This is a genomic window from Streptomyces sp. NPDC044719, assembly GCF_056433405.1.
The window spans coordinates 112,998-170,668 of sequence record NZ_JBWKHE010000013.1 but is presented as its reverse complement, the minus strand read 5'-3'; the positions used below and the strand labels follow the sequence as shown (position 1 = coordinate 170,668).

Sequence of the window (57,671 nt, the reverse complement as noted above, 5' to 3'; positions counted from 1 at the left end):
CCCGGGTGGGCACCGCCGAGGTGTCCTGCGAAGGACTCGGCGAGGAATCGGCCGCGGCGGGAGCGGCCGCCAGACCCAGCGTCAGCAACGCGGCGCTCAACGCACGTATCACTCGCATCAGTTGGTCCTCCAGACCGCGACCCGCCAGCGCGACAGCCAGCCCCAGAGGAGACCGGCGAGGAAGCCGGTGAGGATCAGCGCGCCGAGCAGCCACCAGCCGCGGCCGAGCCCGAAGGAGGCCACGTCGCCCGCCCGGCTCGGCCCGTCCACGACGTCGACGGTCAGCTCCAGCGGCAGCCCGGGCGTGGTCTGCACGCCGGAGGCCGCCGAGAAGGAGTGGGTGACCGCCAGGCACACGGTCTCCGCGACCGGCTTGTCGCCGTCGGCGTCGTCGCGCTCGGGCTCGGGGTACCTGAGCCCCGTCGAGATCACGTCCGTACGGCCGTTGCCCGCCGCCTCACCGCGTACGATCTCCCGGCCCTTGACCGTCACGGCCCGCAGCAGCACCCCGTAGCCGGGGTTCACGGCCCGGTCCGCCGCCACGCTCACCGAGGCGCGCAGCTCCTGACCCGGCAGGACGTCCACCCGGTACCAGCGCTGCTGCCCGAACTCCTGCCGGTCGCTGTACAGGCCCGACTTCAGCGTCGGCGCCTGCGAGCACCGGGACGCGCCCTCGGCCGCCACCGGCGTCACCACCGGATCGGCCGCCCGGTCCACCAACTGGTTCACCTTGTCGGTGAGTTCGTCCTGGTGCTCCACCGAGGTGTAGGTGCCGCCGGTGGCCTCGGCGATGCAGCTCAGCTGCCTGCTCAGCCTGGCGGTCGGCACCAGGCCCAGCGTGTCGATGGTCAGGCCGATGCCCTTCGCCGCGATCTCGCGAGCCACCTCGCACGGGTCGAGCGGGGCACAGGTGTCCTCGCCGTCGCTGATCAGCACGATGCGCTTGGGGCCGTCGCCGCCGTCGAGGTCGCCGGCCGCCTTCAGCAGGGCCGGGCCGATCGGCGTCCAGCCCGTCGGGGTGAGCGTGGCGACGGCCGTCTTGGCCTCGGTGCGGTCCAGCGGGCCGACCGGATAGAGCTGCGCGGTGTCCTTGCAGCCCGTTTTCCGGTCGTCCCCCGGGTAGTCGGCGCCGAGGGTGCGGATGCCGAGTTCGACCTCCTCGGGCGTCGCGTCGAGCACCTCGTTGAACGCCTGCTTCGCGGCGGCCATCCGCGACTGTCCGTCGATGTCCCGCGCCCGCATCGAGCCGCTCACATCGAGGACGAGGTCGACCTTGGGGGCGGCCCGGCCCGTGGGTTCGCCGGCGGCCGCTCCGGCCGGGAAGGCGATCCCGGCCGTCAGCGCGGCGAGCAGAGCGCAGACGCCCGCCGCCAGCCGTTTTCTTGTGATCATCGACGGATCTTATGGAGCGCCGGGGCCGTGCTCCAAAACGGGGCTCACGCAAGGGGATTGGGCAGCTCCGCCCACTGGTCCCCGGGCGTCTGCGGCGAGAGCCGCATCAGCGTCAGCGCCTTGGTGGGCAGGGGCTCCGCACGCAGTGCCGTGAGGTCCGGGGTGCGCGGGAGGTCGTCCACGGCCGTCTCCAGCGCCGCCGTCAGCGCCGCCCCCGACCCCGCCGCCCCGGCCAGCGCGCCCGCCACCAGCGAGCCGAACAGCTTGCGGCGCAGCGTGCGTTCGTCGTCCGTGACCATCCGGGCGGGCAGGTCGGGCACCGCGATGCCGTGCCGGGCCAGCCGGGCCGGGCTGACGCGGATGTCGGCCAGATCGCGGTAGACGAACCGCAGCGGGTCGCCCTCCGGCGAGAGGACCACCAGAAGGTTCTGGCCGTGTGCCTCAAGGGCCACGCCCAGCTCCAGCAGCCGCAGCCCGACGGTGAGGGCGAGGCGCGTGAAGCCGGCCAGCCAGGCGGGGGAGCGGGGGAGCGCGCTGGTCGCGAGCGCCGCCACCGGCAGGACCCGTTCACCGACCCCCGCGTACGTCTGCGGCGACTCCCGCAGCACGGCCGCGAAGTCGGGGGAACCGGCCGCCGCGGCGCCCAGGGTTCGGGTCATGTGCAGCAGGCCGTCCGTGCGGGCGGCGGGCGTCTCGGCGAAGTCCGACAGCATCGCGGACGCGGCGACCGAGGGCAGCGAGATGTCCCGCACCGAGGACGTCAGCCGGGCGCTGAGCGAGGTCTTGACATGCGGCCCGCCGGGCAGCGCGAGCGTCCGCAGGGACATCAGCGGATGCCCGGCGCGCCGCTCCTCGCACGCCCGCTTCAGCACGTGCGCCGCCTGCCAGGGGTGCACCGGCAGCACCACCCGCGGCCCGTCCCGCAGATCCCGCGGCCAGGCCCCCGTCACCAGGCACTCCTCCGCCCGCACCGGCACAAGTCCCAGCTCCACGACCGGCCGGTGCTCGGGCCCGTAGGCGAGTTGCTCGGCCACCGAGAAACCAGGCCGGGACCGGCAGGTGGGGTGGAACGGATGCCCGTCGACGATCCGCTGCTCCCACTCCCAGTCGTTCCCCGGCCACTCGTCCGCCGAGCGCCCCTCCTGCCCCGCTCGCGACAGCGCCAACGAGGCGACGCTGTGCCCGAGTTCGGCGGCGAAGGAAGCGGAGTGCGGGACGGCGAGGTCCGTCATCAGCCGCGCCGGATCGTCGTACTCCGCCCCGTCGAGCCCGACGACGGTGACGTGGTCCCCGGTGGCGTACGGATCCGGCGGCGGGCCGTGCAGCCGCCGGCCGTCGGCCAGGAACAAGGTCAGCCCGTCCCGGCCCGGCTCCCTGCGGGCCACCCAGGGCAGCGGATCGTGGGCGAGACCGCGCCACAGACGGGACAGCACGGCCGCCCGCGCACCGGGGAGTTCGGCCTCGTACCGCGGCAGCAGTCCGGGCCGTACGCCGGCCAGTTCGTCGGCGACCTCGGCCTCGGCGGTGGGGGAACGGTGCACGGGCGGGCTCCTCGGGTACGAATAGGGCGTCACGGCGCGATGACGGCGACCGGCATACTGATCATCTCCGCCAGGAAGTCCGGAAGTCCGGAAGGGCCGCAGGAACGTAGAGAACACAGAGAACACAAGGAACGCAGGGAAACGAGTGGATCGCGTGGACCTCATGCCCCCGCCCGCCGACGCGTACGCCGCCGTGCCGCTGCTGAACTGCCTGCTGCGGGAAGTGGCCCGGCCGGTGCGCCGGACCGGCGGGCACCGGATCTACCGCCTGCCCGGCGGAGACCGGCTGCTGCGGGTGCGCGGGACGCGGCGGCCCGCCGAGCCCGAGGTCGAGGGGCCGGACGGCTGGCAGCGCGTCGGCCACACCGAGCTGGTCAAGCTCGTCGCCGAGGAACTGCGTCGGCACACCGGGCTGTCCAACCACGAACTGCCCGCCGAGATGATCGACAGCAGGGACGCCGTGGCCGCCCTGCTGGAGGCCCGCGACCGCGCGAACCCGCCCGACGACCCCTACCTGCGCTCCGAGCAGTGCCTTCTCACCGGCCACACGCACCACCCCGCCCCCAAGGCGCGCGGTGGCGGCCCGGCCGCGGGCTGGCTGCCGTACGCGCCCGAGGCGTACGCCCGTTTCCCGCTGACCCTGCTCGGGCTGCGCGAGGACACCGTCGTCGAGGAGGGCGACACCTCGGCCCTCGACGCCCTCGGCACCGCCCCGCCCGGCTACCGGCTGCTCCCGGCCCACCCCTGGCAGCTCGACCTGGCGAGCGCGGAGCTCGCCGCCGCCTTCGCGGACGGCAGACTGGTCCGGCTCGGCACGACCGCCTTCGACACCTGGCCCACGGCCGCTGTCCGCACGCTCTACGCACCCGGGCACGACCTGTTCCTCAAGTTCAGCCTCGACGTGCGCATCACCAACGACATCCGCCGGCTGTGGCGCCACGACCTGCTCGCCCTGCGCCGCACCGACTCGGCCGTGTGCGCCGCCTTCGACGACTTCGGCACGCTCGACGGTCCCCCGGCCTGGCTCGGCGACCGGGGATACCGCACCGCCGGATTCGCCTTCGAGGCCCTGGCCGTCCTCGTCCGCGACGGCTTCGCCGGCCGGCTCCTGCCCGGCGCGACCCCGCTGCTCGCCGCCGGACTCGTCGAGGGCTTCGACGGCAGCCCGCTCGACCGCGCCGCCGACCCCGGGGCGTGGTGGGCGGCGTACCTGGCGCAGGTGGTGCCCCCGGCCCTGGAGGCCTTCGCCCGGCACGGCGTCGTCATCGAGGCCCATTTGCAGAACACGCTGGTCGCCGTGGACGCCGACGGCATGCCCGTGCAGGCGCTGTACCGGGACGCCGAGGGCGTGAAGCTGCTCCCGGACGTCTCCCGGGAAGCCGGCTGGGAGCGGCTCGTGTACTGCCTGGTCGTCAACCACCTCACCGAGATCGCCGGCGCCCTCGCCGAACGCCACCCCGGCTTCGACCCCTGGCCCGCCGCCCGCCGCGAACTCGCCCGCCACGACCTGCCCGAGATCTCCGGCCTGCTCACCTCGCCCACCCTCCCCGCCAAGACGAACCTCCTGCTGCGCTGGACGGGCGCCGACGGCGCGGACGCCCGCTATCTGCCGCTGCCCAACCCGCTCGTTCCTCCCCGGTGACGCGCCTTCCCCTCGGCGAGACCGCCGTGGACCGCGTGGAATGATGACCGGCGGACAAGGCGACGGCGGAACGAGGAAGCCGGTGTGAATCCGGCGCGGTCCCGCCACTGTGACCGGCCCAGGCCGGGAGCCAGGAGACTCACGCGGTCGCCTCCTCGACGAACCACCGGGGCGGATCTCCCCGGAGAGAGGAAGGGTGCGGCATGTCCGCGAGCCCGGCCGGAGGGGTTCCGTGCCGCGTCGTCGTGTGCCGGGACTGCTGCTGCGGCAGCCGCAAGGTGACCGGCGTCGACCACGCGGCCCAGACCGAGCGGCTGCGTGAGGCGGCGCCCGTGCGGGTCTCCGAGTGCCTCGACGTCTGCGACCAGGCCAACGTCATCGTCGTACAGCCGTCGGCGGCGGGCCGGGCCGCCGGGGCCCGGCCGGTGTGGTTGGGTCTGGTCAACGACCCGGCCGCGACCGAGGACGTCGTCACCTGGGTCCGCGAGGGCGGTCCCGGCGTCGCGCCGCTGCCCGACATCCTCGACCTGTACGTCTTCAGCCCGCTGAAGCGGACGCGCCCGGGCGGCTCATGACTCGGAGGTGGCCGGCACGCACAGGACGGGGACGCTCGAGAGGTGCAGCAGCTTGTGGGGGGTCGAGCCCAGCAGGGCGCCGCGGACCGGGCTCTCGCCCCAGGTACCGACCACGATCACCCTGCCGTCGTGGCGGGCCGCGGCGTCGATGAGTGCCTGCGCGGGCCGCTGGTCGATGAGTTCGACCGTGCTGGGCACGCCGGCCTCGTCGGCGACCCGGACCGCGTGACCGAGCACGGTGTTCCCGGCCTCACGGACGGCATCGTGGTGAGCGCCGTACTCCTCGCCCGTGACGCCCGGGGCCGCGGCCCCGTAGACGATCACCAGCGGTTCGCCGTACGCGGCCGCCACCTCGATCGCGACCCGCAGCGCGCTCAGGGCGCCCGGGGATTCGTCGTAGCCGAGGACCACCGACATCTCAGGACTCCTTGCCGTGCTCGCCGGGGGCGAGGGCGGGGTCGACCACGCTGGGGTGTTCGGACCAGAACACGGGGGCCATCAGCCGCCACACGACCATGAGGACCACGCCGGTGACGATGATGCCGATACCGATGACCAGCGGGGGGCCGAGCCCGAGCCACGAGACGCCGCTGTAGGAGTTGGCGGGGTCGGACATGTCCGCCACGGACTCCACCAGCAGCCAGGCCAGCAGCCCGGCACCGACCAGGGGGCCGAGCCCGATCAGGAGGAAGTGGCGGGCACTGCGGGTCAGTTGGCGGCGGTAGTACACCGCGCAGGCGACACCCGTGAGCGCGTAGTAGAACGCGATCAGCAGGGACAGTGCGGTCAGCGAGTCGAAGAGGGCGTTCTCGCTGATGTGGTAGAGGACGAGGTACCAGACGATGGCGATGCCGGCGACCCACCAGGTGCTCACGTCGGGAGTGCGGAACCGGGGATTGATACGGCCGAAGTACGCGGGCAGCGCGTGCCGGCGGGCCATCGACAGGCCGGTGCGCGACGCCGGGATGATCGTCGTCTGCGTCGACGCGAGCGCGGACGTCGAGACCGCCAGCAGCACGACCCAGTCCCAGCCGCCCATCGCCTCTTCGGCGAGCAGCGCGAAGACGAACTCCTCCTCCGCCGCGTTCTCGGCCAGATAGGCCGTCCCGGCGTACCCCACGACCGCGAACGCGACCGCGAGGTAGGTCACCAGGAGCAGCACCGTCGACCACACCGCCGCCTTACCGGGGGCGGTGGCGGAGTCCTCGGTCTCCTCGGTGAGGTTGACCGCCGACTCCCACCCCCAGTAGATGAACACGCCCAGCAGCAGGGCGGCGGTCAGGGACGCCCCGCCCGCACCGAAGGGATCGAGCCAGCTGAACTCCGGTTCGACGGAGTCGAGGGTGCCGGTGCCGGCGTAGACGCGGTAGAGCGCCACCACGGCGAAGGCCAGCAGACAGGCGACCTGCGCCAGGATGAGGACGTTCTGCACCTTGGCCGACACGTCGATGCCGATCACACAGACGGCCGTCATCACCAGCACGAGCAGCACGGTCAGCACCTGGCGGACGACGTCGTTGTCCGCCCAGCTGTCCAGACCGACCGCGAGCAGGAAGAAGGTCACGGCGACGTCCGCCAGCGACCCGACGACCAGGACACCTGTCATGGCGATGGCCCAGCCGCCGAGCCAGCCCGCCCACGGCCCCATGGCCCGGGTGACCCACGAGAAGGTCGTGCCGCAGTCCTGGTCGACCTTGTTGAGGTAGTAGAACGCCGAGGCGATCAGCAGCATGGGCACGAACGACGCGATCATCACGCCGGGGGCGTAGATGCCCACCAGCGCCACGACCGGGCCGATGACCGCCGCCACGGAGTACGCCGGTGAGGTCGCGTTGAGCCCGATGACCAGAGCGTCGAGGAACCCGATCGCATTGGGCTTCAGGCTCGCGGACGGTGGCGGCCCCGCGTCCGTGATGTCCTTGGCCATGCTCCCTCACTCCCGTTGTGCGTGGATCCATACAACAGGCAGGTGTGAGGCAATTGGGCCATTGATGACCTTTTGGGTGTCTTATGTCGCCTTCCGGCTCCGTACCAGCAGACGCAGGAAGTACGGCGTGCCGATCACCGCCGTCATCAGTCCCGCGCCCAGCTGGGCGGGGGCGATGACGGTCCGGCCGAGCAGATCGGCCGTGCAGACGAGCGCGGCGCCGAGCAGGACGGCGACCGGGACCACCCGCACATGCCGCCTGCCCACGAGAGCACGTGCCGCGTGCGGCGCCACCAGACCCACGAAGCCGATGGTGCCGGCCGAGGCGACCGCGGTCGCGGCGAGCAGGACACCCACCACCAGGAAGCCGAGCCTGGCCCGGGGCAGTCCGAGGCCGAGCAGCCGCGGGGTGTCCTCGTCGAGGGAGACGAGATCCAGCTCGGTGCGCCGCGCGACCGCGACGGCAACGCCCAGCACCAGCACGACCGCGACGGGCACGACGTCCGGCAGGGTCCGCCCGTACGTCGAACCGGACAGCCAGGTCAGCGCCTTCGTGGCGTTGAACGGGTCGGTGAGCACGATGAGCAGACTGATCAGGGCCGTGGAGCCGGCGGCCATGCCGATCCCGACGAGGACCAGCCGGTTCTGCCGGTAGCCGCCCCGGGCCGCGAGCCCGAAGACGATGGCGGAGGCCAGCGCGGCGCCCCCGAACGCGGCGCCCGCGATCCCCCAGGAGCCGGCGGCGGGCACGGTCGTCACCAGCAGCACGGCGCCCAGCGCGGCGCCGCCGGAGACGCCCAGAACGCCCGGCTCGGCGAGCGGGTTGCGGGTCACGGCCTGTACGAGCGTGCCGGCCAGGGCGAGTGAGGCGCCCGCGCACAGGGCGGCGAGCACCCGCGGCACCCGGGTGTCCAGCACGAAGGAGACGGCCTGACCGGCCCGTCCCTGCGCCCAGTTCGCGACATCGCCGAGCAGGAGTTTGCTGTCGCCGAGCAGGACGCCGGCCAGCGTGACGCCCACGACCACGGCGGCCAGGACGCCCACCGTGACGAGGAACGCCGTCCGGCTCGGGATGCGCAGGCGGTCCGGCGCGTCGGCGCCCGCCGTGTCCCGCAGCCGCAGGGCCGTCACCACCAGGAACACGGCACCGACCAGGCTGGTGACGATGCCGGTGGGCACGGCGACCGCCGTGTCCGCGGGGATGAGGGCCCGCAGCAGCACGTCCGATCCGAGCACCAGCGCGGCACCGGTGAGCCCGGCCACGGGCAGGGCCGCGCGGGCGCGGACGAAGCCCCGGAACCGGCGGGCGAGCGGCCGCACCAGGGCGGGGGCGCAGAGCCCGACGTAGCCGATGGGCCCGGCGAGCGTGACGGCCGCCGCCGACAGCAGCGCCGCCAGCACGACCACCGTGACGCGGGTGGCGTGGACCGGGACGCCCAGCCCGCGTGCCGCGTCGTCCCCGAGGGCGAGCGCGTCGACCCGCCGGGCTACCAGCAGCAGCCCGGCGAGTCCCACCAGGGCGACGGGCAGCATCTGCAGGACGCCGTCGAAGCCGTTCTGGCCGATGCTGCCCTGGTTCCACTGGTAGAGGCCCTCCGTCTGCTGCGGGAACAGCAGGAGCAGCCCCTCCGTCACGGAGTTCAGGCCGAGCGCGAGCGCCGTGCCGGCGAGGACCAGCCGTACGGTGCCCGTGCCGAGCCCGGACAGGGCGAGCACGACGGCCGCCGCCACCAGCCCGCCCGCGAAGGCGACTCCCGAGGAGGCCAGCAGCGGCAGCGAGAGGCCGGTCGCGCCGGCCAGCCCGAGCGCCAGGTACGAACCGGCGTTCACCGCGAGGGTGTCGGGCGAGGCGAGCACATTGCGGCTGACGGCCTGGAGGACGGCCCCCGCGATGCCGAGGACCACGCCGACCAGGAGGCCGGCGGCCATCCGCGGCAGCCGGGAGGCGATGACCACGGACGCGTCGCCCGGATCGGCCTGCCCGGTCAGGGCCTTGAACACCTGCGCCGGTCCGACGGCGGCGGTGCCCTGGGTGATGTCGACGACCGCGAGAACGGCGACCAGGAGGACGAGCCCGGCCGTCACCGCTGCCGCGCCCGTACGGGACGCGGCCGCCGGCGGGCGGGTGGTGCTGGGGGGTGCTTCGGTGACGGCCATGGCTCCGGTGCTTCTGCTTCTTCCGCTGCGTCCGCGCGACTGCTTCGTCGGCTCGTCTACTTCGTCAGTGCGTCGACGAGGGCGTCGATGTACGCCTCCATCGACTGGGGGCCGCCGAACATCCAGATGCCGTCGGGCAGCCGGTGCACCTTGTCCGCCTTGACGAACGGCAGGGACGTCCACACGGCGTTCTTCTTCAGCTGGCCGGAGAACGGGTTGCTGGACTTGTCGTCGTCGTTGCCTATGTAGGCGAACTGGACGTCCTTCGGCAGGCTGGTGAGGCCCTCGACGTCGGTGGTGCCGAGGCCGTAGGCCGGGTCGCCCTTGACCTTCCAGGCGTTCTTCAGGCCGAGCTGCTTGTTGACCGACCCGATGAGGGAGCCGTCGGTGTACGGGCGCAGGGAGACCTGGTTGGAGGTGACGTAGCCGTCGGCGAAGGCGATGCCGGAGCCGTCGAGCTTGGCGTCGGCGAGGGCCTTCTTGCCCTCGGCGACCTTGGCCTCGAAGTCCGTCCGGGCGGTCTTCGCCTTGTCGGTGGTGCCGGTGGCCTTGGCGATGAGGTCGAGGTTGGTGAACATCTGCCCGATCTGGTCGGACGCGTCGGCGGACTTGATCTCCAGTACCGGGGCGATCTTCTTCAGCTGCTTCACGGCCGCGTCGGGCAGGTCGGAGCTGGCCACGATGAGGTCGGGGGAGAGCGAGGCGATGGTGTCCATGCTGGGCTCGCCGCGGGTGCCGATGTCCTTCGGCTCGTTCTTCAGCGGGACGGCGGTGTCCCAGGTCTTGTAGCCCTTGACGTCGGCGACGCCGACGGGGTCGACACCGAGGGTGATGAGACTCTCGACCTCGTTCCACTCGGTGGCCACGACCTTCTCGGCCGGGCCGTCGAGCTCGACCTTCGCGCCGGTGGAGTCGGTGAGCGTGATGGCCTCGGAGGTCTTCTTCGAGCTGTCAGCGGCGGGCTCGGTGGTGCCGCAGGCGGCGAGGGTGAGCGCCGCGGCCGTGGTGGTGGCGGTGAGCAGGAGACGTCTCATGAGGTGGTGCCGAGCCTTTCGCTTCGGGTGGTACGGGTGTGGTGCCGGCCGATCGGACGGGTCCGCGGTCGGCCGGTGTGGGGGTCTGTGTCGACGTCGATCCGGATGCCGTAGACGGCGGTCAGCCGCTGCGGGGTCAGGACCTCCTCGGGCCGGCCCTCGGCGACGATCCGGCCCGCTTCGAGCAGCGTGATCCGGTCGGCGATGGCCGCCGCCTGGTCGAGGTCGTGCAGCACGACCCCGACGGCGATCCCGTGGTCGTCCGCCAGATCGCGGACGAGGTCGAGGAGTTCGATCTGGTAGCGCAGGTCGAGATAGGTCGTCGGCTCGTCCAGCAGCAGCACACCGGTCTCCTGGGCGAGGCAGCTCGCGAGCCAGACCCGCTGCAACTGCCCGCCGGAGAGGTGGTCGGCGCCGCGCTCGGCGAGGTCGGTGACCCCGGTCAGCGCGAGCGCCCGCTCGACCGCGGCCGACGCGTCCGGGTCCGGGCGGCCGAAGCGGCCACGGTAGGGGTAGCGGCCGAACTCGACGAGGTCCCGCACGGTCAGTCCGCTGGGCGTGGGCCGGCCCTGGGTCAGCAGGGCCACGTACCGCGCGAACTCCCGGGCGGTCAGGGCGAGGCCGTCGGTGCCGGCGTCGATCCTGAGCGCGGCCTCGCGGGCCCGCTGCAGCCGGGCGATCGTCCGCAGCAGCGTCGACTTCCCGCTGCCGTTGGGGCCGACCAGGACGGTCACCTCACCGGGCCGGAGCGCGATCGCCGCGTCGTGCACGACGTCCACGCCGTCGTACGAGACGGTCACACCCGTGGCCGAAAGTTGATGCCCGCGCAGACGTCGTCCGCCGGCCGTTTCTTCACCAGATCTCACGCGGCGAAGGTTAGCCTAACCTTACTGAATGCCGGGAGGGGCGTGCCTGAACCGTGATCTCAGCCCGTCTGCCACGTGGCCGGATTCCATACCCCCGAGCGGCGCAGCGACTGTGGGCAGTGCAGATAGATCTCGTCGATCTCGAGCACGAGGGCGAGGGCGGGGCGCTCGCCGTCCTGCGCCATGGCGTCGAAGAACGGGGCGTCGGTGAGGATCCGCGCCCTGCCGTTGACCCGCAGGACCTCCTTGCCGCCGGGTATCAGATACAGCAGCCCCGCGTGCGGGTTGTCGAGGATGTTGTGGAAGCTGTCGCCGCGCCGGTTCCCCGGCCGGTCGGGCAGGGCGAGCGTGCCCGGGTCCACGACGTGGGTGAACCCCGCGGCGTCCCCGCGCGGGGAGACGTCGCAGTTGCCCCGTGCGTCGGAGGTGGCCAGCAGGCAGAAGGGGGAGCGGGTGAGGATGTCCCGGTCCTGCTCGGTGAGCCGGTCGTGGACCTTCTCGATCACCACGGGCCAGGGATCGCCCAGCAGTTGGCGCAACTCGGCGCCCGATCCCAGCTGGACCCAGCCCTCCTCGCGCGCGGCGACGGTGTCGGTCGTGTGCGGCAAGGCGGGCTCCCGGGGTGTGCGTGTCGGTTGATCTGTCCGCACACCCTAGCGAAAGTGAGGCAAGCCTATCCTTACTGATGGTTCCGGGGTGGGCAGAACTCGGCCGAGACGACGTTCTTGCCGCCGCCGACCCAGTCCCCGTTGAAGTTCAGGGTGATCATGTGGCGGCCGTCCCTGGAGCCGAAGGACTGGGTCGAGGAGCCGTGGATCCCGCCCGAGTGGCCCCAGACCGGGACCCCGCAGCTCGTCTCGTACTCGATGAGGCCCAGGCCGTAGCGCTGGCCCGGCAGATTGCCCTCCGTCGAGACCGTCCTCGTCATCTGCCGGAGCTGGGCCGGACGCAGCAGCCTGCCGCCGAACAGCGCGCTGAAGAAGCGGTTGAGGTCGGCGGAGTTGCTGATCATCTCGCCCGCCGCCCACGCCCAGGACGGGTTGAGCTCGGTCACGTCGTAGGTCTCGCCCGGGTCCTCGGTGAAGGTGCTGTAGTGCCGGGTCGGCGCGGGCACGTGTGGGTCGGTTCCGGGGAAGCGCGTGGCCCGCATCCCCAGCGGCCCGGTGACGCGCCGTTCGATCTCCTCGGCGTAGGGGCGGCCGGTCAGCTTCTCGACGATCAGCCCGAGCAGCAGGTAGTTGGTGTTGGAGTACTTCCAGGAGGTGCCGGGCTCGAACTGGGGAGGGTTCTCCAGGGCGAGGGCGATGACCTGCTGCGGCGTCCAGTCGTCGTAGCGGGACTCCAGGAAGTCGATGCCGAGCACCTTCTTCGCGAACGTGGCGTCGTCGGTGAAGTTGAAGATGCCGCTGGTGTGGTTCATCAGCTGACGCACCGTGATCTTCGTTCCGTCGTGGCCGTTGCCGCGCACCAGCCCGGGCAGGTAGTGGTCGACCGTGGCATCGAGGTCGACTCTGCCCTCGGCCTGGAGCTGGAGCATGACGGTGGCCACCAGGGTCTTGGTGACACTTCCCGCGCGGAACCGGTCGCCGTGGCCGCGCGGCTGCTTCGTGGTGAGGTCGGCGACGCCCGAGGTGCCCTTCCACACCCCACGGGTGTCACGCACCTCCGCGACGACTCCCGGCACACCCGCGGCGACGGCGGCGTCCATGGCGGCCTGGGTGGCGCCGTGCCCGGACCCTCGGGCCTGCGTCGCGGCAGCGGGCGTGGACAGCAGGGCCGCACTCGTGGCCGCGATCGCCGTCATGCAGACCAGCGTCGTCCGTAGCGGGCGTGTCGACATGTGCACCGACCTCTCCGGGCTCGTGGGAAGGGCATCGTTCCGACCGGCCCTAACAGGCCCCCCACGCGCCGCTAACAGCGATGTGTGACGCTCTTCGGGCAGGGGCCGATGCCGAACACGGGGGAGTGCTGGTGAAGTTCGCGGTACTGGGAGCACTGACGACGGCCGACGACGACGGCGTGGCGTTGGTCGTCCGGGGAGCGAAGCCCCGTGCGCTGCTCGCCGTCCTGCTGCTGGAACCGAACCGCACCGTGCCGCCGGACACGGTGACGGCGGCGCTGTGGGGCGAGGACCCGCCGCCGACCGCCACCGCCTCGCTGCACAACCACGTCGCCCGGCTGCGCCGCGACCTCCGCGATGCCGACGGCACCCGGCTGCGCACCATGCCCCACGGGCTCGAACTGCGTGTCGAGGCCGACGAGTTGGACCGCGACGCCTTCGAGGGGCGGGTGCGCCGGGCGATGGCGGCCCGCAACCTGGAGGACTGGGAGACGGCGGAGCGCGCGGCGTGCGACGCGCTCGCCCTGTGGCGCGGCACCCCCTTCGCGGACGTGCCCGCTCTCGCCGGGCATCCCGTCGTCACGTTTCTTCAGGAACAGCGGCTCCAGGTGCTCGAATGCCGCTTCGAGGCCCTGCTGCGCCTCGGCCGTCCGGAAGGGCTCGCAGCCGAGCTGGGCCTCCTCGTCGAGGAGCATCCGTTCCGGGAGGCGCTGCACCGCCAGCTGATCCTCGCCCTCGGCCGCACCGGCCGCCGAGCCGAGGCGCTGGCCCGCTTCCGGTCCGTGCGCCGGACCCTGGTCGAGGAACTCGGGGTCGAGCCGGGCCCGGCCCTCCAGGACGCCCACCAGGAGGTGCTCCGCAGCGCCACCCACTGGCAACACCGTGACCCGCCCCCTCCTGGCCCGTTAGCCGCCCCCGAGTCCGAACCCCACGCCGTGCCCGGGCGGACGCCCCCGCGGCCGGAGCAACTCCCCGCTCCGCCCGCCGGGTTCGTCGGCCGCGCCGAGCACATCGCCGAGATCCGTGCCGCGCTGGAGTCGGACCGCGCCGGCACCGCATGCGCGGTGATCAGTGGCATGCCGGGCGTCGGCAAGACAGGCCTCGCCCTGCACATCGCGGAACAGCTCAGGCCCGCGTACCCGGACGGCCGCCTCTACCTCAACCTGCACGGCGCCACACCCGGCATCGCCCCCCTCACACCCGCCGACGCCCTCGCCGCCCTCCTGCACGGCCTGGGGGTGGACACCCGGCGTATCCCCGGCGACGAAGCGGCCGGCTCCGCCCTGCTGCGCTCCGCGCTGGCCGCCACCCGCACCCTCCTCGTCCTCGACGACGCGGCATCGGTGAGCCAGGTGCGTCCCCTGCTCCCGGCAGGCGCCGGCTGCGCCGTACTGCTGACCAGCAGACTGCCGCTGGCCACCCTCGGAGCCGCCACACACGTCCGGCTCGAACCGCTCCCGCCGCGGGACGGCGCCCTCCTGCTGGAGCGGGCCGCGGGCCGCACCTGGGCCGCGGCCGACGCCCGGCCGGTCGCCCGGCTCGCTGACCTGTGCGGCCACCTGCCCCTGGCGCTGCGCATCTGCGCGGCCCGCCTCAGGAGCCGGACCGCGCTGTCCGTGGAGAAACTGGTGGAACGCCTCGACCGGGTCGAGGACCGCCTGGACCACCTCGAACTGGAGGACCTCAGCGTCCGCCGCTCCCTGACGGCGGCCCACGAGGCACTCACCGGCTCGGGCGACCCCCGCGACCGCGACGCCGCCACGGCCCTCGCCCTCGTCGGCGCACTGGACCTGCCCGAGTACGGCGCACCGCTGATGGCCGTCGCGACGGGCTCCTCAGAACGCCGCGCCGAACAGGCCCTGGACCGGCTGGCGGAGGTGGCGCTGCTCCAGGAGACGCACTGGGGCCGCTACGTCCCGCACGACCTGGTCCGCGACTTCGCCCGGGAACTCGCCGGCCGGCCGGACGGCCGGGCCGGGAACACCGACGCCGTCGAACGGGCCCTGCGCTGGTACCGGCAGCGGCTCGCCCGATGCGCCGAGGCTCTCCGGCCGGGGCCCGGCCGAGCGCCCGAACAGCCCGGGGACGCACCCGCCTTCGCCGACCCGGCCGCGGCACTCGCCTGGGGCGACACGGAAGCGGCGAACCTGCTCTTCCTGGCCGACTCCGGCGGCCACGGACGTCTGGGACCCGGCCGCACCCTGGAACTGATCAACTCCCTGTTCCCCTATCTGCACGACCGCGGCCGGGCGCGCGACCTCGAACGCCTGACGCGGCACGCCATCACCCTCGCCCGATCGGGCGGCGACGCCGCGGCCGAGGCACGGGCCCTCGGCCAGCTCGCCACCGCGCACTACTCGGCCGGACGGGTCCGCCAGGCACTCCTCCTGCTGGACGAAGCCGTGGAGCTCAGCGGGCACCTCGCCGACGACGCCGCCCGGATGCGGCACCTCGGCAACCGGGCCGCGCTGCTGCGGGAACTCGGCCGCGGCGCCGAGGCCCGGGCGACGCTGGCCCGATGTCTCGCACTGCGTCCCGACACCCTCGCGCCGGCCGAGGAGGCGACGCTCGTCGGCCACCAGGGGAACGTCGCCGAACTCGGCGACCCGCGCTCCGCCCTCTCGCTCCACCTGCGCAGCCGGGACCTCGCCCGGCAGGGCGGCAGTGCCGTGCTCGAACAGGTCGCCCTGTGCAACGCGGGCCGCGCCCACCTGGCGCTCGGCGAGCCCGCCCAGGCCCTGCGGAGCTTCGACGAGGCGCTGAGCGCCACGGCCTGCGGAGCCGGCCACTGGAACGCCGAGCGGGAGACCCGCCTGGGCCGCTCACAGGCCCTGCGGGCGCTCGGCCGCCCCGGACCCGCCCGGGAGGAGTGCGAGGCACTGATCCGCGAAGCCGCCGCACGCGGCGACTCCTACGGGCGGGGCCTCGCCGAGTACGAGCTGGGCCACCTCCTGAGGGAGCTGGGGGACGAGCGGGCTGCCCTGACCCGGTGGCGCGGCGCGCTGACCGCCCTGGACGGCACGGACGCCCCGATGCTCGCCGACCTGCGCACCCGCGCGGGAGCGATCACTTCTTACAATGCTCAAGTCATCCAGAAGGCCGGAAGTGAGGGGCGCACATGCTGAGAGAGGTCACCGCCACCCGCTACGTCGCACCCCTGCACTCCGGCGGCTCCGTCCCCGGCGTCGTCGAGGCGGACGACCTGGGCACCTACGTCGTCAAATTCACCGGCTCCGCGCAGGGCCGCAAGGCGCTCGTCGCCGAGGTGATCGTGGGCGAACTGGCCCGCGCCCTCGGGCTGCGGTTCCCCGAGCTGGTGCTGGTGCACTTCGACCCGGCGGTAGCGGACGCCGAGCCCCACCAGGAGGTGCGGGAGCTGCACGCGGGCAGCGCGGGGGTGAACCTCGGCATGGACTATCTGCCGGGTGCCCGGGACTTCACCCCGGAGATCGCCCGGGTCTTCCCCGTGGACCCGCTGGAGGCGGGCAGGATCGTCTGGCTCGACGCCCTGACCGTGAACGTCGACCGCACGGTCCACAGCTCCAACCTGATGGTCTGGCCCACCCTGGGCGTCGCACCCCCGCGCCTGTGGCTGATCGACCACGGCGCCGCCCTGGTCTTCCACCACCGCTGGGACGGTGCCGACCCTGCCAAGGCCTACGACTTCCGGCATCACGCCCTCGGCCACTACGGGCCCGATGTGCGGGCCGCCGACGCCGAGTTGGCCCCCCGGGTGACCGAGGAGTCGCTGCGCCGCATCCTCGCGGAGGTCCCCGACGCCTGGCTCGCGGACGAGCCCGGCTTCGCCACCCCGGACGAGGCACGCGAGGCGTATGTGACGTACCTCCACGCGCGCGTGCGGTCCTCCGAGGCCTGGCTGCCCACCGGCTTCCCCACCCGGGAGGAACTCGCCGCCGAGGAGGCCGTCCGGGCGGCCAGAACCCAGCAAGGACGCCCCGCGTGGCTCAAGCAGGTCCCCGACCTGCACGGCAAACCCGCGGCCCAACAGGATTGGTCGGTGCACCTCGGATGAGTGGCCGTGTGGAGATCGAGTACTGCACCCAGTGCCGCTGGCTGCCCCGGGCGGCATGGCTGGCGCAGGAACTGCTCACGACCTTCGAGGCGGAGCTGACGGAACTGGCGCTGAAGCCGGGCAAGGGCGGCGTGTTCGTCGTCCGCGTCGGCGACGAGGTCGTCTGGGACCGGCGTGAGCAGGGCTTCCCCGAACCGACGGCCGTGAAGAAGGCCGTACGCGACCGAGTGGCCCCGGGGAAGACCCCGGGGCCACTCGGAGCGCTAGCGGTTCGGTTGCCCGCGCGTCAGCCCTTGAGCTGCTCGTACGCCGGCAGCGTGAGGAAGTCGGCGTAGTCCTCGTCGAGGGAGACCGTCAGCAGCAGGTCGTGCGCCTGCTGCCAGTTGCCGGCCGCGAAGGCCTCGTCGCCGATCTCGGCGCGGATGTTCGCGAGTTCCTCGGCGGCGACCTTGCGGGCCAGCTCGGCGGTGACCTGCTCGCCGTTGTCGAGGACGACCTCCGCGTTGATCCACTGCCAGATCTGCGAGCGGGAGATCTCGGCGGTGGCCGCGTCCTCCATCAGGTTGAAGATCGCGACCGCGCCGAGCCCGCGCAGCCACGCCTCGATGTAGCGGATGCCGACCTGCACGGCGTTCACCAGGCCCGCGTACGAGGGCTTGGCGTCGAGGGAGTCGACGGCGATCAAGTCGGCGGCCTTGACGTCGACGTCCTCGCGCAGCCGGTCCTTCTGGTGGGGCTTGTCGCCGAGGACCTTGTCGAAGGACTCCATGGCGATCGGCACCAGGTCGGGGTGGGCGACCCAGGAGCCGTCGAAACCGTCGTTCGCCTCGCGGTCCTTGTCGGCGCGGACCTTCTCGAAGGCGACCTTGTTGACCTCCGCGTCCCGGCGGGACGGGATGAAGGCCGCCATGCCGCCGATCGCGTGCGCGCCGCGCTTGTGGCAGGTGCGGACGAGGAGTTCGGTGTAGGCGCGCATGAACGGGGCCGTCATCGTGACCGCGTTGCGGTCCGGCAGGACGAACTTGGCGCCGCCGTCACGGAAGTTCTTGACGATGGAGAAGAGGTAGTCCCAGCGGCCCGCGTTCAGCCCGGAGGCGTGGTCGCGAAGCTCGTAGAGGATCTCCTCCATCTCGTACGCCGCCGTGATCGTCTCGATCAGGACGGTCGCGCGAACGGTGCCCTGCGGGATGCCGACGTACTCCTGCGCGAAGACGAAGACCTCGTTCCAGAGGCGGGCCTCCAGGTGCGACTCCGTCTTGGGGAGGTAGAAGTACGGGCCCTTGCCGAGGCCCAGCAGGCGCCCCGCGTTGTGGAAGAAGTACAGGCCGAAGTCGACCAGCGCGCCGGGCACCGGGGTGCCGTTCGCGTCGACGAGGTGACGCTCGTTCAGGTGCCAGCCGCGCGGGCGCATGACGACCGTGGCGAGTTCCTCGTTCGCCTTCAGGGCGTACGACTTGCCGGACCTCTCGTCCGTGAAGTCGATGTTCCGGGTGTAGGCGTCGCTCAGGTTGAGCTGGCCGAGGACCACGTTCTCCCAGGTGGGCGCGGAGGCGTCCTCGAAGTCCGCGAGCCACACCCTGGCGCCCGAGTTGAGGGCGTTGATGGTCATCTTGCGGTCGGTGGGGCCGGTGATCTCGACCCGGCGGTCGTTCAGCGCGTCCGGGGCCGGGGCGACCTTCCAGGAGTCGTCGGCGCGGATCGCGGCGGTCTCCGGGAGGAAGTCGAGGGTGGAGGTGCGGGCGATCTCGGCGCGGCGCTCGGCGCGGCGGGCGAGGAGTTCGTCACGCCGGGGCGTGAACCGCCGGTGCAGCTCGGCCACGAAGGCCAGTGCCGCTTCGGTGAGGACCTCCTCCTGCCGGGGCAGGGGCTCGGCGTCGACGATGGCCAGCGGTGACGGCGCTGGTGCGGACATGAACGGTCACTTCCTTCAGCGAGCTGTGAAGACGAGGCGGCGGTTCGGCACCGGGTGCCAGTCTTCCCGGATACGGCGTTCGGCACCCGCGGAGCCCTCGGGCGCTTCTGAAGTGTGGATACTAGTTTCCTCATAGTGGAAGTTCAATCGTGTGTTGATGTCGAGACTCTTTGGATCGAGGAAAGGTGGCGCTCCGTGCCACCCCGCTCACTCAAGGTGGGCCAGATCGGCCTCGGTGTCGATGTCGAAGGGCCGGGCCACGTCCCCGCACTCGACGAGCGCGATCGCCGGCTCGTGTTCCTTCAGATAGGCGCGTGCCCCCCGGTCCCCGGTGGCAGTCGCGGCGATGCCCGCCCAGTGGGCGGCACCGAACAGGACGGGATGACCCCGCACCCCGGCGTACGCGGCCGACACCAATGACTCCTCGCCCTCGTACGCCCCGAGGACCCGGGCCACCGCCTGCGCGCCGATGCCGGGCTGGTCGACGAGCGAGACCAGGGCGGCCCGGGCGCCCGTACCGGCGAGCGAGTCGAGCCCGGCCCGCAGGGACGTGCCCATGCCCCGCTCCCAGCCGGGGTTGTCGACGAGGACGCAGTCCGGCAGGACGGCCCGATCACGCACCTCTTCGGACCGGGCGCCCAGTACTACATGGACCCGTGCGCAACCGCCCTCCCGCAGCACCCGCACCGCGTGCTCCACGAGCGGCCGCCCCCGGTGGAGGAGCAGTGCCTTGGGCCGCCCTCCGAGTCGTCGCCCGCCCCCGGCGGCGAGCAGGAGCCCGGCAACCTCCTGGGCCTCTTCCCGCGTCTTCCGTGTCGTCATGGATCCTGCATACCGCACGATCCGGGCCGAGAAGTCACGCAGCGGAGCAAGTCGATGACGCAATGGACTGGCGCCTGGTGGGCCCTGTCGTTTACTGTCGCCCGCACCGACCGTCCGGGCGTCCGAGTGCTGCCCGGTGTGGGGGACTTCGCGTCGGAATGGCACGCGCACGACGAGGTGCGAGGGGGAGGACTGTGTTGCGGAGCGTGGAGCAGAAGCGGCAGGGGCCTGTGACCAGCGGCGACACGGACCCGCGCGTGACGGAGCTGCGCTCCGCCGTGTCCGGGCTGCGCCGCCGGCTCGCCGCCCACCCAGGCGATTTCGCCGATCGGACCATCGCCGAGGAGGAACTGGCCGCGCTGGACGCGATGGCCGTCGCCGGCATCCCCGAGATCCCGCGCATGCGCCGCTCCCTGCTGCTGATCGCCGGCGCGATCGGCTCGGTGAGTGCGCTGTCCCCCGGGCTGTCGGAGGTCCGCCGGGCCGTGGACCTCTTCGGAGGGCCGGTGCGCGGGGAGGGCTAGAGCGCCGCGCTCGTGCCGAACGTCAGGCGGGGCTCTGGTTGGCCAGGGCCTCCGACAGTTGCGCGGCCACCTGCTGGAGCACCGGCACGATCTTGTCCGTCGCCGTCTCCGTGACCCGGCCCGCCGGGCCGGAGATGGAGATCGCCGCGGCGGTGGGGGAGTCGGGCACCGGGACGGCCAGGCAGCGGACCCCGATCTCCTGCTCGTTGTCGTCGATCGCGTAGCCCTGCCGGCGTACGTCCTCCAGCGCGGCGATGAACCCGTCCGGCGTCGTGATCGTCTTCTCCGTCGCGGCGGGCATGCCCGTGCGGTGGAGCAGGGCGCGCACCTCCTCCGCCGGGAAGCTCGCGAGCAGGGCCTTGCCCACGCCCGTGGAGTGCGGCAGGACGCGCCGGCCGACCTCCGTGAACATGCGCATCGAGTGCTTCGACGGCACCTGCGCCACGTACACGATCTCGTCCCCGTCCAGCAGGGCCATGTTCGCCGTCTCGCCGGTCTCCTCGACCAGCCGGGCGAGGTAGGGCCGAGCCCAGGTGCCCAGCAGCCGGGAGGCCGACTCGCCGAGACGGATCAGGCGCGGGCCGAGCGCGTACCGCCGGTTCGGCTGCTGACGGACGTACCCGCAGGCCACCAGCGTGCGCATCAGACGGTGGATCGTCGGCAGGGGCAGCCCGCTGCTCGCGGACAGCTCGCTCAGGCCGACCTCGCCGCCCGCGTCCGCCATCCGTTCGAGCAGGTCGAAGGCGCGCTCCAGGGACTGTACGCCGCCGTTGGCGGAGGACCGGGCGGAGTCGGTGGTGCTGGCGCTGGACGTCGGCACGGCGCGTTCCTTTCGGGACTGGCGGCGGAAGAGCAGAAGCCTACCCGGCAGTCGGTTGACTCCCCGCTCGTACGTAGCTACGTTCTGCGTACTGGAAGTTTAATTCCGCTTTGTGGAAACGTCCAGGAGTGGCCATGAAAAGGCGCCGAGGTTCAGTGTGCCCTTGACTGGCGCAGGAGAGGGGGTGAGACTCCTTCAACAGAAAGTTGAATTCCGGTAGGTGGAAGTAAGGGGTTCGGGTGTCCGACGCTGAACTGGTGCTTCGCTCGACGCGTGTCATCACTCCCGAGGGGACGCGCGCCGCCTCGGTCGCCGTCGCGGACGGCACGATCACGGCCGTCCTCCCGTACGACGCGCCCGTACCGGAGGGCGCCCGCCTGGAGGACCTGGGCGACCACGTCCTGCTGCCCGGCCTGGTCGACACCCATGTGCACGTGAACGACCCCGGCCGCACCGAGTGGGAGGGCTTCTGGACCGCCACCCGCGCCGCGGCGGCCGGCGGCATCACGACCCTCGTCGACATGCCCCTCAACTCCCTCCCGCCGACCACGACCGTCGCGCACCTCCGTACGAAGCAGCGGGTCGCCGCCGACAAGGCGCACATCGACGTCGGCTTCTGGGGCGGCGCCCTGCCCGACAACATCAAGGACCTGCGCCCGCTGCACGAGGCCGGAGTCTTCGGCTTCAAGGCGTTCCTGTCGCCGTCCGGCGTGGACGAGTTCCCGCACCTCGACCGCGACCCGCTCGCCCGCTCCATGGCCGAGATCGCCGCCCTCGACGGACTGCTCATCGTGCACGCCGAGGACCCCCACCTCCTCGCCTCCGCCCCGCAGCGGCCCGGCCCCCGCTACGCCGACTTCCTCGCCTCCCGCCCCCGGGAAGCCGAGGACACCGCCATCGCCCAGCTCATCCGCGAGGCGAAGGCCCTCCACGCGCGCGTGCACATCCTGCACCTGTCCTCCAGCGACGCCCTGCCCATGATCGCCGAGGCGAAGGCCGACGGCGTCCGCATCACCGTGGAGACCTGCCCCCACTACCTGACCCTCACCGCCGAGGAAGTCCCCGACGGCGCCAGCGAGTTCAAGTGCTGCCCGCCCATCCGCGAGTCCGCCAACCAGGACCTGCTCTGGCAGGCGCTGACCGACGGCACCGTCGACTGCGTCGTCACCGACCACTCCCCGTCCACCGCCGACCTGAAGACGGACGACTTCGCGACGGCGTGGGGCGGCATCTCCGGACTCCAGCTGAGCCTGGCGGCGGTGTGGACGGCGGCCCGCGAGCGCGGTCACGGCCTGGAGGACGTGGTCCGCTGGATGTCCACCCGGACCTCCGAACTCGTCGGACTCGACACCCGCAAGGGCGCCATCGCGGCGGGCCGCGACGCCGACTTCGCCGTCCTCGCACCCGACGAGACCTTCACCGTCGACCCGGTCGCCCTCCAGCACCGCAACCGCGTCACGGCCTACGCCGGCAAGACCCTGTACGGCGTCGTGAAGTCCACCTGGCTGCGCGGGCAGCGCATCGTCGCGGACGGCGAGTTCACCGAACCGAAGGGGCGGCTCCTCACCCGGACCCACTGAATCCCATCCCGGACACCCGAAAGGCAGACCTGATCATCGTGACGGCGATCCCCAGCTTCACCGGCGACGCGAACCCCTACGGAGGCGGCGACCCGTACGCGGACTACCGCACCGCCGACTTCCCCTTCACCCAGTACACCGACCTCGCCGACCGGCGCCTCGGTGCCGGTGTCATCGCCGCCAACGACGAGTTCTTCGCCCAGCGCGAGAACCTGCTGGTGCCCGGGCCCGCCGAGTTCGACCCCGAGCACTTCGGCCACAAGGGCAAGATCATGGACGGCTGGGAGACCCGCCGCCGCCGGGGTGCCTCCGCCGGCCACCCCTGGCCGACCGAGGAGGACCACGACTGGGCGCTGGTCCGCCTCGGCGCCCCGGGCGTGATCCGCGGGATCGTCGTCGACACCGCCCACTTCCGCGGCAACTACCCGCAGGCCGTGTCCGTCGAGGGCACCCGCGTCATCGGCTCCCCGTCGCCGGAGGAACTCCTCGGGGACGACGTGAAGTGGACGACCCTCGTCCCGCGCACCCCCGTCGGCGGCCACGCGGCGAACGGGTTCGCCGTCGACGTCGAGCAGTGCTTCACGCACCTGCGGGTCAACCAGCACCCCGACGGCGGCATCGCGCGCCTGCGCGTCCACGGCGAGGTCGTCCCCGACCCGGCCTGGCTGGAGGCGCTCGGCACCTTCGACGTCGTCGCCCTGGAGAACGGCGGCCGGGCCGAGGACGCCTCCAACCGCTTCTACTCGCCCGCCTCCAACACCATCCAGCCGGGCCGCTCCCTCAAGATGGACGACGGCTGGGAGACCCGCCGCCGCCGCGACCAGGGCCACGACTGGATCCGCTACCGGCTGGCCGCCCAGGCGCAGATCCGCGCCCTGGAGATCGACACCGCCTACCTCAAGGGCAACAGCGCCGGCTGGGCGTCGGTGTCGGTGCGGGACGGCGAGGACGGCGACTGGCAGGAGATCCTGCCCCGCACCCGCCTTCAGCCCGACACCAACCACCGCTTCGTCCTGCCCGCCCCGGCCGTGGGCACGCACGCGCGCGTGGACATCTTCCCCGACGGGGGCATCTCCCGGCTCCGCCTGTTCGGCTCCCTGACCCAGGAGGGCACGGGCCGGCTGGCGGCACGCCACCAGGAGCTGGGCGGCTGAACCACCCCGTGACTGTGGGGCGCACCCGCCGGACGGCATCGGTGCGCCCCCGTGCCTCACGCCGCGTGCCCGCCGTCCACCGAGAACTCCGCACCGGTCACATACGTCGCCCCCGCGAGGTAGGCGACCATCGACGCCACCTCGTCCGCCGTCCCGTACCGCCCCAGCGCGGTCATCGCCGCCTCGCCTTCCGCGTGCGGACCGTCCGCCGGATTCATGTCCGTGTCGATCGGGCCGGGGAGGACCAGGTTCGCCGTGATCCCGCGCCCGCCCAGCTCCCTGGCGAGGGCCTTCGTCAGACCGGCCAGAGCGGCCTTGCTCATCGCGTAGAGCGTCCCGCCGGGCCCCGGCACGCGTTGTGACATGCAACTGCCGATCGTGATGATCCGCCCGCCCTCGGGCAGCCACGCGGCGGCCGCCCGGGACGTCAGGAAGACACCTCGTACGTTGACGTCGAGAACCCGGTCGACATCCTCGAGGGACAGCGTCTCCAGCGGCCCGAGAACCCCCACGCCCGCGTTGTTCACCAGGACGTCGAGCCTGCCCAGCGCCTCGGCCGCCGCGTCCACCACTTCGGCCGCGTCGACGGCGTCCCCGGCGTCCGCGCGCAGCGCCACCGACCGGCGCCCCAGCGCCTCGACGGCCCGTACGACCTCCTCGGCCGCCTCCTTGCCGTTCACATAGCCGACGGCCACGTCCGCGCCCTCCCGGGCCAGCCGCAGGGCGGTCGCCGCGCCGATGCCCCGGCTCCCGCCGGTCACGAGAGCCACCTTGCCGTGCAGGGTCTCCTGAGAAGTCGTCTGAGAAGTCGTTCGAGAAGTTCCTTGTGAAGTCATGTCTCCATCCCACCGGCCGCCCGAGGGCGACGCTGGCGGCGAACGGACATCGAGGTCCCGGCGAGACGCGCGCGTGGCGTACGGCCCAGCGATGAGTTGCGGGTGCCGGAGGGGTCTGAACCCATGACAACGGACCCTCTTCGTTCCGGAAAGGCAGGCACACGTCATGGGCAAGCTCGTCTCCACCCTCTTCGTCACCCTCGACGGCGTCTACCAGGCCCCCGGCGGGCCCAAGGAGGACACCCGCGGGGGCTTCACCCACGGCGGCTGGAGCTTCTGGTACGCCGACGAGGACTTCGGCCGGTTCGTCAACGACGTCTTCGCGCGTCCGGCCGCCTTCCTGCTCGGGCGCCGTACGTACGACATCTTCTCCGCGTACTGGCCGAAGGTGACCGACCCGGCCGATCCGGTCGCCTCGAAGCTCAACTCACTGCCGAAGTACGTCCCTTCCTCGACCCTGAAGGACCCCGGCTGGGCGGGCACCACCGTGCTCTCCGGTGACCTCGGCAAGGAGGTCACCGCACTGAAGGAGCGCACCGACGGCGAGCTCCAGGTGCACGGCAGCGGCGCCCTCGTCCGCTCCCTGCTGTCGCTCGACCTCGTCGACACCCTCCACCTGCTGACGTTCCCGGTCGTGCTCGGCACCGGGTTCCGGCTGTTCCCGGAGGGCGCCGTACCGACCGCGTTCCGGCACACGGGAGGGAGCGTCACCGGCGCGGGCGTCTCCATGCAGACGTACGACCTGGCGGGCCGCCCGGAGTACGGCGAGTACAAACTGCCGGAGGACGCGTAGCCGCCCCGGTTAACTTCCCGCGAACTCATCGGACTTGACGGGAAAATCTCTGCGCTTGACATTGACATGCCACTGTCTACGCGCGTCATCATGAGCGCATGAATTTCCCCCCACGCGCCTCGCGGCTCGGCGCAGCAGCCGCCCTTGTGTCCGCTCTCCTCATCGGCGGGACCGTCTCCGCCACCACGGCCGACGCGGCCCCCACCGCCGTCGGTGACATCTGCTACAGCAAACTGCCGTCCCAAGCCCACGACACCCTCGACCTGATCGAGCAGGGCGGCCCCTACCCGTTCGAGCAGGACGGCACCGTCTTCCAGAACCGGGAAGGCATCCTGCCCCAGCAGTCGACCGGGTACTACCACGAGTACACGGTCATCACCCCGGGCTCCTCCAACCGCGGTGCGCGGCGCATCGTCACCGGTGAGGAGAACCAGGAGGACTACTACACGGCCGACCACTACGAGTCGTTCGACCTGGTCGACTACGGCTGCTGAGCCGGGCCCGCAAGGGTGGTGCCGGAGGTCCGTCCGCTGCTCAGACGGACCTCCGGCTCCCGGCCGCCGCGAACAGGGCGACGCCCAGCACGAGCAGGGTGACGCTCGCGTAGATCTCGTAGCCGTCGAGGAACCCCAGTCGTTGCACGAGACCCCAGTTCCAGTCGGTGAACTCGTGCACCAGGCCCGCCACGCCCTGGACCAGGGCGAGGAAGCCGAGAATCTCCAGTACCTGCTTCATGCCATGAGCCTCGCCCAGCGGACCCTCCGCGCGCGTCGGTCGCGGGGTGGGCATCCGGAGACTGAAGTCCCGGTTCGGGTCCGTCCGGCGGCGTCTAAAGTCTCCGGTGTGACGACTTTGGTCGACGATCCCGCCCGGGAGGCGGTGGCACGGGACCGGACTGCGTAGATTTGTCGACCGTGAGTGGTGACGACGCGGGGCAGGCCGCCACGGTACCGGCGGGGGAGACGCCCTCGCTGTTCACCGGGCGCACATGGTTCATCCCGTCCGCCCTGCTGTACGAACTCGACCCCGACGCCGAACGGGACGGGCGTCGGCCCCGGCGCACCGCGCGCGACTGGGCCGTCGACTTCTGCTGCTTCCTGCTGGCCGTGCTGGTGGGGGCGGTCGCCCTGGACGCCCTCGTCAAGAACCCTCATGTCCCGGAAGGGCTGGCCGTCGTCGACCAGGTCATCGGCGCGCTGGCCTGCGCGGCGGTCTGGCTGCGCCGCCGCTGGCCGCTGGGGCTTGCCGTGGCGCTGACTCCCGTCACCCTCGTCTCGGACACCGCGGGCGGTACGGCCGTGATCGCCCTGTTCACCCTCGCGGTGCACCGCCCCTTCCGGTACGTGGCCTGGGTGGGCGGCGTCAACGTCGCGCTGATCCCGTTGTTCTACTGGCTGCGCCCCGACGGGGACATTCCCTACCTGGTGAGCGTGGCCTTCGCCGTGCTGCTCACGGTGGCGATCGTCGGCTGGGGCATGTTCGCACGGGCCAAGCGGCACTTGCTGGTGAGCCTCAGGGACCGTGCCCGGCGGGCCGAGACGGAGGCGCGGTTGCGGGCCGAGCAGGCGCAGCGGCTCGCCCGCGAGGCCATCGCGCGGGAGATGCACGACGTACTCGCCCACCGGCTGACGCTGCTGAGCGTGCACGCGGGGGCCCTGGAGTTCCGGCCCGACGCGCCCGCGGCGGAGACCGCGAGGGCGGCGGGTGTGATCCGGGAGAGCGCGCACGAGGCCCTCCAGGACCTGCGGGAGATCATCGGGGTGCTGCGGGCGGGCGAGCCGGACGACACGGGCCGGCCGCTGCCGACCCTCGGGGCGCTGGACACGCTGGTCGCCGAGTCCCGCCAGGCCGGTATGAAGGTCTCCCTGGACCAGCGCGTCGGCGACCCCGCCGCCGTCCCGTCCTCCGTCGGCCGCACCGCCTACCGCATCGCCCAGGAGGGCCTCACCAACGCCCGTAAGCACGCGCCCGGCACGGAGGTCACGGTGTCCGTCACCGGCGCACCGGGCGACGGCCTCACCGTCTCCGTGCACAACCCGGCCCCCGAGGGCGAGGTGCCCCCCGTGCCCGGCTCCGGCCAGGGCCTGATCGGCCTGACGGAACGGGCGACCCTGGCGGGCGGCCGCCTGGAGCACGGGCACACGCCGGAGGGCGGGTTCGAGGTGCGGGCGTGGCTGCCGTGGGGGATGGCCTGACACCGATTCCTGAAAGCCTTGTGGCAGTTGAGGGACGCGGCGGATCATGGGCATATGTCGTCTGGTGCACCGCAGTTCGAGGTCGCCTCCGTGTTGAGGGAGGTGAAGACCGTGCGCGTCGAGGGCCTGGTCCGGATCCGGGAGCTCCACGTCCCGCTGCTCCGCCGGGCGGCCGCCGCGCACTCCGCCGCCGTCACCGACGCCTGGCCCGTCGAGGTGGAGAACCTGCTGCGCACGGCCGTGTCCCGGCTGGGCGGCGGCGACCTGGAGCAGGCGGCAGGCTACTCGCTCGGCCTGGCACCCGGCCTGCGCGACCGCCCGGCGGCGGACCGGCGACGGCTCGCCGCCCAGGTGTACAGCGTCAGCGTCGAACGCTTCCGCAAGAGCCAGGAGGAAATGGTCCTGGCCCAGATCGCCGAACAGGTGTGCTGGCTGGCCGGCATCGCCCCGCAGCGCGCGGCCACGCCTCAACCGCCTCTCCTCGCACCGCACTTGCAGCACCGTTCCCTCCGCGTCGGCTCCCGCGAGGTACTGCTGCACGTGCACCCCGCCGAACTCCTCCGGAACGTGGACGTGATCGTCTCCCCGACCAACACGCACCTCTCGCTGCCCGCGATGTTCAAGGCCTCCGTGTCCGCGTCCCTGCGCCGCGCGGGCGCCGTCCGCGGCTCGGCCGGGGACGTCACCGCCGATCCCGTGCACGACGCGCTGCTCGGCTGGCGCACGGCGAACGGGCTGCTGGGCCGCCCCGCACTGCCCGGCACGGTCGCCCCCACCGAGCCGGGCGCCCTCGCGGCCCGGGGCATCCGCCGTCTGTACCACGCCGCCGTCGCCGTCCCGAGGCCCGGCACCAACGACTACGACGTCGCCGCCCAGGACGTCGTCACGGCGGCGGCCCGCGCCCTGGCCCTGCTGTCCGAGGAACGCGCCGCCTTCACACCGCCGTTGCGGTCGATCTGCTTCCCCCTGCTCGGCGTGGGCCGCGGCGGACTGGCCCCGCAGACCGGAGTCAGTGCCCTGTGGGCCGCGCTGGACGCCGGCACCGACACGGACACGGACCTCCACCTCGTCGTCCGCCGCCCGCTGGTCGCCGACCTGCTGGCCGAGACGCTGGGCGCGCGCGAACGACCCCCGGCCGCACACGCGTCAGCCGGCACCGAGGAGAAAGGGCACGGGTGCGGGTGAACCCCTTGATGGTGCTCGCGGCCGCCGCGGCCGACTGGCAGAGACTGTCCGGCCTGCTCGAACCGGACACCCGCCGGACGCTGAGCGAGCGGCTGTCCCGACTGCGGGCCGGGGCAGAGGACTCGGATCCGGCCGCCGTGCTGGCCGCCGCCGAGACCCTCCTCGACGACCTCCCCGCCGAAGAGTCCGCCCGGCTCCGACAGCAGGGCGACGCCGGGCGGTTCATGGCGCAGCCCCCGGACCGGCAGTTGTACGAGGGATACGCGGCGGCCGACCTGTGCATGCTCGTCCTCGACGGCAACCCCATGGTCGGACCCGTCCTGGGCCCCGTCCGCGAAAGGCTGCTGAGCGAGCCGTCCACGCCCTGGACCGCGAGCGCCGACCCAGGGCTGATCGTCCTCTCCGGCCCGGACGGCCGCAGACGGCTGCCCCTCTTCCAGTTCGAGGCCGGGGCCATGCCCTGGCGGATCGTCCTGGAGGTCAACTCCGTACTGCGTGCCGCCACCGACCCCTGGGGCGCCGCCGACTGGTGGCTGTCCCGTACGACATGGTGGGACGGCACCCCCGCGTCCCTGCTGGGCCGTGGCCGGGACGCCGAACTGCTCGGCGCGGCCCGGGAACTGGCCGGACCGGAGGGGGAGGAGTAGCCCATGGGCAAGTACCCGCCGCCCGAGGCCCTGCCTGGCGAACCGACCCGAGCCGTGCTGCGCGCCGGCACACCGGTGTACCGCGTGCACTCCACCCACCGCCCGCCGACCGCGTACAACGCGCGCCCCTCGCACGCCTTCTACTACGGTGGCCGTTTCGACAGCACCCGCTACGACCGCTACGGCTACCTCTATGTCGGCTTCGGCGTCGGTGCCGCCGTCTGCGAGGTGCTGCTGCGCTCGCTGCCGTTCGACTCCGACGCCGGCCACCGGCTCCTGCCCCGCGTGGCGTTCGAACGCCGCAGCCTGTCCTTCCTGCGACTGGCCGCCGACATCGAGGTCGTCTCGCTGATGTCCGGCGCGGATCTCGCGGCGGTGGCGCAGGACGCGTGGCTGGTGCACACCGAGGGCGCGGACTACCCGCAGACCCGCGACTGGGGCCACTGGATCCGCCGGCACACCGAGCCCTGGGCGCAGGGCTTCGTCTGGCCGTCCAAGCGCGAACCGGCCGACCGGGTCGCGATCCTCTTCGACGACCGGGGCGGGCCGCCGGTGCTGGAACCCACGGGCGCACCCGGCGTCGACTTCGGGACCGAGGAGGGGGAGCGGTGGCTCAACGGGGCGCTGGCGCCGTACCGGACGCGAACCGCGCCGCGATCGCGGGAGCGGGGGATGTGAGATGACGACTCCGTACGACCTTCAGGCACTGCGCTGGGAGATCGAGCAGCGGATCGAGGGCGTCGTGAACGGCCGGGAGCTGGCCGGCATGACCCAACTGGTACTGGACCGGCTGGGCTGTACGACGGCGCGGCAGGCGTACGACCGGTTGATCGAGGACTGGGCGGCGCTGCCCCGGGGCACCGTCATGTCCGGCCTGCGCGCGGGACATGTGCTGAGCGTGCTGCCGATCCTGCGGCTCGAGCAACCGCTCTTCGATCCCGTGCGCGAGGAGGAACTCTGGCGGGAGGTGCGCGACCACGGGCCGGCGGACGAGATCTGGCAGGCCGACGTCGTGGTCAAGAACAGCGCGTTCGGCCTGCGGCACCTCACCGACCCAGCCGACATCGAGCGTGCCATCGCCCGGATCGAACGGGCCAGGGCCGTGGTTCCGTCCGGCACCCGGACCCGTGAGAATCTCGACTTCGCCCATGCCATCCTGCGGACCTATCTCGCCCAACTGGGCGGCGGGGAGGATGACTTCGACACCGCCGTGGACGACATGGCGCGCATCGTCGAGACCGCGGCGCTGCGACCGGACGAGCGTGTGGCCCTGAACGCGCAGATCGCCTTGTTCCGGGTGCACCAGGCGGCCCGCGGCGCCGACGAGGAGGCCCTGGCCGAGCAGATCCGCGTGCTCGAGCGGGCCTTGGAGGAACTGCCCGCCGAACACGTCGACATGCTCGCGTTCGAATCGAACCTGGAGGGCGCCCGGAGCCACCTGGGCCTCCTGCGAGCGCGGCGCACCGGCCGCTTCGAACCCGCTGCCGAAGGGGCGGGCGCCGCCACACCCCCACACGAGATCCGCCGCCGGATCGCGGGGCTGCCGCGCAACGCCCAGGCCGACAAACTGGCCGAGGCGGCCTTCGCGGTCGGAGCACGCGCCCTGCCGGCGATGGACCACCAGGGAATGCTGGAGGCCATGGAGCTGCAGGAAGCCACACTGGAGCTGCTCGAACCGGACGACGAGCGATGGATCCGGACCACGGGCTCGCTGGGAGTGGCGCACTGCACCATGGCCATGGGACCTCCGGCGGACCGCCTCGACCACCTGGACCAGGGCATCGCCTGGCTGCGGCACACCCTGAAGCTCTCCGGTGGCCCGCACCACCCCTTGTGGGGCGGCACCGGCATGTCGCTGGCCAGGGCCTACCGCCTGCGCGGCGACGAGTACACGCACGACGCCCAAACGAGACGCCTGAACTACGAGGCCTCCCGCCGCGTCGGCCTCGACTGCCTGCGCGCGGCGGCCTGGAGCTCCCTGCTCCAGTCCGGTACGGCCCATGCCGCGCAGACCGCCCGGCTGGCGGGCGGCCAGGCACTCGACGTGGCGCGCTGGTGCCTGGCCGACGGCGCCCACGCCGACGCCGTACAGGCCCTGGACGCGGGGCGCGGCCTCGTCCTGCACGCGGCGACCGTGGTCACCACCGTGCCCGACATGCTGAGGGCACTGGGCAAGACCGAACTGGCGCAGGAGTGGCAGGCGGCGGGCACGGTGCCCGAGCTGGGGGAGGAGATGCTGTTGGCCGCTCAGGCCGCGGTCGCGGGCCCCTCCAGCCGACTGCGCCGACGGGTCCTGGAGGCCCTGGCCCACTCCCCCCGGCAGCACGGCCTGCTCGACGTGCCCTCACCCGGGGACATCGGCTCGGCGCTGCGCGCGATGGGCGCGACCGCGCTGGTCTACCTGGTGCCCGGTGAGGAGGAGGTGCCCGGACTCCTCGGCCCCCGGCACGGCTCAGGCGCCGCCGTCATCGTCACCGCCGACGGCGGCACGGACGCCCTCGACCTGCCCCGCCTCACCCTCGACGCACCCCCGCTCACCGCCTACCGCGCCACCGGCACCCCCGGCCGCGACGCCGGCGGCCCGCCCGACGAAGACGCCCTGCCCGGACCGGCCCCGAGCCCCGCCACGAGCCGCGCCGCCCTTGAACAGGTCTGCGCCTGGGCCGGTACGGCGGTCATGGAACCGCTGCTCGGCCGGCTCCCGCGCGGCTACGGCCGGGTGCCCTCGATCGTGCTCGTTCCCATGGGTGCCCTGGGCGTCGTGCCCTGGCACGCGGCACGCGTGCGTGGCCGGCGCAGGGCTTGGGCCTACGCCTGCGAGGAGGTGGACATCTCCTACCTGCCCTCCGCCCGGCTGCTGTGCGACGTGGCCGCCCGGCCCGCCGCCGGCACCCGCCGGACCCTGGTCGTCGGCAACCCGACCCGCGATCTGCACCACGCCGGTGAAGAGGCCGCTGCCGTCCACAGTGTCTTCCACCCCGACGGCGACCTGCTCGGCCCCGGCGCCGCCACGCCCGCCGCCGTCACCGACTGGCTGCGCCGGCAGCAGGGCGGACTGCTACACCTCGCCTGCCACGGAGTGGTGCGCCAGGGCGAGCGGCACAGCGCCTATCTCGCCCTGTCCGGAGGACGGTTGGCCGCCGAGGAGCTGACCGAGGGGGCGACCCGCTACCGCGGCCTGGACCTGGTCGTGCTCGCGGCCTGCCGCACCAACGTCTCCGGGCACGGCTACGACGAGGCGTACAGCCTGTCCACCGCGTTCCTCGTCGCGGGCGCCCGCTCGGTCATCGGCTCCCTGTGGCCCGTGCCCGACGAGGCGACGTCCCTGCTGATGTACATGATCCACCACTTCATGAGCCAGGAGGGCCTGCCTCCCGGAGCCGCGCTGCGCAGCGCCCAGTCGTGGATGCTGAACGAACGCCGCGAGGCGCCGCCCGGCATGCCGGACCGGCTGCGGGCACGGGTAGGGCACATCGACGGCGCCGACCTGACGGCGTGGGCGGGCTTCACCCACCTCGGCTGGTGACGGCTCCTCACACCTGGGTGCGTACGACCACCTGTGCCGTCCCCCACCGGGCCGCCCCGAGGGCCGGACCGCCCGCGTCCCGGCCGTCCTTGACGCCCGCGCCGATCACTCGCAGCAGTCCGCCTGCAGCGGCCGGGGCCGGGCTGAGGCGTGCACCGGAGGGGGCGGCGGAGGACCAGGCGGGCAGCCGGAAGGGCGCGAGGTTCAGCTCCTCCTCCGCGACGATCACCTTCAGCCAGTCCCGGGTGGAGGCACCCCGCGCCTTCGAACGCCCGGGCGGCAGCCGCATCCACACGGGCTGCCCGCGCCGGGCCCACCCGGCCCTGCCGTCCCCGATGAACTCGCCCTCGAACAGGTGCGGGGACGAGCCGTAGCCGTCCGTCAGATCGAGGAGCACCGCCCACAGGTCGCGTCCGGAGAAGTTGTGGATCCCGACCCGCACCTGCGGTTCACGGCCGTCGGGTGTGTAGGCGCAGACGATCTCACCGTCCGCCGAGTGACGCAGACTGCCCACCGGCGTCTCCTCGACGGTGATGCGCACCAGCGACGACAGGAGCGGATCGGGATTGGCCAGGTCCCGGATGTGGTGCCAACGCGCGATGTGGGCGAGGCAGTCGGTGACGCCGGCCGCGTCCGCGGGGGACTCCAGCGGCATTTCGGGCACGGGATGCCCGGCGCCGCCCGACACCCGGGCCCTGCCGTACCCGGCCTCCACGTGCAGGCGCAGCACCCCTTCCGCCGCGGGTGGCCCGTCCGCCTCCAGGGCCAGCGCGGGCACCGCCGTGACGGCCTCAGCGACCAGGCGTACCGCGACCGGCTCACCGGACAGCGTCACGACCGCCGGGGGGAACGCCATGGCCGACGGAGTGACGGGGTGCGTCACCCGCTCGTCCTCCGGGGTCGGCCGCCAGTCGACCGGGTCCACCAGAGCCGACTCGGTCCGCACCTCCCGGACCACGACCGTGCGCTCCACGGCGTCCCCGGCCAGGGTGAACTCGGCGCCCGCCGACCGCAGCCCGTGCGCCGCGCCGCAGTTGACCTCCCAGCCCCACTCCGTGTGCCGCAGCAGGAACGGCGAGGCCGGTACCGGCTCGCCGGACAGGAAGCCGCCGTCCTCAGGACCGCGCAGCTCGGGATGCTGGACGTGGCCCCGGGCTCGCACGCGCGCGTGGGCGAGCGCGTGCACCTCCCCGTACGTGGCCGCGGGACCGAGACCGTCGAGCGCGCTCAGCAGCGCATGACTGAACAGGCCCCGGGGCCGCCCCTCGATGACCTTCTCGTGCGCGAGCTCCTGCGGACGGCACGCGGCCAGCAGCACGTGCCGGCCCCGCTCGGGCCCCGGCCCGCCGCCCTCGCGTGACCCCGTGTGCCACCACGACCGCCAGGGCACGCCCCGGACCGCCGCACCAACCGGACTCCCTGCGTCCTCCCGTGTCGCCCCGCCCGAGTGGCAGCAGTCCAGCACCGCGACGACATGGGTGCCGCGGGCGGCGACGCGGTCCAGGAGCGCCCCCAGTTCGGTGTCCCGCAGCACCGGCTGACCGCCGGGGACGAGGCTGTCGTGGCACACCAGCGCCTGGGACCAGCCGGTGGCCTCGCCCGGGTCGGTGGTCGGGCTCTGGCTGCCGTGCCCGCTGAACCACAGCAGCGCGGTGTCGCCGGGGCCGCCGCGCCCCAAGTGCTCCTCCAGGCCCGCGAGCACGGCCGCCCGGGTGGCCCGGGCGTCGTACAGCGTCCGGACGCGAGGCTCCGGGCCGGTCCTGCCGCGCAGCCAGCTCTCCGCCGCCCGGACGTCGTTGACGCAGCCGCGCAGCGGCGCGCCGGGGTAGTCGTCGATGCCCACGAACAGGGCGTACACGGTGCGCATACGGTGATCATTCCAGGTCCGTAGGGCGCGGGCAGGGCGTTTCCGGGGCGCATGTCGGGCGCCCGCGCGCAACCCCATGACCCCGCGCGCCGAAGCCAGTTGACTTGACTGCGGAGATGGCTGATGTTTGTGCCGCCTTCAGCACCGCGAGCAACGGAAGGAACACCACGTGAGTTTCGGGGGACCCGCCAACCCGTACCAGCCGCCCGGTCCGCCGCCCGGGGGACCATACCCGCCACCTCCGGCCACGGGCCCCTACGTACCCCCGCAGCCGGGCCCGGCGCCGTACGGCTACCCGCAGCCACAGCCGTATCCCCATCCCCATCCCCATCCCCATCCCCATCCCCATCCGTACCCGTATCCACCGGGGCCCCACCCGGGGCCGGGGCCGGGTGGTTCGCGCGGTGGCGAATGGCCCTCGCTGCGCCAGCTGTTCCGGCAAGGGCGATCCAGCACCTCCGGCTGTCTGTGGCTGGTGCTGCTCGGCTCGTGCACCTGGTTCGCGTTCCTTCCGCTCGTGGTCGGCTACTCGTTCGCGCGCTCGGCCCGCAACCGGGCCCACCGGCTCTTCCCGCGGTACGGGCACCGGGCCGTCGACGACCGGCACGTCACGCGCGTGCAGAAGCTGCGGGCCTGGACCGCGGCGGCCATGTCCCTCCTGCTGCTCGCCGTCTACGGCAAACCGGAGGACGTCGCCGAGGCCCAGGAGCAGTACATGATGCGGCTGGCGGTCACCCCGCCGCTGCTGCTCCTGAGCACGCCCGTCGTGATCGCCGTGCTCTTCCGCTGGGCGTCGGCGGAGCGGCGGTCGGCCATGCGCGCCGGCGTGCGGGCCGCCCTGCGGTCGGCCGGGTGGTACGTCGGCGCCGTGACGGCCCTCCCGTTGCTCGGCGGGGCGATCATCCTGCTCGGCCGGAACACGACGACCTCCGCCCCGGTGACGGACCCCGCACCCTGGCTGATCATCGCGGCGGCCCTGCCCCTGGTCTGGCTCCTGTTCTTCATCGGCTTCGCCACCGGCCCTGCCATCCGCACCGGTTTCAACACCTCGACCGTGCACGCGGCGCTCCCCGCCCTGCTGACCGGCACCCTGGTGTGGGAGTTCGCGGTCATCAGCCTGGTCGCGGGAGGTCTGCCGCCCGGCCCGCCGGTGATCCAGGGCCTCGCCGTCCTCGGCGGCCCCGCCTCGGTGACGGCGGTGGTCTGGTGGGAGATCCGCCGCCTGGGCACCCTGTACGGAGTGACGCTGCGCGCCTGACCGCGGCCGTGATTACGTAACTCCCATGACTGCGATCAGACTTCTCCTCGTCGACGACGACCCGCTGGTGCGGGCCGGACTGTCCTTCATGATGGGCGGCGCCGACGACATCGAGATCGTCGGGGAGGCCGCCGACGGCGGCGAGGCGGAGGCGCTCGTCGAGCGCACCCGCCCGGACGTCGTGCTCATGGACATCCGGATGCCGACGGTGGACGGTCTCACGGCCACGGAGCGGCTGCGTGCCCGCAAGGACGCCCCGCAGGTGGTGGTGCTCACCACCTTCCACGCCGACGAACAGGTGCTGCGGGCGCTGCGCGTGGGAGCCGCCGGCTTCGTCCTCAAGGACACCCCGCCCGCCGAGATCCTCGCGGCCGTGCGCCGGGTCGCGGCCGGCGACCCGGTCCTCTCGCCCACCGTCACCCGGCAGCTGATGCGGCACGCGGTCGGCACCGCAGCCGACACGCGCCGCACACGCGCGCGTGCCCGCATGGCCGTCCTCAACGACCGCGAGCGTGAGGTCGCCGTCGCGGTCGGCCGGGGCCTGGCCAACGCCGAGATCGCCACCGGCCTCTTCATGAGCGTCGCCACCGTCAAGACACATGTCTCACGCATCCTGGCCAAGCTCGACCTCAACAACCGGGTGCAGATCGCGCTGCTGGCCTACGACGCGGGACTCCTGGACGAGGAGCAGACGGAGCAGGAGGAACCGGAGGGGCACTGACCGCAGCCGGGCGCCGTACGGCCCGCCGCCCGCCGTCACGCGAAGGTCTGGGCGGCCCCGCCGGGGATCTCCGCCAGCCGCACCGCCCTGCGCTCCCGGCGCGACAGCTCGCACGCCTCGGCGACGCGCAGCGCCTGCAGCGCCTCGCGCCCGTCACAGGGGTTGGGCCGCTCGCCCCGGACGACCTCGACGAACGCGTTCAGCTCCGCCTCGTAGGCCGGGCCGAACCGCTCCAGGAAGCCCGTCCAGGGCTTGTCCGCGGCCGGCGGGCCGGTCGGTTCCGTGGACGCGATCGGCGTACGGTCGTCCAGACCGACCACGATCTGGTCGCGCTCCCCGGCGAGTTCCATGCGCACGTCGTAGCCGGCCCCGTTCATCCGGGAGCCGGTGATCGTGGCGAGCGTGCCGTCGTCGAGGGTGAGGAGCGCGGCGGCGGTGTCGACATCGCCGGCCTCGCGGAACATCGCGGGCCCCGCGTCGGAACCGGCCGCGTACACATCGGCCACCTCCCGGCCGGTCACCCAGCGCAGCACGTCGAAGTCGTGGATCAGCGTGTCCCGGTACAGCCCGCCGGACAGCGGCAGCCACGCGGCGGACGGCGGCGACTGGTCACTGGTCAGCGCCCGGACGGTGTGCAGCCGCCCCAGCCTGCCGGACCGCACGGCCTCGCGGGCGCCCGTGTAGCCCGTGTCGAAGCGGCGCTGGAAGCCCATCTGGAGGATCGTCCCGACGGTCTCGACCTCGGCGATCGCGCTCAGCGTCCCCGGCAGATCCAGCGCGATGGGCTTCTCGCAGAACACCGGCAGGCCCGAGCGTGCTGCCCGACCGATCAGTTCGGCGTGGGCGGACGTGTTCGTCGTGATCACCACGGCGTCGACCCCCCAGCGGAAGATCTCCTCCACCCCCGGCGCCGCCGTCTCACCCAGCCGGTGCGCCAGATCCTGGGCCCGCGAGGGGTCCGCGTCCGTGAGGATCAAGGACCCGACGTCGCGGTGCCGACTGAGCGTGTTCGCGTGGATCGTGCCGATGCGGCCCGTACCGATGACCCCGATGCGCATGAGAACAAAGTGCGTGCACAGCCCGCCCCTGTCAATCTGTATGTCCGGACAATCTGACTACAGAACTTCCCGTCAACAACGCACGGAGCTACGCTCGGCCCGTGCCGAAACCAGAAGTGGACCCGACCGTGCAGCTCGAGCTGAGCGTGGACCGCAGCTCTCCCGTGCCGTTGTACTTCCAGCTCTCCCAGCAACTGGAGGCCGCGATCGAGCACGGCACGCTGACCCCCGGCAGCCTGCTGGGGAACGAGATCGAGCTCGCGGCCCGGCTCGGCCTGTCCCGGCCGACCGTCCGCCAGGCCATCCAGTCGCTCGTCGACAAGGGCCTGCTCGTACGCCGGCGCGGCGTGGGCACCCAGGTCGTGCACAGCCAGGTCAAGCGCCCGCTGGAGCTCAGCAGCCTCTACGACGACCTGGAGGCGGCGGGCCAGCGCCCGGCCACGAAGGTACTGGTCAACACGGTCGAGCCCGCCTCCGCCGAGGTCGCCGCCGCACTCGGCGTCGCCGAGGACAGCGACGTCCACCGTGTGGAACGCCTCCGCCTCGCCCACGGCGAGCCCATGGCCTACCTCTGCAACTTCCTGCCCCCCGGCCTCATCGACCTCGACACCGGCCAGCTGGAGACCACCGGCCTCTACCGCCTGATGCGAGCCGCCGGCATCACCCTCCACAGCGCCCGCCAGTCCATCGGCGCCCGAGCGGCGACACCACCGGAGGCGGACCGCCTGGCCGAGGAGGCCGGGGCCCCGCTCCTGACCATGCAACGCGTCACGTTCGACGACACGGGCCGAGCAGTGGAATACGGCACACACACGTACCGCCCGACGCGCTATTCGTTCGAGTTCCAGCTTCTTGTGAGGTCTTGAGGGGGACGCGTTTCCTGGGGGGGCGCGGGGCTGTGTCGATCTGCGGCTCCGCCGCGTGGGCGCGAGCAACCAACCACTCACCCGCACCCGGCAATGATCCGCACCACCCCACCCCTGCCCCGCTCCGCACACACCCCCACGGTGAGGCAGAATCGGGCCCGATGAGCACCTACCGCGACTTCACCGCCCCCATCGGCTCCCGCCGTGCCACGGCCCTGCGCACCGTCGGCACCCGGGAGCGCCGCTCACACCTGACGGCACCCCGCGTGCCGACGGTCGGCATCGACATCGGCGGTACGAAGGTGATGGCGGGCGTCGTCGACGCCGACGGCAACATCCTGGAGAAGCTCCGCACGGAGACCCCGGACAAGTCCAAGAGCCCCAAGGTCGTCGAGGACACCATCGCCGAGCTGGTCCTGGACCTCTCCGACCGGCACGACGTGCACGCCGTCGGCATCGGCGCCGCCGGGTGGGTCGACGCCGACCGCAACCGCGTGCTGTTCGCCCCGCACCTGTCCTGGCGCAACGAACCGCTCCGCGACCGCCTCTCGGGCCGGCTCTCCGTACCGGTCCTCGTGGACAACGACGCCAACACCGCGGCCTGGGCCGAATGGCGCTTCGGCGCCGGCCGCGGCGAGGACCACCTCGTCATGATCACGCTGGGCACCGGCATCGGCGGCGCGATCCTGGAGGACGGCCAGGTCAAGCGCGGCAAGTACGGCGTCGCCGGCGAGTTCGGCCATATGCAGGTCGTGCCCGGCGGCCACCGCTGCCCGTGCGGCAACCGCGGCTGCTGGGAGCAGTACAGCTCCGGCAACGCCCTGGTCCGCGAGGCACGCGAGCTGGCCGCCGCCGACTCACCGGTGGCGTACGGGATCATCGAGCACGTCAAGGGCAACATCTCCGAGATCAGCGGCCCGATGATCACCGAGCTGGCCCGTGACGGCGACGCCATGTGCATCGAGCTGCTCCAGGACATCGGCCAGTGGCTCGGCGTCGGCATCGCCAACCTCGCGGCCGCCCTCGACCCCTCCTGCTTCGTGATCGGCGGCGGTGTCTCGGCCGCCGACGACCTGCTGATCGGCCCCGCGCGGGACGCCTTCCGCCGGCATCTGACGGGCCGCGGCTACCGCCCCGAGGCCCGTATCACCCGGGCCCAGCTCGGCCCCGAGGCCGGCATGGTCGGCGCCGCCGACCTGGCCCGGCTGGTCGCCCGCCGCTTCCGCCGCGCCAAGCGCCGCCGGGTGGAGCGCTACGAGCGCTACGAGCGGTACGCACAGGCCCGCAGCAGTACCCAGGAGACGCTGTGACCGCTTCGCTGCCCCACCAGGGCCCCTGGCCCGACGAGCCGGAGCGTCCGGTCGAGGACCGCGGCCACATGATCCGCCGCAGGGCGCTCACCCTGCTGATCATCGTGCTGCTCATCGGCATCCCGGCCGGCTACCTGGTGATCTCCGCGAACCAGAGCCGGGACAGCGGCAAGGACAAGGAGGCGAAGTACTCGGCGACCGGCCTCACCGAGGGCTGGCCCTCCAAGCTCCAGCGCCGGATCTACCAGGTGCCCGTCCCGCACCCGGCCTGGCACGTGGCGTACTACGAGACCAACAACTGGAAGACCAGCCGCCTGTACGCCCAGTTCGAGACCAACTCGGCCGGTCTGGACGCGTATCTGACGGGCCTCGGCCTGACCCGGGACGACCTGAAGAAGAGCCACGTCACCATCGGCGCCCGCGACCGGAAGGTCACCGGCTGGAAGTTCGCCGACAACGGCTCGTGGTCGGGCGTCGTCCACCGGCAGAAGAATCCGGCCCCCACGCATGACGTGGTCGTGGACCTGTCCAACCCGGCGTACCCCTGGGTGTTCGTGGTCTCCCGGACCGTGCCCTGACCTGAATTCCAGCGGGCCGGTACGGCCGCCGGGGCCGATTGTCAGACCCCGCCCGTAGAGTCGGAGACAACTGATCCGACACGCGGGACGGGAGGTGGCAGGACGTATGGGTGACACGGCCGTGGTGGCCGAGCGGGCGGGGGAGCCGGCGGTCCCCGTCCGGCTCCCGGCCGTCTTCCTGCCCGCGCCCCTCCCGCGCGACGGGCGGATCGCCTTCTGGGACCCCGAGGGCGAGCCCCTGCGCACCGGGGACACGGCGGACTCCGAGGAGGCCCCGGCCACCGAGCTGACCGTCGTACGACGGCACGGCGCCGGTGTGCGGCGGCGGACCACCCCGGCGCTGACCCTCCCGCTGGACGCGGCCCTGCCGCTCCTGGTGCGCGCCCGCACCGACCCCGCCGCGCACCCCGCCACCGCCTGCTGGGGCGCGGCCGCCCTGCACGCCCTGCGGCTGACCGCGCGCGGCCGGCTGCTGCCCGGCCTGACCGCCGCGGGGCACGACGCGTGGCGGGCCGGCCCCCTCGACCCGGACGACATCGCGCACCTGCGCGCGGTGGCCGCCGCCCTGCCGTACGAGGGACACGCGGTCCCGCTGCCCGGCCCGGGCCCGATCCGTCTGCCGGAACCGGAAGCGCTGGTGCGTGCCTTCCTGGACGCGGTCGCCGACACCCTGCCCCGCACCCCGGCCGCGCCCCACACCTCCGGCAGGCCCTTCGCGGCCCGGGAGGCCCAGCGCCTGCCCGACGCCCACGACTGGGCCGCCGAGGTCGCCGCCGGCATGGACGCCGGGGTGCGGATCTCGCTCCGCCTGGACCTGTCGGCGTACGACCTGTTCGACGACGCCTCCGACGGCGGCGTACGCAGCGCCGGCGCGGCGATCGTCCAGGTGCACAGCCTCGCCGACCCGACCCTCGTGGCCGACGCGGCCACCCTCTGGGCGGGCGGGGCCGACGACGCCTTCGGTCCACGCGCGCGCGTCGACGCGGCCCTCGCGGTCCGCAGGGCGGCCCGGGTCTGGCCCCCGCTCGACCGGCTCTCCGACCAGGACGTGCCCGACGTGCTGGCGCTGTCGGAGGTGGAGCTGAACGACCTGCTCGGAGTCGCGGCCACCCGGCTCGCCGCGGCCGGGGTCGCCGTGCACTGGCCGAGGGACCTGGCCCAGGACCTCTCCGCCACGGCGGTGGTCCGCCCGGCCCCCGGCTCGGCGAAGGACGGCACCGGCTTCTTCGAGAGCGAGGACCTGCTCCGCTTCAGCTGGCAGCTGGCACTCGGCGGCGACCCGCTCACCGACAACGAGATGGACGCCCTGGCCGAGGCTCACCGTCCGGTCGTCCGGCTGCGTGACCAGTGGGTGCTGGTCGACCCGGCCCTCGTCCGCAAGGCCCGCAAGCGGGACCTGGGCCTGCTCGACCCGGTCGACGCGCTGTCCGTCGCCCTCACCGGCACGGCCGACGTGGACGGCGAGACGGTCGAGGCCGTCCCGGTCGGCGCGCTGGCCGGTCTGCGCGACCGCCTGACCGCCGGGATCCGCCCGGCCGAGCCGCCGCCGGACCTGCACGCCACCCTCCGCGACTACCAGCTCCGGGGCCTGGCCTGGCTCGAGCTGATGACCTCCCTCGGCCTCGGCGGCTGCCTCGCCGACGACATGGGCCTCGGCAAGACCGTCACCCTCATCGCCCTGCACCTGAAGCGGGCCCGCTCCGAGCCGACCCTGGTGGTCTGCCCGGCCTCGCTGCTGGGCAACTGGCAACGGGAGATCACCCGCTTCGCGCCCGGCGTCCCCGTCCGCCGCTTCCACGGCCCGGACCGCAGCCTGGCCGGCCTGGACGGCGGTTTCGTCCTCACCACCTACGGCACGATGCGCTCGGCGGCCCCCGTCCTGGCCGAGCGGGCCTGGGGCATGGTCGTCGCCGACGAGGCGCAGCACGTCAAGAACCCCTACTCGGCCACGGCCAAGGCGCTGCGCACGATCCCGTCCCCCGCGCGGGTCGCCCTGACCGGCACACCCGTCGAGAACAACCTGTCGGAGCTGTGGGCGCTGCTCGACTGGACGACACCGGGCCTCCTCGGCCCGCTGAAGTCCTTCCGCGCCCGGCACGCCCGGGCCGTGGAGACCGGCGAGGACGAGCAGGCGGTGGAGCGCCTGGCCCGCCTGGTCCGCCCCTTCCTCCTGCGCCGGAAGAAGTCCGACCCGGGCATCGTCCCCGAGCTGCCGCCCAAGACGGAGAGCGACCACCCGGTCCCGCTCACCCGGGAACAGGCCGCGCTGTACGAGGCGGTGGTCCGCGAGTCGATGCTCGCCATCGAGACCTCCGAGGGCATGGCCCGCCGGGGCCTGGTGCTGAAGCTCCTCACCTCGCTGAAGCAGATCTGCAACCACCCCGCGCTGTACCTGAAGGAGGACCAGGCGCCGGAGCACTCCCGGCCCGGCGGCGACCGGTTCGCCACCCGCTCAGGCAAACTCGCCCTGCTGGACGAGCTGTTGGACACGCTGCTCGCCGAGGACGGCTCCGCGCTCGTCTTCACCCAGTACGTGGGGATGGCCCGGCTGATCACCACTCACCTGGCCACCCGGGCCGTCCCGGTCGACCTCCTCCACGGCGGCACACCGGTCCCGGAGCGGGAGCGCATGGTGGACCGTTTCCAGGCCGGCTCGACCCCCGTCCTCGTCCTGTCCCTGAAGGCCGCGGGCACCGGCCTCAACCTCACCCGCGCGGGGCATGTCGTCCACTTCGACCGCTGGTGGAACCCGGCCGTCGAGGAACAGGCCACCGACCGCGCCTACCGCATCGGCCAGACCCAGCCCGTCCAGGTCCACCGCCTCATCACCGAGGGCACGGTGGAGGACCGTATCGCCGAGATGCTCCAGGCCAAGCGCGCCCTGGCCGACGCCATCCTCGGCTCCGGCGAGTCGGCCCTCACCGAACTGACGGACCGCGAGCTGTCCGACCTCGTCTCCCTGCGGAGGACGTCATGACCCACAGCGGGGCCGACGAGGCCCGCCGGGCGTTGCGTGCCGCCCGGGAGCAGGCGAACCGCGACCCGGACCCGGCATCCGCTCCCCGTCCCGCGTCTTCCCCGCCCCGGGCACCCGCCGCCCAGGAGACCGCGCGACCCGGGGACGCGGCCCGCGAGGCACTGCGCAGGGCGGTGTCCGAGCGGCGTGGGTCCGACGGGGGCGAGGCGGACTCCCCGGAGGACGTGCCTGCGACCGAGGGTGCCGATGACGCGGTGACTGGCGTGCCCGGTGACTCGCCGGGCCACGGTGGCAGCAGCGGGGCCCTTAGCGGAAGCACCGAGGGTGACGGCGGCGGCAGCGGGCCGGGCGACGGTGGCAGCAGTGGGCCGCGGGCCGCACAGTCCGGCGTGCCGTCCGAAGACGAGCGCAGCAGCGCGCCCGTCGACGCGAGGGGAGGCGGCCTCGACGTGGGGGGAGGCGGCCTCGCCGATGCTTCCGGCGACGCCACCGAGCGGCCGGGCCCGCGCGCGGGGGACGTCGCGCGTGAGGCGCTGCGCGCGGCTCGGGACGACGCGCGGCGGGCACGGGAAGAGGCCGCGCGTGTAGGGGCCGGGCGCAGGCGCAGCGCTGCCCGGCAGGGCGCCGCGCACCGGAGGCCGGGGCCCGAGCGGCGGACGGGTGAACACACCGCCGGCAGGGGAGGGCGTGACGTACTGCAGTTGCTGGGCGACGCCTTCCGGATGCCTCCGGAAGCGGACGAGCCGGACGCGGCACCCGAGGGCACCGACGCAACGGGCCCCGGGCGCTCGCCTCATCGGGAGGCCGACGCGCCGCACAGCCCGGCGGCCCCCGACCTGCCGGCCCCCGATCTGCCCGCCCTCGACAGGCCGACCCCTGACGCGCCGGCTCCCGGCCACCCCGCGACCTCCAACCCCCGGCCCACCCCGCAACCGACCCCCCGCACAGCGGTGCCCCCTCACACCACGCCCCGGAAACCCCGCTCCATGGCCGCCCCCGGCCGAGACAGCGATCTCCGCCGTACCTTCCCGGCGTTCCCGCCCCGCGAGCCCGACGGCAAGGGATTCGCCGAGAGCTGGTGGGGGAACGCGTGGGTCGCCGCGCTGGAGCAGGGCGCGCTGGACGCCAAGCGGCTGGAGCGCGGGCGGGGTTACGCGGGGCAGGGGCATGTCGACGCCATCACCGTGACGCCCGGGCTGGTCCTGGCCTACGTACAGGGCAGCCGTCCGCGCCCGTACCGCGTGCAGGTGCGGCTGCGCACGCTCGACGACGCCGACTGGGAGCGGTTCCTGGACGCCGCCGTCGACCGGCCCGGGCATATCGCGGCCCTCCTCGACAAGGAGATGCCCCAATCCCTCGCGGACTGCGGCGTACCCCTGCTGCCGGGTCCCGGCGACCTGGAACCGCGGTGCAGCTGCCCCGACCGGGGCCACCCCTGCAAGCACGCCGCCGCCCTCTGCTACCAGACCGCCCGGCTGCTCGACGCCGACCCCTTCGTCCTGCTCCTGCTGCGCGGCCGGGGCGAACGGGACCTGCTCGACGCGCTGTCCCGGCTGAGCGCCACCCGCGCGGCCCGTGCCGCCCAGGACAAGGAACCGGAGCCGCTCCCCGGCGTACGGGCCGGCGACGCCCTCGCCCCGCGCATCCTCCCGCCCCTGCCGACGCCGCTGCCCACGCCCGCGCACCCCGAGCAGCCCCCGGCATACCCGGCGTCCCCCGGCGGCCCCGACCCCTTCGCGCTGGACCAACTGGCCACGGACGCCGCCGCCCGGGCACACGCCCTGCTCGCCACCGGCCGTGACCCGGTCGGGCAACTGACCCTCTGGCAGGACGCCGTCCGCCTGGCCGCGGCACGCCCAGGCTCGGGACTCACGGCGGGCACCCGGGCGCTCTACGCCTCCCTCGCCTCCGCGGCGGGCCGCACGCCGTCCGAGCTGGCCCGCGCGGTCGCCGCCTGGCGTCAGGGCGGCCTGGAGGGCCTCGCCGTGCTGGAGGAGCCGTGGGACCCGCCGGCCGGCCGGTTCGACCGGGCCCGCCCGCTCCTCCTCGCCGCCGACCTGCCCGCCTTCCGCCCCCGGCGCAATCACCTCACCCACCCCCATGGCCACGTCCAGCTCCGTCTGGGCCGCGACGGCCTGTGGTACGCCTACGAGTCCGAGCCGGGCCACGACGACTGGTGGCCGAGAGGCACCCCCGACCTGGACCCGGTGGGCGCACTGACCGGACTCGGTCTGCCGAGCGACCTCTGAGCACCGTCGCGTCTCTTGTCGCCGGGCTGAACGCGGGTGAACCGATGGTGTCCGGCGGTTGAATCTTCGCGGCCGAGGCGAAGTGGGGCGACAACAGCGGAACCGCGCGTGGCGGCCGGACCGATCTTCCTATCCGAAGCATGCCGGTCCCCGAGGAGTCACCTGATGCCGAGCGTCATGTCCGCCGAGATACGTACCGTCCCGGTGAGCCGCAGACCCGCGCCGCCCAAGGGGCACGTCCTGCGGCTCGACATCCAGGGCCTGCGCGCGGTGGCCGTCGGGCTGGTGGTGCTCGCCCACGCCGGAGTGCCCCAGGTCAGCGGCGGTTACATCGGTGTCGACGTCTTCTTCGTGATCTCCGGCTTCCTCATCACGTCGCTGCTGCTGCGCGAACTCTCCCGCACCGGCCGGGTGTCGGTCCGTTCCTTCTACGCCCGCCGGGCACTGCGGCTGCTTCCCGTGTCGTCCCTGGTCATCGCCGTCACGCTGGGCGGGGCGTGGCTGTTCCTTTCGAAGGCGCGGCTCGCCGAGTACGCGGGCGACGCCCTCGCCAGTGCTTTGTACGGGGTCAACTTCCGGCTGGCGGCGGCAGGTACGGACTATCTCGCCCAGAACAGCCCGCCGTCGCCGTTCCAGCACTTCTGGTCGCTCGCCGTGGAGGAGCAGTTCTACCTGGTGTGGCCGCTGCTCCTGCTGCTGACCTGGCGCCTCGCCCGCGGCCGGCGCCGACTGGTCGCGGTGCCGCTGGGGGTCCTGTGCCTGGGGTCGTTCGCGGCGGGCCTCCTCGTGACCAACTCCTCGGCGCCCTGGGCGTACTTCGGCTCCCTCACCCGGGCCTGGGAACTGGGTGCCGGGGCGCTCCTGGCGCTGGGCACGGGCCGGCTGGAACGGCTGCCCGCCGCCGTCGCGGCCCCGCTGACCTGGCTCGGCCTGACCTGCGTCACGCTGGCAGCGGTCTGGTACGACGACGAGACACCCTTCCCCGGCCACCACGCCCTCCTGCCGGTCGCCGGTACCGTGCTCGTCCTGGCCGGCGGCTGCGCGCCCACCCCGCACGGCGCCGGGTGGCTGCTGGCGCGGCGACCGCTGGTGTGGCTCGGCGGACTCTCGTACGGCTGGTACCTGTGGCACTGGCCCCTGCTGGTCATAGCCCCGGCGGCGCTGGGCCGCGCCGACGGCACCGCCGGCCTGCCGCTCGCGCTCGGGCTGTCCGCGGCGGCACTCGGCCTGGCGTGGCTGACCCTGCGCCTCGTCGAGAACCCGGTCCGTTTCCACCGGGCCTTCCGACGTCGCCCCCGCCGCGCCCTGGTGCTCGGGGCGGCGCTGTCGGCCGGCACCTCGGCGCTGTCCCTGACGGCGACAGCGGTCCCGCCGACGATCGAGGTGGGCGGCCCCGCGCCCCCGCTGGCGCGGACTCTCTCCGACGCACCGGCCCCGCGGGCACGCCTCGCCGAACTCCTCGCGTCGTCCCCCACGGCCCTGCCGAGCAACCTCGCCCCGCCCCTGCCCAAGGTGAAGTCCTCCCGCTCCGCGGTCTACCGGGACGGCTGTCACGTCGATTACGCCGCCACCCGCAACGGGCCCTGCGTCTACGGCGACCGGACCTCCTCCCGTACGGTCGTCCTCTTCGGCGACTCCCACGCGGCCCAGTGGTTCCCGGCCCTGCAACGGCTCGCGACCACACGGGGCTGGAAGCTGGTCTCGCTGACGAAGGCCTCCTGCAAGGTCGCCGATGTGACCATCGACAGCGGCCACAAGCCGTACACGGCCTGCGACACCTGGCGCGCCAACGCCATGGCCAGGATCCGGACCCTGCGCCCCGACCTGGTCGTCGCCTCCTCTTCGGACGCCGGAGACCCGGCCCGTCCCGCCGCCGACCTCCTCCACCAGTGGACGACCGGCTTCGAGAGCACCTTCCGCGGCCTGGGTGCCTCCGGCGCCCGCGTCGCCGCCCTGCTCGACACCCCATGGCCCAAGGGCGACCCGATCGACTGCGCCGCCCGCAACTCCCTGCAACTGCGGGCCTGCGCCGACCACTTGCCGGACGCGACCTACGACGAGACCCGCGGCACCGCCCTCCGTGCCGCCGCGTCCACCACGGCCACCACCGTCATCGACCCCACCCCCTGGCTCTGCGCCCCGCGCACCGGCATCTGCCCCGTAGTCGTGGCCGACACCGCCGTCTACCGCGACGACAGCCACCTGTCGGAGGCCTACGCCGCCGCGCTCGCCCCGCTTCTGGCGCCATCGCTGGACCGCCTCATGGGCGCGCCCTGATCGTCGCAGCCGCACGCGACCACCGCGGGCAGACGTCGGTACGATGCACCCGCGTCGTGCCTCACGTACCCGGCCGACTGGGGCGACGACCACCGAGCGGTGGTACGTGAAGCCTGATGTCGAAGATCTTCGCGGAGCCGCCACAAAGTGGGACGGCTTGCACGGGGTTGCGCCCCAGGTACGTGAGAAATCGTGAGATGTGGGAGCGTGAGTCGGGTGAGTGAGAGTACGACCAACACCCTTCAATACCGCTTTGACGGGCCAGAAGACGCGCCTGTCCTGATCCTGGGCCCGTCACTCGGTACAACCTGGCACATGTGGGACCGCCAGATCCCCGAGTTGATCAAGCACTGGCGGGTCTTCCGGTTCGACCTGCCGGGACACGGCGGCGCTCCCGCGTACCCGGCGGGCTCGGTCAACGACCTCACCACACGGCTGCTGACCACGCTCGAGGGGCTCGGCGTGCAGCGCTTCGGCTACGCGGGCTGCGCGCTCGGCGGTGCGGTCGGTATCGAGCTGGCCCTGCGCCACCCCGAGCGGCTCGCCTCCCTGGCGCTGATCGCGGCCTCGCCCCGCTTCGGCACGGCCGACGAGTTCCGGCAGAGAGGCGTGATCGTCCGCACGAACGGCCTGGACCCCATCGCCCGCACCTCACCCGAGCGCTGGTTCACCGGCGGGTTCGCCGCCGCGCAGCCCGCGATCACCGAGTGGGCCGTGCAGATGGTCCGCACCACCGACCCCGGCTGCTACATCGCCGCCTGCGAGGCGCTCGCCTCGTTCGACGTCCGGCCCGAACTGGGCCGCGTCGGCGTGCCGACCCTGGTCCTCGTCGGCTCCGACGACCAGGTCACCGGCCCCGCCGAGGCCCGCACCCTGGTCGCCGGCATCCCGGACGCCCGCCTCGCCGTCGTCCCCGGTGCCTCCCACCTGGTGCCGGTGGAGCAGCCCGCGGCGGTCACCGACCTCCTGGTGCGGCACTTCTCCACCGCCTGGCAGCCCGCCTTCGACACCTCCACCGGCCATACGGCCCTGCCCGCGGCCGCCGTCAAGCCGGCCCTGTCCCCGGTACCGCAGCAGCCCCTCCAGGCCGGACCCGTCGCGGAGATCGCTCCGGTCGCGGCGCCCCCGGCGCAGGGGCGGCCCGATCCCTACGACGCCGGGCTCAAGGTCCGCCGCGAGGTGCTGGGCGACGCGCACGTCGACCGGGCGCTGGCGCAGGCCGACGATTTCTCCGGGGACTTCCAGGAGTTCATCACCCGCTACGCCTGGGGCGAGGTCTGGGACCGCCCCGGGCTCGACCGGCGCACCCGCAGCTGTGTCACCCTCACCGCCCTGGTCGCCGGCGGCCACCTGGACGAACTGGCCTTCCACACCCGGGCCGCCCTGCGCAACGGCCTCACCCCGGGCGAGATCAAGGAGGTACTCCTCCAGGCTGCCGTCTACTGCGGCGTACCGGCGGCGAACAGCGCGTTCAAGGTCGCCCAGCAGGTCATCCGGGAGGAGACCACGCCCCAGGAGTGAGGGCGCGCGTGACCCCGGGAGGCAGGATGGACTCATGAAGCTCACGAAGATGTCGCACGCCTGCGTCCGCCTCGAGAAGGACGGCCGGACCCTCGTCCTCGACCCCGGCGGGTTCAGCGAGGAGGACGCCGCGCTCGGCGCGGACGCGATCCTCGTCACCCACGAGCACCCCGACCACTTCGACGAGTTCCGGCTGCGTGCCGCGATGGAGGACAACCCGGCCGCGGAGATCTGGACCCTGAAGGCGGTCGCGGACAAGATCTCGTCCGCCTTCCCCGGCCGCGTGCACACCGTCGGCCACGGCGACAGCTTCACCGCCGCCGGCTTCGACGTGCGGGTCCACGGCGAACTCCACGCGGTGATCCACCCGGACATCCCGCGCATCACCAACGTCGGCTACCTCGTCGACGGCGGCAAGGTCTTCCACCCCGGCGACGCCCTCACCGTCCCCGACCACCCGGTGGAGACGCTGATGCTCCCGGTCATGGCCCCGTGGAGCAAGATCTCCGAGGTCATCGACTACGTCCGCGAGGTCCGGCCGCAGCGCGCCTACGACATCCACGACGCCCTCCTCACCGACCTCGCGCGCCCGATCTACGACCGCCAGATCGGCAACCTGGCCGGGGCGGAACACCTGCGGCTCACCCCCGGGTCATCGGCCGACCTCTGAGGCCCGGGCGGCGTTGTCAGACCCTCCGGGTAGGTTGTGGGACATGCGCATCGCGACCTGGAACGTGAACTCGATCACCGCCCGCCTGCCGAGGCTCCTGGCCTGGCTGGAGAGCAGCGGCACGGACGTGCTGTGCCTCCAGGAGGCCAAGGTCAGCGAGGAGCAGTTCCCCGCGGAGCAGCTGCGCGAGCTGGGCTACGAGTCGGCGGTCCACGCGACCGGCCGGTGGAACGGCGTGGCGGTGCTCTCCCGCGTAGGCATCGAGGACGTCGTCAAGGGCCTGCCCGGCGACCCCGGGTTCGACGGCTCGGTGGAGCCCCGCGCCATCTCGGCGACCTGCGGCCCGCTCCGCGTGTGGTCGGTGTACGTGCCGAACGGCCGCGAGGTGGACCACCCGCACTACGCCTACAAGCTCCAGTGGTTCGAGGCCCTCAAGGCCGCCGTCGCGGGCGACGCGGCCGGCGGCCGCCCATTCGCGGTGATGGGCGACTACAACGTGGCGCCGACGGACGACGACGTCCACGACCCCGCGGCCTTCGAGGGCGCCACCCACGTCACCCCCGCCGAGCGTGCCGCCCTGGCCTCCCTGCGCGAGGCGGGCCTGTCCGACGTGGTCCCGCGGCCCCTGAAGTACGAGCACCCGTTCACGTACTGGGACTACCGCCAGCTCTGCTTCCCGAAGAACCGCGGCATGCGCATCGACCTGGTGTACGCCAACGCGCCGTTCACCAAGGCGGTCAAGGACGCGTACGTGGACCGCGAGGAGCGCAAGGGCAAGGGCGCGTCGGACCACGCCCCGGTCGTGGTCGACCTGGACGTGTAGCTCACAGGGGGCGCGGACGACAGCTCACAGCGGCCGCGGACGGCCGGCTCACAGCAGCCGCAGGTCGACCGACTCCGCCAGCGCCGCAAGACCCGCGTCCCCGGGATGCAGGTGGTCGCCGCTGTCGTACACCGGCAGGATCCGCGCGGGGTCGGCCGGGTCGCGCACGACGGCGTCGAAGTCGAGCACCCCGTCGAAGACACCGCCCTCGCGGATCCACTCGTTCACCGCGACCCGCTCGGCGTCGACGGCCGCCGTGCACCGTGCCTCGCCCTCGCACGGCAGGATCGTCGCCGCGAGCATCCTGAGCCCCCGGGCCCGCCCGCGCTCCGCCAGCTCCCGCAGCCCCGCGATCACCTGCTCCGCCGAGGTGCCCCAGCGCACGTCGTTGACGCCCTCGAAGACGATCGCCGTACGGGCCGACGGCTGGGCGAGGACATCCCGGTCGAACCGGTGCAGGGCGCTCACCCCGGCCGTGTCCGTGGACACCCCGTCGCCGGGATACCGGTCGGTGACCACACGGTTGCCCGAGACGCCCTGGTTCAGCACCCCGTAGCGCGGCACGGCGCTCTGCCGCAGCAGCCGGCCGGCCAGCACGTTCGGCCACCGCCGGTTCGCGTCCACCGTGGACTTGTCGCCGTCGGTGATCGAGTCCCCGAGCAGCACCACGGACCCGGGCCCGCCGCCCACGTCGACCCCGGCGAGCAGCGGCCAGCTGGTGATCACCGACGTGTAGGCGACGGCGGTACCGTCCGCCGTGTGGTCGCCGGGCTCGCTGACGTACGACCGCTGCTGCGCGAGCCGGTGCAGGGGCGCCGCCGGCACCGGGCCGGGCAGATGGAAGCTGACCAGCAGATCGGCGTCCGCCGGCACGGCGAAGCCCAGCGGATCGCTGTACGCCTGGGTACCGGCCGGGATCTCCACGCTTTCCTCACCGGCGAAGGACAGCGGCACCGGCGTGCCGCGTGCCGCCGCGCCCGAGGCCCGCACGGCGACCGTCGCGCCGCCGATCCGCACCGGGGCCGCCGCGAAGGTGTTGTCGAACCGCATCCGCACCCGGGGCCCGCCCGCCGAGGTGTGCACCACCAGCCGCAGCGTCCGGTCCGTCCAGGGCCCCACGGCGGCATAGCCGCCCGTCGAGGTCGTCCAGCTGCCCGTCCAGCCCTGTGTGGCGGTCCGCACCGACACCGCGAAGACATGCAGCCCGGTGGCGCGCGGCAGCCGGACCGAGGCGAGCTCACGCCCCGGCGTCAGCGGCACCGTCACGACGTACAGGCGGGCCCGCTCGGCGAGTTGCCCGCCGGGCGTGTTGATGTGCGGCAGGGCGACCGCCTTCGTGGCGAGCGGTCCGGTGCGCCAGTCGGGCGCGGTCAGCCGGTAGCCGGAGCGGGTGCCGTTCGCGTACACGATCGTGCCCGGGCCGCCGGCCTCCGTGCCGGCCGTGCCCGCCACCAGGAAGGCGAGGGCGTCGCCGCGCCCCGTGACGCGGACGTCCTGACCGGCGGCACGGACGTTGTCGGGCTCGCCCGGCTGCCGCCGCGGCCAGGTCAGCCGGGCTCCCTGGACGGTCAGGGTGCGGCCGGGCACCCAGCCGGCGGCCGTGAGGTCCCGCGCCGACAGGGAGGCGCCGGCGCCGTCGAAGTCGGCCGCCGCGGGCCGGCTGTCGTCGCTGACGGCGATGTTGTCGAACAACCGCTCAAGCGGCACCGGCGCGGCCCGTCCGACTTCGACGGCCTGAGCCGGAACCGCCGGCGCCGTGGACAACAAGGACCCGCACAGGGCCAGGACGACCAGGACCCCCCGGACACATCGGCGCACGGCCGACTCCTCCCGCTCATCGACACACGACGCGACAACACCAAACGCAGGGACGGAACAGAAGACACCACGAACGCCGAGACGCAAGACGCACGGTGAAGCTAGGGAGACAACAGGGACTCGTCAACGCGCCATGCGCGAACTCGGCGTGAACTCGACCGTCATCGACGGCCCGCGCGCCTGTGGTGCGTACGGCGGTACGAATGACACGCTGGACGTATGAACATCCCTTTCCTGGGCAACCGGCGCCAGAAGGTCGGGTTCCCCGACCCCGCGGGCATCGCGGATCTGCTCGCCGAGTGCGAACTGCTCCGCTCCCAGGCGTCCCGGGCGGGGGTCCGGCTGGACGACTCGGCGGCCTCACTGGAGGCGCTGGACCAGCTGCTGCCGCGCTGGCGGGACGACGAGGAGACCCTGGCCTGGCTCGGCAACGACGCAGGTCTCTACCTGGGCAGCGTCATCGTGCGCACCGTGCCGGGAGCCGCCTGGGAGATCAGGTCCGACGGGCAGCCCGTCGTGCGGCTCACCTCCGGCAGGGAGTTCGACGTCGTGGACTCCGGGCACGAGTGGGCCGCCTACGGCGTGCCCGAGCTGTCGCAGCTGTACGCGGAAGTCGCGGAGGCCTGAGGCCCATGGCCGTACCCTTGGTCGTACTCTTTGAGCCAAAGTGCGATGTAAATACGGCTAATGATCGAAAAGTGCGTGTCGCCCGACAAGTCCGATCTTGCCTGGATACGTTGCGGCAACCACCACACAGCTGAGAGTGAGTAGGGCTGAGTATGGCCGCAGATCCGCTGATCGAGCTGCGTGACGTCAACAAGCACTTCGGAGAGCTGCATGTCCTGCGGGACATCAATCTCACCGTGGGCAAGGGGGAGGTGGTCGTGGTCATCGGCCCCTCGGGGTCGGGAAAGTCGACACTGTGCCGGGCGATCAACCGGCTGGAGACCATCGAGTCGGGGTCGATCGTCCTCGACGGCCAGCCGTTGCCCGAGGAGGGCAAGCCCCTGGCCCGGCTGCGCGCCGACGTCGGCATGGTCTTCCAGTCGTTCAACCTCTTCGCCCACAAGACCGTCCTGCAGAATGTCTCCCTGGGACAGGTCAAGGTCCGCGGGCGCCGTAAGGAGGACGCCGACAAGCGCTCCCGCGAACTCCTCGACCGGGTCGGGGTCGCCAACCAGGCGGACAAGTACCCGGCGCAGCTCTCCGGCGGTCAGCAGCAGCGCGTGGCCATCGCCCGTGCCCTGGCCATGGAGCCCAAGGCGATGCTCTTCGACGAGCCGACCTCGGCCCTCGACCCGGAGATGATCAACGAGGTGCTGGAGGTCATGAAACAACTGGCCCGCGACGGCATGACCATGATCGTCGTCACGCACGAGATGGGCTTCGCCCGCTCGGCCGCCAACCGCGTCGTCTTCATGTCCGACGGCGCCATCGTCGAGGACCGCACCCCCGACGAGTTCTTCACCAACCCCACCAGCGACCGGGCCAAGGACTTCCTCTCCAAGATCCTCAAGCACTGAACGGGCAGGCACCGGACGGCTCATCGGATCGGACCTCGACTACGATGTGCCCTTCATCCCTGTCGGAGAGGGGGACTTCGCTGAAGCCCGCCGATCCCGCCGGGGGTGAACAGACCGCCGGCCCGGTCCGCGGGGCGTTCCCGCCGGGTGTGGCCCCCACGGCCCTTCCGGCCACGGGGGCGGCGGTTCACATCGGCCAGGCCCGTCCGGCGGCAGCCGGAGATCACTGCTCGCGCAGCGGGACCGACACGTACGACGGGTCGTTCGCAGGCGAGGAGAAGGTCAGCTGCGCGCCGGACGGGTTGTGCTCGATGTAGAGCGGGTCGACCGTGTCGACGACCAGGGCGAGGCGATGCCCGGCCGGGACGTCGTAGGCCGTGGAGTACAGCTCCAGGTCGACGCCGAACGGCTTTCCGGGGGTGCGCCCGTGGAAGGTGTACGGCGCGTTGGAGACCAGCTTGCCGAGGCCGAGCGGCCCCACGTCGTAGAGGTAGGCGACGAGGGTGCCGCTCTCCTTGGTCGGGGTGAGGGTCGTGTGCAACTTCGCGGTGCCGCGCACCTGTTGGGCCGTGACGTACTTCTCCGACTGCCAGACGGCGGCCCAGCGGCGGGGGAGCAGCGGGATCGAGGCCATCGGGGGCAGCTGGGCCACCTGGTCGAGGATGCTGGACAGGAAGACGACTCCGCCGTCCGCCCCCGAGTTCACGTTCGCGCGGATCGTGGTCGTGCCCCCGAGGGCGATCTTCCGGTCGGTCGCGGCGACCGACTTCCAGTCCGGGTAGCCCTCGTAGCCGCCCGAGGAACGGGACTTGAGCTGGACCGGCTGCTCACGGTCGATGCCGTTGTCCTCGCCCCTGAGGTGGTGGTCGAACCAGCGCGTGGTGTCCTTCCACACGTCGTTGGGCAGCCCGAACAGGCCGGTCATCTCGGCGGTCGCGTGGTCTCCCGGCCGCATCTCCAGCCGCTTCGGGCCGGTCAGCTTCTCGTAGAAGTCGGCGTACTGGTTGGGCGGGAAGATCGAGTCGCCCCAGGCGTTGGCGAGCATGATCGCCGCGCCGTTCTTGTTGATCTGGTCGACATAGGTCGCAGCGGAACGTTTCTTCCCCCAGGCGATCAGCTCCGGCTCCTTCGCCAGGTTGGAGCCGTAGAAGTCGTCGAACGTCTGCCGGAGTTCGGCGCTCTGGCGGCCCGTGACGATGCTCGCGCCGTCCAGCAGCGCGGCCGCCTGGAGGTGCTGGGTGCGCCCGGCGTAGATCGAGCCGATCAGGTCCGCCCAGCCGCTCAGTGAGGCGACCGCCTTGACGCGCTTGTCCTGTGCGGCGGTGAGCAGGCTGATGCCGGCGCCGTAGGAGACGCCCGCCATGCCGATGTGCCCGGCGTCCGAGGGGGTGTTCGCGAGCGCCCAGTCGATGACCTTCGACGCGTCGGCGATGTCGGGTGGGCCCGCTACTTCTATCTCGCCGCCCGACTGCCAGAAGCCGCGCACGTTGTACGTGACCACGACGTACCCGGAGTCGGCGAGTTTCTGTGCCTGGGCCAGATATTCGATCTGTGGCAGGCCCCAGCTCGTGGGCATGACGAGCAGCGGGTAGCGGTGCGTGCCGTCGGACCCGCCCGGGGTGACGACGTTGGCCTTGAGGACGGTGCCGCCGTCGCCGGTGATGTCGACGAAGCGGACGGGGTTCGGCGCCGCCTGTGCGGTGGGGGCGAGTCCGAGGGCCGTGCCGGCGACCAGGGTCGCCGAGACTGCTCCGACGGCGGTGGTGCGCAGGGCCTTGCGGGCGTGTCCCACGGGTCACTCCTCACTCGTGTAAGTGCAAAGTGACCAGACGGTAACCTCGGCGCCTTACCAGTGGTAACCCGTCGGTAAGTTACGTGCCAGTAACGATTGTTGAGAAGTGGAGGACTTCAGGAGGCCCGGTGGCTGTTGCGTGGAGCGGCAGGGGAGGGCAGCGGGGTCTGTGCCGCTCGTGTCACGTCCTCCACCAGTTCGACGACGTCCGGGCCGTACGCCTGCGAGTTGATGACCTTCAGCAGCAGCACGAAGGAATCGCCGTGCTTGCGGGCCAGCCGCTCGTGGTTGCGGGCCAGGTAGCGGGTGGCGGCCTGGTTGGTGATGGCCCGCTGGCCGCAGAAGAGGAACACGGGACGCGCCTCACGGCGGTCGCCGGCGGTGAGCCGGGCCAGCAGGACGTACTCCGTGATGCCCGGATCCAGGCGGTAGCGCTCTTCGCCGATCTGGAAGGCGCCCCGGTCCGGCCCCGGTTCGGCGTCGATGTTGACGCGCACGCCGGGCAGCATGGCCGCCATGTGCGCCATCATGCGCCGGTTGGACCCCGGGCCGCCGACGCAGAACTCGGTACGCTCACCGAAGCCCTGATGGGCCGAGTCCTGGGTGACCACGTGGAGGTGCGCCCCACAGCTCTTGATCAGTGCGGAGAGTTCCAGGAGCGCGTACACGTCGAAGCGGTGCACCGCCGGCTCGGTGGCGGCCGGATCACGGTTGACGACCAGCAGCGACTCGGAGTTCTCGGGCAGCCCGAAGAAGGCCTGCTTGCGCCGGAGTTTCCGCTTCCACAGAAACGTACGGGCGAGCCAGCCCAGCGCGGCGCTGATACCCGCCGCGACCACACCCAGGACTATGTTGCGCACGTCGTCGTTCATGGGCGCGCATGGTAGCGGGCCCGACGCACCGGTGTTCGACGCGTGCCTGACGCGGCGATGGCCATCAATTAAGCTGCGCGGACGGCCTTTGACTGGAGGTGCGGATGCGTCGCCCTGTCGCACGGAATCTGACGGTCCTGGCGGTTTCGGCCGCCGTGGTGATGTCGGTGGGGGCGGCGGCGCCACCCGCCGCGCAGACCACCGGCAGTGAGAAAACCCCCCTGGCCGTCGGCTACGGCGGCGCGGTCTCCAGCGTCGACCCGGACGCCTCGGCCGCCGGGATCGAGGTCCTGCGCAACGGCGGCAACGCCGTCGACGCGGCCGTCGCCACGGCCGCCGCGCTCGGCGTCACCGAGCCCTACTCCGCCGGAGTCGGCGGGGGCGGCTACTTCGTCTACTACGACGCCAAGTCCCGTACCGTGCGCACCATCGACGGCCGCGAGACCGCTCCGCTGTCCGCCGACAAGAACTTGTTCACCGAGAACGGCAA

Annotated in this window: 49 protein-coding genes and 1 riboswitch (2 of these 50 cut by a window edge); of the genes, 29 read left to right on the top strand and 20 right to left on the bottom strand. The window is 72.9% G+C overall.

Features of this window, described 5'->3' with window-relative positions; translation table 11 throughout:
* The 3 genes in view from AC07DF_RS38845 to AC07DF_RS38835 are tightly spaced (at most 44 nt apart) and all read right to left on the bottom strand, a layout consistent with a single transcriptional unit that may run on beyond the window.
* A protein-coding gene (locus tag AC07DF_RS38845; protein WP_478981845.1) for a hypothetical protein crosses the window boundary here: on the bottom strand, positions 1-118 show its 5' portion. 674 nt of this gene lie to the left of the window's left edge; 118 of the gene's 792 nt are visible here — the first part of the coding sequence; it begins with the start codon at positions 116-118; the stop codon falls past the left edge of the window.
* Positions 118-1,392, bottom strand: a complete 1,275-nt coding sequence (locus AC07DF_RS38840; RefSeq protein WP_478981843.1) for a VWA domain-containing protein — start codon at positions 1,390-1,392, stop codon at positions 118-120. Before AC07DF_RS38840 ends, AC07DF_RS38845 begins: the two co-directional genes overlap by 1 nt.
* Positions 1,393-1,436: 44 nt before the next feature.
* Positions 1,437-2,933 (bottom strand): IucA/IucC family protein, encoded by a 1,497-nt coding sequence (locus AC07DF_RS38835; RefSeq protein WP_478981841.1) that lies wholly within the window; start codon positions 2,931-2,933, stop codon positions 1,437-1,439.
* A 163-nt stretch (positions 2,934-3,096) separates the two neighbouring features.
* On the opposite strand from AC07DF_RS38835, the gene AC07DF_RS38830 reads away from it, so the two are divergent.
* The gene (locus AC07DF_RS38830; protein WP_478981901.1) at positions 3,097-4,575 is read left to right on the top strand and encodes an IucA/IucC family protein; all 1,479 of its coding nucleotides are present in this window, start codon (positions 3,097-3,099) and stop codon (positions 4,573-4,575) included.
* 37 nt (positions 4,576-4,612) lie between these two features.
* Positions 4,613-4,731: riboswitch (cobalamin riboswitch) on the top strand.
* Positions 4,732-4,778: 47 nt separating this feature from the next.
* Complete coding sequence (locus AC07DF_RS38825) at positions 4,779-5,150, top strand: (2Fe-2S) ferredoxin domain-containing protein (protein ID WP_478981839.1); 372 nt, start codon at positions 4,779-4,781, stop codon at positions 5,148-5,150.
* Here AC07DF_RS38825 and AC07DF_RS38820 read toward each other — a convergent pair.
* From AC07DF_RS38820 to AC07DF_RS38790, 7 genes are all read right to left on the bottom strand, one after another.
* Entirely contained in the window at positions 5,145-5,567 is a 423-nt protein-coding gene (locus AC07DF_RS38820) for a universal stress protein (protein WP_478981837.1), read from the bottom strand. The two genes, AC07DF_RS38825 and AC07DF_RS38820, sit on opposite strands and share 6 nt — an antisense overlap.
* 1 nt (position 5,568) lies before the next feature.
* Positions 5,569-7,077 carry an APC family permease gene (locus AC07DF_RS38815; protein ID WP_478981835.1) on the bottom strand — a complete coding sequence of 503 codons (1,509 nt, stop codon included), beginning with the start codon at positions 7,075-7,077 and terminating at the stop codon, positions 5,569-5,571.
* Positions 7,078-7,158: 81 nt separating this feature from the next.
* Entirely contained in the window at positions 7,159-9,234 is a 2,076-nt protein-coding gene (locus AC07DF_RS38810; protein ID WP_478981833.1) for an iron ABC transporter permease, read from the bottom strand.
* 56 nt (positions 9,235-9,290) lie between these two features.
* Positions 9,291-10,268 carry an ABC transporter substrate-binding protein gene (locus AC07DF_RS38805; RefSeq protein WP_478981831.1) on the bottom strand — a complete coding sequence of 326 codons (978 nt, stop codon included), beginning with the start codon at positions 10,266-10,268 and terminating at the stop codon, positions 9,291-9,293.
* Positions 10,265-11,134, bottom strand: coding sequence for an ABC transporter ATP-binding protein (locus AC07DF_RS38800; RefSeq protein WP_478981829.1), 870 nt, complete (start codon positions 11,132-11,134; stop codon positions 10,265-10,267). Before AC07DF_RS38800 ends, AC07DF_RS38805 begins: the two co-directional genes overlap by 4 nt.
* A 59-nt stretch (positions 11,135-11,193) precedes the next feature.
* A complete protein-coding gene (locus AC07DF_RS38795) occupies positions 11,194-11,742 on the bottom strand; it encodes an MSMEG_1061 family FMN-dependent PPOX-type flavoprotein (protein ID WP_478981827.1) in 549 nt (182 codons plus the stop codon).
* Positions 11,743-11,813: 71 nt separating this feature from the next.
* Positions 11,814-12,938, bottom strand: coding sequence for a serine hydrolase domain-containing protein (locus AC07DF_RS38790; protein WP_478981825.1), 1,125 nt, complete (start codon positions 12,936-12,938; stop codon positions 11,814-11,816).
* A 167-nt stretch (positions 12,939-13,105) separates the two neighbouring features.
* Here AC07DF_RS38790 and AC07DF_RS38785 point away from each other — a divergent pair, with 167 nt between their 5' ends.
* From AC07DF_RS38785 to AC07DF_RS38775, 3 genes are read left to right on the top strand one after another with little or no spacing between them, the layout of a single operon-like run.
* Entirely contained in the window at positions 13,106-16,099 is a 2,994-nt protein-coding gene (locus tag AC07DF_RS38785; RefSeq protein WP_478981823.1) for an AfsR/SARP family transcriptional regulator, read from the top strand.
* A complete protein-coding gene (locus AC07DF_RS38780) occupies positions 16,093-17,007 on the top strand; it encodes a HipA family kinase (protein WP_478981821.1) in 915 nt (304 codons plus the stop codon). The genes AC07DF_RS38785 and AC07DF_RS38780 overlap by 7 nt, the downstream gene beginning before the upstream one ends.
* Positions 17,004-17,342: an Rdx family protein gene (locus tag AC07DF_RS38775; RefSeq protein WP_478981819.1), complete on the top strand. Its 339-nt coding sequence runs from the start codon at positions 17,004-17,006 to the stop codon at positions 17,340-17,342. The genes AC07DF_RS38780 and AC07DF_RS38775 overlap by 4 nt, the downstream gene beginning before the upstream one ends.
* Here AC07DF_RS38775 and aceB read toward each other — a convergent pair.
* The gene (aceB, locus tag AC07DF_RS38770) at positions 17,294-18,919 is read right to left on the bottom strand and encodes a malate synthase A (RefSeq protein ID WP_478981817.1); all 1,626 of its coding nucleotides are present in this window, start codon (positions 18,917-18,919) and stop codon (positions 17,294-17,296) included. The two genes, AC07DF_RS38775 and aceB, sit on opposite strands and share 49 nt — an antisense overlap.
* A gap of 207 nt (positions 18,920-19,126) precedes the next feature.
* Positions 19,127-19,741 carry a nucleotidyltransferase family protein gene (locus AC07DF_RS38765; RefSeq protein WP_478981815.1) on the bottom strand — a complete coding sequence of 205 codons (615 nt, stop codon included), beginning with the start codon at positions 19,739-19,741 and terminating at the stop codon, positions 19,127-19,129.
* A gap of 230 nt (positions 19,742-19,971) precedes the next feature.
* Between AC07DF_RS38765 and AC07DF_RS38760 the strand changes: the two genes are divergently transcribed.
* The gene (locus AC07DF_RS38760; RefSeq protein ID WP_478981899.1) at positions 19,972-20,265 is read left to right on the top strand and encodes a DUF5955 family protein; all 294 of its coding nucleotides are present in this window, start codon (positions 19,972-19,974) and stop codon (positions 20,263-20,265) included.
* Positions 20,266-20,287: 22 nt separating this feature from the next.
* On the opposite strand, the gene AC07DF_RS38755 is transcribed toward AC07DF_RS38760, so the two are convergent.
* Positions 20,288-21,085 (bottom strand): IclR family transcriptional regulator, encoded by a 798-nt coding sequence (locus AC07DF_RS38755; RefSeq protein ID WP_478981813.1) that lies wholly within the window; start codon positions 21,083-21,085, stop codon positions 20,288-20,290.
* Between the two features lie 239 nt (positions 21,086-21,324).
* On the opposite strand from AC07DF_RS38755, the gene allB reads away from it, so the two are divergent.
* Together allB and alc are read left to right on the top strand one after the other, a co-directional pair.
* On the top strand, positions 21,325-22,665 hold the full coding sequence (allB, locus tag AC07DF_RS38750) for an allantoinase AllB (protein ID WP_478981811.1): 1,341 nt from the start codon (positions 21,325-21,327) through the stop codon (positions 22,663-22,665).
* A 38-nt stretch (positions 22,666-22,703) separates the two neighbouring features.
* Positions 22,704-23,819 carry an allantoicase gene (alc, locus tag AC07DF_RS38745; RefSeq protein WP_478981809.1) on the top strand — a complete coding sequence of 372 codons (1,116 nt, stop codon included), beginning with the start codon at positions 22,704-22,706 and terminating at the stop codon, positions 23,817-23,819.
* 56 nt (positions 23,820-23,875) lie between these two features.
* Here the strand turns inward: alc and AC07DF_RS38740 are convergent, their stop codons facing one another.
* Entirely contained in the window at positions 23,876-24,655 is a 780-nt protein-coding gene (locus AC07DF_RS38740; RefSeq protein WP_478981807.1) for an SDR family oxidoreductase, read from the bottom strand.
* 166 nt (positions 24,656-24,821) lie between these two features.
* Between AC07DF_RS38740 and AC07DF_RS38735 the strand changes: the two genes are divergently transcribed.
* A complete protein-coding gene (locus AC07DF_RS38735; protein WP_478981805.1) occupies positions 24,822-25,448 on the top strand; it encodes a dihydrofolate reductase family protein in 627 nt (208 codons plus the stop codon).
* A 98-nt stretch (positions 25,449-25,546) separates the two neighbouring features.
* A complete protein-coding gene (locus AC07DF_RS38730; RefSeq protein WP_478981803.1) occupies positions 25,547-25,942 on the top strand; it encodes a guanyl-specific ribonuclease in 396 nt (131 codons plus the stop codon).
* A 40-nt stretch (positions 25,943-25,982) separates the two neighbouring features.
* Here AC07DF_RS38730 and AC07DF_RS38725 read toward each other — a convergent pair whose 3' ends face one another.
* A complete protein-coding gene (locus AC07DF_RS38725) occupies positions 25,983-26,183 on the bottom strand; it encodes a hypothetical protein (RefSeq protein ID WP_390995140.1) in 201 nt (66 codons plus the stop codon).
* Between the two features lie 170 nt (positions 26,184-26,353).
* Between AC07DF_RS38725 and AC07DF_RS38720 the strand changes: the two genes are divergently transcribed.
* From AC07DF_RS38720 to AC07DF_RS38700, 5 genes are read left to right on the top strand one after another with little or no spacing between them, the layout of a single operon-like run.
* Complete coding sequence (locus AC07DF_RS38720; protein WP_478981801.1) at positions 26,354-27,643, top strand: sensor histidine kinase; 1,290 nt, start codon at positions 26,354-26,356, stop codon at positions 27,641-27,643.
* 54 nt (positions 27,644-27,697) lie between these two features.
* A complete protein-coding gene (locus tag AC07DF_RS38715) occupies positions 27,698-28,828 on the top strand; it encodes a hypothetical protein (RefSeq protein ID WP_478981799.1) in 1,131 nt (376 codons plus the stop codon).
* Positions 28,819-29,475 carry a hypothetical protein gene (locus tag AC07DF_RS38710; protein ID WP_478981797.1) on the top strand — a complete coding sequence of 219 codons (657 nt, stop codon included), beginning with the start codon at positions 28,819-28,821 and terminating at the stop codon, positions 29,473-29,475. The genes AC07DF_RS38715 and AC07DF_RS38710 overlap by 10 nt, the downstream gene beginning before the upstream one ends.
* A 3-nt stretch (positions 29,476-29,478) precedes the next feature.
* Positions 29,479-30,153 carry an RES family NAD+ phosphorylase gene (locus AC07DF_RS38705; protein ID WP_478981795.1) on the top strand — a complete coding sequence of 225 codons (675 nt, stop codon included), beginning with the start codon at positions 29,479-29,481 and terminating at the stop codon, positions 30,151-30,153.
* 1 nt (position 30,154) lies between these two features.
* Complete coding sequence (locus tag AC07DF_RS38700) at positions 30,155-33,001, top strand: CHAT domain-containing protein (RefSeq protein WP_478981792.1); 2,847 nt, start codon at positions 30,155-30,157, stop codon at positions 32,999-33,001.
* Between the two features lie 7 nt (positions 33,002-33,008).
* On the opposite strand, the gene AC07DF_RS38695 is transcribed toward AC07DF_RS38700, so the two are convergent.
* Positions 33,009-34,868: a caspase family protein gene (locus AC07DF_RS38695; protein WP_478981790.1), complete on the bottom strand. Its 1,860-nt coding sequence runs from the start codon at positions 34,866-34,868 to the stop codon at positions 33,009-33,011.
* A 475-nt stretch (positions 34,869-35,343) separates the two neighbouring features.
* On the opposite strand from AC07DF_RS38695, the gene AC07DF_RS38690 reads away from it, so the two are divergent.
* Both AC07DF_RS38690 and AC07DF_RS38685 read left to right on the top strand, forming a co-directional pair.
* The gene (locus tag AC07DF_RS38690; RefSeq protein WP_478981788.1) at positions 35,344-36,126 is read left to right on the top strand and encodes a hypothetical protein; all 783 of its coding nucleotides are present in this window, start codon (positions 35,344-35,346) and stop codon (positions 36,124-36,126) included.
* A gap of 25 nt (positions 36,127-36,151) precedes the next feature.
* Positions 36,152-36,847 (top strand): response regulator transcription factor, encoded by a 696-nt coding sequence (locus tag AC07DF_RS38685; protein WP_478981786.1) that lies wholly within the window; start codon positions 36,152-36,154, stop codon positions 36,845-36,847.
* Between the two features lie 35 nt (positions 36,848-36,882).
* Here the strand turns inward: AC07DF_RS38685 and AC07DF_RS38680 are convergent, their stop codons facing one another.
* Complete coding sequence (locus tag AC07DF_RS38680) at positions 36,883-37,905, bottom strand: Gfo/Idh/MocA family protein (RefSeq protein ID WP_478981784.1); 1,023 nt, start codon at positions 37,903-37,905, stop codon at positions 36,883-36,885.
* 128 nt (positions 37,906-38,033) lie between these two features.
* Here AC07DF_RS38680 and AC07DF_RS38675 point away from each other — a divergent pair, with 128 nt between their 5' ends.
* From AC07DF_RS38675 to AC07DF_RS38635, 9 genes are all read left to right on the top strand, one after another.
* Positions 38,034-38,771: a GntR family transcriptional regulator gene (locus tag AC07DF_RS38675; RefSeq protein ID WP_478981897.1), complete on the top strand. Its 738-nt coding sequence runs from the start codon at positions 38,034-38,036 to the stop codon at positions 38,769-38,771.
* A gap of 161 nt (positions 38,772-38,932) precedes the next feature.
* A complete protein-coding gene (locus tag AC07DF_RS38670) occupies positions 38,933-40,081 on the top strand; it encodes an ROK family glucokinase (RefSeq protein WP_478981782.1) in 1,149 nt (382 codons plus the stop codon).
* Positions 40,078-40,659, top strand: a complete 582-nt coding sequence (locus tag AC07DF_RS38665) for a sugar kinase (protein WP_478981780.1) — start codon at positions 40,078-40,080, stop codon at positions 40,657-40,659. Before AC07DF_RS38670 ends, AC07DF_RS38665 begins: the two co-directional genes overlap by 4 nt.
* 106 nt (positions 40,660-40,765) lie before the next feature.
* The gene (locus AC07DF_RS38660) at positions 40,766-43,636 is read left to right on the top strand and encodes a DEAD/DEAH box helicase (RefSeq protein WP_478981777.1); all 2,871 of its coding nucleotides are present in this window, start codon (positions 40,766-40,768) and stop codon (positions 43,634-43,636) included.
* Entirely contained in the window at positions 43,633-45,885 is a 2,253-nt protein-coding gene (locus AC07DF_RS38655; RefSeq protein WP_478981775.1) for an SWIM zinc finger family protein, read from the top strand. The genes AC07DF_RS38660 and AC07DF_RS38655 overlap by 4 nt, the downstream gene beginning before the upstream one ends.
* A gap of 165 nt (positions 45,886-46,050) precedes the next feature.
* Positions 46,051-48,162, top strand: coding sequence for an acyltransferase family protein (locus AC07DF_RS38650; protein ID WP_478981773.1), 2,112 nt, complete (start codon positions 46,051-46,053; stop codon positions 48,160-48,162).
* A gap of 216 nt (positions 48,163-48,378) precedes the next feature.
* Positions 48,379-49,683: a bifunctional 3-oxoadipate enol-lactonase/4-carboxymuconolactone decarboxylase PcaDC gene (gene pcaDC, locus AC07DF_RS38645; protein WP_478981771.1), complete on the top strand. Its 1,305-nt coding sequence runs from the start codon at positions 48,379-48,381 to the stop codon at positions 49,681-49,683.
* 34 nt (positions 49,684-49,717) lie between these two features.
* Positions 49,718-50,353 carry an MBL fold metallo-hydrolase gene (locus tag AC07DF_RS38640; RefSeq protein WP_478981769.1) on the top strand — a complete coding sequence of 212 codons (636 nt, stop codon included), beginning with the start codon at positions 49,718-49,720 and terminating at the stop codon, positions 50,351-50,353.
* A gap of 43 nt (positions 50,354-50,396) precedes the next feature.
* On the top strand, positions 50,397-51,176 hold the full coding sequence (locus AC07DF_RS38635) for an exodeoxyribonuclease III (protein WP_478981767.1): 780 nt from the start codon (positions 50,397-50,399) through the stop codon (positions 51,174-51,176).
* 48 nt (positions 51,177-51,224) lie between these two features.
* Here the strand turns inward: AC07DF_RS38635 and AC07DF_RS38630 are convergent, their stop codons facing one another.
* On the bottom strand, positions 51,225-52,994 hold the full coding sequence (locus tag AC07DF_RS38630; RefSeq protein WP_478981765.1) for an SGNH/GDSL hydrolase family protein: 1,770 nt from the start codon (positions 52,992-52,994) through the stop codon (positions 51,225-51,227).
* Positions 52,995-53,213: 219 nt separating this feature from the next.
* On the opposite strand from AC07DF_RS38630, the gene AC07DF_RS38625 reads away from it, so the two are divergent.
* Both AC07DF_RS38625 and AC07DF_RS38620 read left to right on the top strand, forming a co-directional pair.
* On the top strand, positions 53,214-53,621 hold the full coding sequence (locus AC07DF_RS38625) for a DUF6278 family protein (RefSeq protein WP_382486908.1): 408 nt from the start codon (positions 53,214-53,216) through the stop codon (positions 53,619-53,621).
* A 152-nt stretch (positions 53,622-53,773) separates the two neighbouring features.
* Entirely contained in the window at positions 53,774-54,517 is a 744-nt protein-coding gene (locus AC07DF_RS38620) for an amino acid ABC transporter ATP-binding protein (RefSeq protein WP_478981762.1), read from the top strand.
* A 223-nt stretch (positions 54,518-54,740) separates the two neighbouring features.
* Here AC07DF_RS38620 and AC07DF_RS38615 read toward each other — a convergent pair whose 3' ends face one another.
* A complete protein-coding gene (locus AC07DF_RS38615; RefSeq protein ID WP_478981760.1) occupies positions 54,741-56,309 on the bottom strand; it encodes an alpha/beta fold hydrolase in 1,569 nt (522 codons plus the stop codon).
* Positions 56,310-56,425: 116 nt separating this feature from the next.
* Positions 56,426-57,181 (bottom strand): hypothetical protein, encoded by a 756-nt coding sequence (locus AC07DF_RS38610; RefSeq protein ID WP_478981758.1) that lies wholly within the window; start codon positions 57,179-57,181, stop codon positions 56,426-56,428.
* Positions 57,182-57,285: 104 nt separating this feature from the next.
* Here AC07DF_RS38610 and ggt point away from each other — a divergent pair, with 104 nt between their 5' ends.
* Positions 57,286-57,671, top strand: partial view of a gamma-glutamyltransferase gene (ggt, locus tag AC07DF_RS38605; protein ID WP_478981756.1) — the beginning only. It continues 1,420 nt past the right edge of the window; the window shows 386 of its 1,806 coding nt (coding positions 1-386); its start codon is at positions 57,286-57,288; its stop codon lies off the right edge, out of view.

Coding starts and splice junctions, on each gene's coding strand:
- AC07DF_RS38840 (WP_478981843.1), bottom strand. CDS start 1,392: ATGATCACAAGAAAACGGCTGGCGGCGGGCGTCTGCGCTCTGCTCGCC.
- AC07DF_RS38830 (WP_478981901.1), top strand. CDS start 3,097: ATGCCCCCGCCCGCCGACGCGTACGCCGCCGTGCCGCTGCTGAACTGC.
- AC07DF_RS38825 (WP_478981839.1), top strand. CDS start 4,779: ATGTCCGCGAGCCCGGCCGGAGGGGTTCCGTGCCGCGTCGTCGTGTGC.
- AC07DF_RS38820 (WP_478981837.1), bottom strand. CDS start 5,567: ATGTCGGTGGTCCTCGGCTACGACGAATCCCCGGGCGCCCTGAGCGCG.
- AC07DF_RS38815 (WP_478981835.1), bottom strand. CDS start 7,077: ATGGCCAAGGACATCACGGACGCGGGGCCGCCACCGTCCGCGAGCCTG.
- AC07DF_RS38810 (WP_478981833.1), bottom strand. CDS start 9,234: ATGGCCGTCACCGAAGCACCCCCCAGCACCACCCGCCCGCCGGCGGCC.
- AC07DF_RS38805 (WP_478981831.1), bottom strand. CDS start 10,268: ATGAGACGTCTCCTGCTCACCGCCACCACCACGGCCGCGGCGCTCACC.
- AC07DF_RS38790 (WP_478981825.1), bottom strand. CDS start 12,938: ATGACGGCGATCGCGGCCACGAGTGCGGCCCTGCTGTCCACGCCCGCT.
- AC07DF_RS38780 (WP_478981821.1), top strand. CDS start 16,093: ATGCTGAGAGAGGTCACCGCCACCCGCTACGTCGCACCCCTGCACTCC.
- AC07DF_RS38775 (WP_478981819.1), top strand. CDS start 17,004: ATGAGTGGCCGTGTGGAGATCGAGTACTGCACCCAGTGCCGCTGGCTG.
- aceB (WP_478981817.1), bottom strand. CDS start 18,919: ATGTCCGCACCAGCGCCGTCACCGCTGGCCATCGTCGACGCCGAGCCC.
- AC07DF_RS38765 (WP_478981815.1), bottom strand. CDS start 19,741: ATGACGACACGGAAGACGCGGGAAGAGGCCCAGGAGGTTGCCGGGCTC.
- AC07DF_RS38740 (WP_478981807.1), bottom strand. CDS start 24,655: ATGACTTCACAAGGAACTTCTCGAACGACTTCTCAGACGACTTCTCAG.
- AC07DF_RS38735 (WP_478981805.1), top strand. CDS start 24,822: ATGGGCAAGCTCGTCTCCACCCTCTTCGTCACCCTCGACGGCGTCTAC.
- AC07DF_RS38730 (WP_478981803.1), top strand. CDS start 25,547: ATGAATTTCCCCCCACGCGCCTCGCGGCTCGGCGCAGCAGCCGCCCTT.
- AC07DF_RS38725 (WP_390995140.1), bottom strand. CDS start 26,183: ATGAAGCAGGTACTGGAGATTCTCGGCTTCCTCGCCCTGGTCCAGGGC.
- AC07DF_RS38715 (WP_478981799.1), top strand. CDS start 27,698: ATGTCGTCTGGTGCACCGCAGTTCGAGGTCGCCTCCGTGTTGAGGGAG.
- AC07DF_RS38705 (WP_478981795.1), top strand. CDS start 29,479: ATGGGCAAGTACCCGCCGCCCGAGGCCCTGCCTGGCGAACCGACCCGA.
- AC07DF_RS38700 (WP_478981792.1), top strand. CDS start 30,155: ATGACGACTCCGTACGACCTTCAGGCACTGCGCTGGGAGATCGAGCAG.
- AC07DF_RS38695 (WP_478981790.1), bottom strand. CDS start 34,868: ATGCGCACCGTGTACGCCCTGTTCGTGGGCATCGACGACTACCCCGGC.
- AC07DF_RS38685 (WP_478981786.1), top strand. CDS start 36,152: ATGACTGCGATCAGACTTCTCCTCGTCGACGACGACCCGCTGGTGCGG.
- AC07DF_RS38680 (WP_478981784.1), bottom strand. CDS start 37,905: ATGCGCATCGGGGTCATCGGTACGGGCCGCATCGGCACGATCCACGCG.
- AC07DF_RS38670 (WP_478981782.1), top strand. CDS start 38,933: ATGAGCACCTACCGCGACTTCACCGCCCCCATCGGCTCCCGCCGTGCC.
- AC07DF_RS38660 (WP_478981777.1), top strand. CDS start 40,766: ATGGGTGACACGGCCGTGGTGGCCGAGCGGGCGGGGGAGCCGGCGGTC.
- AC07DF_RS38655 (WP_478981775.1), top strand. CDS start 43,633: ATGACCCACAGCGGGGCCGACGAGGCCCGCCGGGCGTTGCGTGCCGCC.
- AC07DF_RS38650 (WP_478981773.1), top strand. CDS start 46,051: ATGCCGAGCGTCATGTCCGCCGAGATACGTACCGTCCCGGTGAGCCGC.
- AC07DF_RS38640 (WP_478981769.1), top strand. CDS start 49,718: ATGAAGCTCACGAAGATGTCGCACGCCTGCGTCCGCCTCGAGAAGGAC.
- AC07DF_RS38635 (WP_478981767.1), top strand. CDS start 50,397: ATGCGCATCGCGACCTGGAACGTGAACTCGATCACCGCCCGCCTGCCG.
- AC07DF_RS38625 (WP_382486908.1), top strand. CDS start 53,214: ATGAACATCCCTTTCCTGGGCAACCGGCGCCAGAAGGTCGGGTTCCCC.
- AC07DF_RS38620 (WP_478981762.1), top strand. CDS start 53,774: ATGGCCGCAGATCCGCTGATCGAGCTGCGTGACGTCAACAAGCACTTC.
- AC07DF_RS38610 (WP_478981758.1), bottom strand. CDS start 57,181: ATGAACGACGACGTGCGCAACATAGTCCTGGGTGTGGTCGCGGCGGGT.